Genomic DNA, 45,059 nt, shown 5'->3' with positions numbered 1-45,059 from the left:
AGCTCAAATGTATTCTGCTGCAGATGTGGTGACTAATTTTGGGTTTTACCATCGTGAAAATTTTGGACTCTCTCAAGCAGAAGCAGCAGCTTGTGGTACACCGGTTGTTTGTACTGAATGGGGGGGATTCAAGGATGTTGTACAGCATGGTCTAACAGGTTATTTTGTAGATGCGGTACTAACAAAACGTGGAATACGTGTGGATTGGGCCAAAGGAGTTGCTTCCGTAATTACTTTATTGCAAAGAGAGGATCTACGTGAGGAGATCGGAAGACAAGCCGCCAACTATGCACATCTACATTTTAGTATAGCTGCATTAACAAAAAATTTAGTACACGTGGTGACAGATATACAAAGTAATCTAGCTACGATGAGTAAAGGTGCATTAAATTCCATTGCTTACAAGCCAAGCCGATTTGCTGAACAATACGAGGCCCATAAACGTACATGCGGGTGGTACGCAGCTAGCACAACAACGGACACTCCTAAGTGGTATCCACCAATGTTTGAAGGTGAACAATACGAATTATATGAAAAACTTATGCAGCCTTACTCCACACGATTGGCGGAGGAACTACAAATCAATTCCCTTAGTGAAAACAGCATCCCGTATTTCACCTCGTCGGTCAGGTTCGATATTACTCGATTGCTGGTCATCTCGGAAGATCCGGTCTGGCCCAGTCGTCGATTTCTTTCGCAGAACGAGTACAGTTTGCTAAGTTTCATAGATGGTAAGCGTACTTTGAGTAACATCGTAGCTATGACAGGGATCGAACTTACTACCTGTATACTAAGTGTTTGGAATTTATATTTAGATGGCTTTTTGCTCTTCAAAAATTAGAGGTTTGAAGCACCATGGTTTACGCTGGCATGCCCGGTCACAATCATAATTTCCTTCTAAATGAATTTAGATAATTTTAAGGCATTCTGTTATCAACAATTTAAGTGATTATCATTGAATAACGGGAAACGTTAATTAAAAAATGGCTGGCATTCCTGCCCTCTTTTCATCTGATGAGTGAGTTAAGCGATAAAAAAATCTATTAATAATGTTATATTCGTATGGATTTAATGAATTAATCCTTAAATAAAATTCGATCCCTGTTAAAATATCTCACCAGCCGTTGAGTATATTGGCAGCCAATCTTTTGTGAAGTATGACCTTTAGATGCCCAATCTTTATGTGGATTCATAAAGGTGTTTTATCAACACTTTCGTTACTCTGGGTTGCTTTTTGGTTAAAAGCGGTAGAGTATGTTATTATCGCGGTAAAGCAATGCGTCATTTAAAGCTGAGATACTATTTGGAGGGAGCACTCATTAATAACATCGCAATGAAAGAAGCAATGTCCATGTTAAAGAAAACGAGCCGTACTTTTTTTATACCAATAAGTTATTTGGATTCAGGATTAAGGGAGGCTGTTGCATCAGCCTATTTATGTATGCGGGCTATAGATGAAATCGAGGATCACAATGAACTCGCTGACGAACTGAAGGTGGAACTACTTCTTGAGATTTATGAAACATTTAAAACCCACGATGTTATGGCAACCCAATTCATACTATCGCCTCATCGGACGGTATTACCGGCAGTTACGATGCAAATAGGTAAATGGGCGCTTCTATGTCCGTCTTCCAGTACCGATATCGTATATCGGTACATCTCAAAGATGGCGGTACATATGGCTGAATGGGTTCAAAACGGCTGGAGCATTCATACAGAAGAGGATCTGGACCGATATACCTATAGTGTGGCAGGTATGGTTGGAGAGATGTTATCGGAGCTTTGGTTTTGGCATGACGGAACTCGATCAGATCTAACGAAAGCGATTGCCTTCGGACGAGGTCTACAAGCGGTAAATATCCTCCGTAATAGAGAAGAGGATCTTAAACGTGGTGTTGACTTCTTTCCTGATGGTTGGGGATATAAGGAGATGCAACAGTACACACACCGCAATCTGCAAATTGCCGACTCTTATATCGCAGAGCTGAAGGATGGCCCAGCATTAATGTTTTGCAAGATTCCATTAGCGCTAGCCCAAGCTACAGTCAACCTCATCGCTTCAGGTGGAAATAAATTAACGAGGGATGCGGTTCTAAAAATTGTGAATCGTGTGACTGGGTAAATTTAATTGTCCATATTTAGATTTGAACAAGAAGCCGGAAGACCTGGGTAAAGGGTTCTTTTCTGATCGTTTAACTATTGTAAGCATAGTTACTTCGAGTAGTATCGGAGGACAATAACTTATATTCATAGCTGATTAGATGTGATTGCTGAAGGCGACAAAGTGGGTTCAACGGCACAAGGTCCGTACCTTGGCGAACTTACCGGTATAGCTGCATCAGGCAATTCTTATGTTATTTGAGGTTTATAAGATATGTGTTCACTACACTTTTGAAGTAAAAGTCCTTAACTGCAATGCTCATTAACCCCTTATGTACTATAAGCAGTTTTAAGACATGTTTGATTGTTTCATACAGTCAGTCGGAAAACGGTAGGAGTGCGCATAACGATAACATGTGCCCTTGGACCTTACGAATAAGGTGGATATTTACGACATATAGATTATAAGTCCATTCTCTTCAAGACTCCCGTGACTGCAGCGGATAAAGAGTGTATCGCAGGGTAGCCGCTTCCCAATTAAAGCGGCCTTTTTGTATTATGAAAAAGAATATGATGGTGTAGTTCAGTAACTTCCCTAAATGTAACTCCAATATAAATCATGGCTTACGCCTTAATAAACTAGTTAGGGGTATTTGCTTTTATCAATTATTTTATTTACACTATGTAATAAAAAATCAGATTTTATTGGAGGAATATTTTTATGGCGCTTCATAACTGGGCTTATATATACCTATCTCCGAAATTTAGTCCAGAAAAAAATACAGTTACTACCGGAAATGAAGATTGTAAATTTACTGCTATAGGTATTGATTTTGAGGAAAAAGAACGTGTAATACAAATCGCACAGCAACTCGTGAAAGATGGAGTTCAGATGATTGAACTATGCGGAGGTTTCGGACCTTTATGGATTGCTAAAGTAAGTGAAGCTATAGATAATGCTATTCCAGTTGGAAGTGTTGCATATGGACCTGAAGCACGCCAACCTATGCTTGATTTGCTTGCACCTGAAAAATCAAACGAGGGTTAGACCTTTTTATAATGTGTTTAACTAAATCAATTTAAGGCTTGTCCGTGGAATGGGACAAAAAGCCCTCTCCTTAAGATGATGGTAATGTTGCCATCTATATGGATTTTGTGAAAACTGGGATCAATGGCTATATAAAGGTCATTTAACCAATTAAACAAGAGAAAACTATGAAAGGTTTAAAATGTGGTTTGTTCAAATGTACCGTTAAGATCATTACTTTATAGAATTGAACTAAATATAAAATTTGAAGTCGTTTCTTCAGGGATCGGCTTTTTATATTTTCCGAGGAGGTGGTCGCCATAGCCAGAAAATGCAACACTCCAGCGGCCCAGAATTTACGACTTTCGTGAAATAGTCATTTCTTATTATGAAGTTCAAGGGATGCGGAGTGGGCAACTGTGTACTTTCGCTCATTCTGATAATAAGAAAGGCTGGATTCTAAAAAATGGCATCCAGATAATACCATAACATAGATAAGACGTTATACCGAGGGGGAATTGTGATTAAAGTTAATTTAAAAACTCTAGTTTTGATTATGGGTATATTCTTAATTTCATCATACTTAATTGGATATACGATGAATAAGGAATCAAGTGGGGAAACAAAGATTTTCGAAATTGCGAATACAGAAGAGGTTTTTGGTAAAAAGGATGAAGAAATGGTGACTGTTAGAAAGCACTATATGATTCTAAATCCACCGAAGGATTTAATACAATTGAAAGAATTAGTTGAAAAATACAGTAAGGATCATCCAGTTGAAGGTGAAATTAAAATAATAGAAGGAAAAAATCGGTTTTTTTATATGTACTTCTATAGGGAAAGCAAGGATTTTCCAAGAGACTGGCAGCCCGATGAAAGCTACATGAATACAGATCGGATAGAACATCATAAACATGATCTGATTACATCAATAATTTGGTCTGATGTAGACTCACAAAAAAAATACTATAGTTATGACAAAAGTAAGGAAGGGAAGGTAATTAAGAGAATGCATTTTATTGAGGATCAGCTTGTTGAGTGATACCTTTCCATACATGAACGAGGTGGACGCGGCCAAAGAGTTATTTCAGACATTACTGCTTTTAAACTGCCTAGACAATCAATTTTAAATAGTGTTTCTCTAAAAGAAATAAACTCATTAGCCACCTTAAGAATTGCAGATAAAAATTCTTCTTCAACAACAGTGTTTTTCGTCTCTTTGGTTGTGCCTTCAAAAATCAACCATCTTCACTAGACGTGTAATCCCTTGCTAATCTTTCTGCAGCATCCGCTTTTTCAGTTTTCGATGAATGATCTGAGACCAATTCCTCCAGAGCAGTTTCCCAATCAATAACAGCAGGTTCATTAACCGATACTTCAACAGAATCTTCAGTTGGGACTTCATTTTGTTCGTCCTCTTTCGATACCGTGTCAGTTTTATTCGTTTCGGACTCATAAGGATCCTTAGTTTCAATGTCTTGATTCGCGTATTCTTTAGTTGCTGTTTGCTCGGAGCAGGCCGATAACTGAAGAAATCCCAATATTAAAACGACACTCCATTTCATGTTTGATTTCAATGTTAGCCCTCCTAAAACTTAACAAATATAAGATCTCTGTATCAAATGAATGCATTAATTACTATGTTTAAATTTCACTAAATTAAGAACACAAGTCATGCGTGAGTAATCCAAAGCCAATGAGTGTTTTTATTGAGCGCTTTTAAAGTTTTGAGTCGGCGATATTAACTGGTATCGCGCTGCTGTCTAATTTAAACAAAAAATTCCATGGAATAATTTGTTGACTATTTCACGATGACATGCTATATTTTTTTCGGATTAAATAGTAATGATTACAATTAAGTTGCACTGAGTAAACACGGGAAGAGATAGGGGGATCAATGAAAGTCTGGCCTAGCAGGGAAACTTATGGGCAGTTCAGTAATTATTTTTAGGAGGGAAAGCGTGAACAGAATTGTTAAGGTATGTATGTACATGATCACGGTTGCACTAATAGCAGGGTGTGGTGAAGCAACTCAGGGTAAGAATGGTGAGTCGGCAATCCTAGATGAAATTATCTATGCAACTGCGAAAGATATTCATGACATGAATCCTCATTTATACACGGGATCCATGCCAGCTCAGGGAATGGTGTACGAGTCTTTGGTAGAGAACACAGAAGAAGGCATAAAACCATTGTTAGCTGAAAAATGGGAGGTTTCGGAAGATGGAAAAGTGTATACCTTTTATTTAAGAAAAAATGTGAAGTTTCATGACGGAGAGCCGTTTAATGCCGAAGCGGTCAAGCAAAATATCGATGCCGTCCAGCGTAATGCCGAAAAGCACGCTTGGATAAAACTATCGACCAAAATAGAAAGTGTGACTGTTCTAGATGATTACACCGTCCAAGTCAATTTGAGCGAATCATATTATCCTGCACTGGTCGAACTGTCCATGACGCGACCCTATGTATTTATTTCCCCCAAAGACTTCATTCAAGGTGAGTCAAAGAATGGCGTGAGTGGATCCAACGGCACAGGTCCTTACATATTTAAGGAACATCAGATCGACCAGTATGCATCCTTCACCGCCAATGAGGAGTATTGGGGAGGGACGCCAAAAATCAAAAAAATTACTGCAAAAGTACTTCCGGCCGGTGAAACTACGTTCCTCGCTTTGCAAAAAGGAGAAGTGAATTTCGTATTCACTGATGACCGGGGAGCGGACAGCCTCGATGTACAAGCGATGAACCGCTTGGTCGATACGGGGAATTACCAAATAGTCCGAAGTGACGCCATGAATACAAAAATGATCGTTGCCAACAGCAGCCAATCAGAAAGCCCGATAAGCGAAACGGCCGTCCGGGAAGCTATCTGGTATGCAATAGATCGGGAAACCATCAGCAAGGACATATTTGAAGGGACAGAAGCGGAAGCGGATCGATTGTTCTCATCCAACGTCAATTATGCAGACGTCCAATTAAAGGAGCGGGGTTATGATGTAGAAGCGTCCGAGCTCTTACTGGACCAAGCCGGATGGAAATTAGCCGGGGGCGATGACGTCAGAAGTAAGTCGGGTCAAAGGCTGGCCATGAATTTATATTACGACAGCAACTCCTCCTCACAAAAAACACAGGCTGAATTTATTCAAAATGCATTAAAATCGATTGGATTACAACTGGATATTATCGGCGAAGAATCCAGTTCCATTGCGAATCGCCGATCTACAGGGGATTATGAATTATTGTTCAATCAAACTTGGGGATTGGCGTATGATCCTCAAAGCACCATCTCGGCCTTCACTTCGGAAGCTTCTTATCTCCACACTACCAAGGGAATCGAGGAAGCAGATGACCTCTACAACCTTATTCAGAAGGTAATGGTCTCTACCGATGAAGATAACCGGACAAATTTGTATGCGGAGATCATGCGAATCGTGCATGATGAGGCTGTATTTATCCCGATTTCGAATGGCAGTGTTACGGTGCTCGCACCTAAGGCATTAAAAGGGATTGCTTTCAAACAAACGCAATTCGAACTCCCATTCGAACGCATGTATTTTGAATAGGACAGATCATCATTCGATAAGGAGACATGTATGGGAAGTTATATTATTAAACGTCTATTATTGTCCGTTCCAATTCTGGTCGTCATATCGTTTTTGACTTTCCTATTGATTAATCTGTCTCCGATGGACCCTGTGGAAGTAGTGCTTCGCGCCCAGGAGGTCCCTGAAATCACGGACGAGCTGGTTGCCAAAACGAGGGAAGAGCTGGGAATGAATCAGCCATTCCTTAAACAGTATGCAGACTGGGTGTTAGCCTGTCTTCGACTGGATTTTGGAGAGTCCTATGTAACAGGGCAATCGGTTTGGTCATTAATAGGCCCGGCATTTCTTAATACGTTAAAGCTAACTTTGGTTTCTTCAGTCATCATTATCATGCTGTCCATCATCTTGGGGGTTGTTTGTGCACTCAATGAAGGTAAGTTATTGGATCGATCAATCAGAGGGTGGTCCTTCATTCTGACCGCAATGCCTTCCTATTGGCTGGCCTCGCTTATGATCTGGTATTTTTCCGTCCATTTGGACCTATTACCGACAAGCGGGATGGATTCTTATCAAAGCTACATTCTACCGGTGACGGTCATATCAATGGCATATGTAGGCATTTACTTCAGAAACGTAAGAAGCTCCATGCTCTTTCAATTACACGAAGATTATGTAGTCTATGGGAGAGCTTGCGGTTTGCCTGAGAGGAAGATCACCATTCATATTCTACGAAATTCCTTGCAGGTTGCCGTATCCATATTTTGCATGGCCATTCCGATTATATTGGGAAGTACGGTCGTTATCGAAAATGTATTTGCATGGCCGGGACACGGTCGTCTAAGCATAAAGTCGATTCTGAGCAGAGACTTCCCAGTCATACAGGCTTATGTCCTTATTATGGCCGTAGCTTTTGTATTGTTTAACACCCTGGCTGATCTGATTAATGCGGCATTGAATCCGAAGCTAAGGAAGGAAATCTAATGAGAGTCCTGAAAAATTTAAGCAATGACAAGCTAGCCATGCTGTCTCTGATTGTTATTGCAGCAATCATAATCGTAGGAGTCGCAGCTCCATTGTTCGCTCCGCATGATCCTAACGAAGTAAATATGAATCTTCGATATGGGGGGATTTCCTGGTCTCATTGGCTTGGTAACGATCATTTAGGGAGAGATATTCTATCCCGGCTGATTTACGGCATTCGCCCCAGTATCCTTTGGGTTTTAGTTGCACTCTTGGCATCTGTAGGCGTGGGGGCGATTATAGGCTTTATCTCAGGTTACTTTCGCGGGAAAACAGATAAGGTATTCATGAGACTATGCGATATTATGCTATCCTTTCCGGGATATGTCATGACCTTAGCGGTCGTGGGCATTCTGGGGGCGGGACTCGAGAACATATTGATTGCATTCGTTGCTATGAAATGGGCGTGGTTTGCCCGCGTCATCAGGACATCGGTCATGCAGTATTCCGAGATGGATTATGTCAAGTTTTCAAAAGCAGCGGGCATCAACAATCGCAAGATCATCCTTCAACATATTGTTCCCGTGACGTTTTCCGATATTGCAGTTACTGCAAGCGGTTCGATGTGTTCCATGATTCTGCAAATTTCAGGATTATCATTTCTTGGATTGGGAATAAAGGCCCCGCACGCCGAATGGGGAATGATGCTGAATGAGGCGAGAGAGGTAATGTTCTCGCGTCCGGAACTCATGCTTGCGCCTGGGCTGGCCATAGTAGTTGCCGTCTTAGCATTTAATTTTTTGGCGGATGGACTTCGGGATGCGTTGGATCCGAAACGAATGAACTCAGGAAGAATGCAAAGAAAAGCAGAGGTGGAGAAACCGGCCTATGAGTATGCTTGAGGTTAATCAACTGAGGGTATGGAACGCGAAAGATGGGAAAGAGATCATCCATAACAGCTCGTTTCAATTAAAGTCAGGCACCTGTCTGGCCATCGTAGGGGAAAGCGGAAGCGGTAAATCCATGACATGCAGGTCGATTATCCGATTACACAAGCCAGGTATTCGTCAATCCGGAAATATCTTGTTTAAAGGGGATGATTTAACCCTACTCCCGGAGAAGGAAATGAGAAAAAGACGTGGCAAATACATTTGCATGATCATGCAGAATGGAATGAGCGCATTTGATCCATCATGCGTAGTCGGCGTGCATTTCAAGGAGACGCTAAAGCAGCATTTTGGCTGGGGTAAAAGCGAGGCAGAATCCATCATGATCAATGCCATGAAGAGCGTCATGCTTCATGATCCACAGGAGATCATGAATAAATACCCTTACCAATTGTCGGGCGGGATGCTGCAGCGATTAATGATTGCATTGGCATTGGTGCTTGAACCCGACGTTATTATCGCGGACGAACCGACTACAGCACTGGATACGATTTCTCAATATGAAGTGCTCGAGCAACTGATCCAGCTTCGCGAACGCACGGGAAGTTCTATGATATTTGTTTCCCACGATCTGGGGGTTGTAAGGAAGATTGCGGACGAAGTGATTGTGATGAGAAACGGCGAGATTGTTGAAAGGGGCATAACCGAAACGGTATTTGCATCAGCGAACCACGCATACACCCAATACTTGGTTTCTACTCGCCTCGAGCTGAGCAACCATTTCAATTCCATCATGAAAGGGGAGTAATCCGTGCTGAAAGTCGAAGGCGTCGATAAATCCTACCGCATTGGTGGATGGTTGACGGGGAGAAGGCAAAACATTCTCAAAAACGTAAGTTTTGAATGCAGGAGAGGGGAATGTCTTGGCATCATTGGAGAAAGCGGGAGCGGGAAGTCAACGCTCGGACGACTCATCTTGGGCATCGAGAAGCCAGATAGTGGAAGGATCGTTTTCGAAGGGAACAATGTGACACACCGACAAACCAGATTGGGCAATATCAGTGCAGTATTTCAAGATTATACATCTTCCATTAACCCGTACTTTACGGTTGAAGAAGCCGTGATGGAACCATTGAAAGCTCTGAGAAAACCCGGAAACGATCTTCGAGGCAAAGTCGACGTTCTGTTGGGTCGAGTCGGGTTGGATTCTTCGTACAAAAAAAAGTATCCTCATGAGTTGTCCGGAGGGGAAGTGCAAAGGGTTTGCATCGCAAGAGCCGTTTCAACGGAGCCAAAGTGCATTGTGTTCGATGAAGCCGTGAGTTCCTTGGATGTATCTGTTCAAATTCAAGTTCTACGATTATTAAAGGAACTTAAAAAAATCTATCAGATGAGTTATGTCTTTATTACCCATGACATACAAGCAGCAGCTTACCTTTGCGACCGGATCCTTATTTTTAAAAGTGGTCAGGTTGAAGAGACCGTTCATGTCGAGCAATTAAAGCAGGTCCAATCGGACTATGCCAAGCGACTGATCGATCACTTGATTACATTTTGACATTTTCAACGCAGGAGGATTGAATGATGAGTGGAGCGATGTCTTGGCCATTTCTGCGTTTATATTTGCTCACACTGCTATATTTCAGCGCCAATGCCATTCTGAACGTCATCATACCGCTTCAGGGAGCTGCATGGGGAGCAAGCGGCACAACGATCGGCATTATTATGGGCGCTTACATGTTTACAACTATGTTTTTTCGGCCGTGGGCCGGCCAATGGATCCAAAAGTACGGACCAATTAGGGTGCTTCGCATTATTCTCTTGGTCAACGCTGCTGCTTTAATACTGTATTCATTCACCGGGTTAGGTGGGTATTTGCTTGCAAGAATACTGCAGGGTGTTTCAACAGCATTTTTTTCGATGGCCCTGCAGATTGGCATTATTGACGCTTTGCCAGAGAAAGATCGTTCTCAAGGCATCTCCTTTTACTCTTTATTTTCATATATTCCGGGCATTATCGGTCCTGTTTTTGCTATAGGTTTCTGGCAAACGAACGGGATGGACTCCATATCGATCATCTTAATCCTGATTGCTATCAGTACTGGTCTTTTCGGTTACGCAGTTAAAATGGACCCGGCAACGGGAACTTCCGATACGCAGACCACGAATTCAGGGGTATTTCAGTCCTTTGGTCAGATCATAAAAAATCCACTCATGTTCAAATGCAGTGTACTGATGCTCTCGTCGTCGATCGTGTTTGGAGCGGTAACCACGTTTATGCCGCTGTACGGTTCTCAGTTAGAGAGCGGCCATGCCGGTATCTATTTGATGCTTCAAGCTGCTGTTGTAGTCGCTGCTCGTTTCACGCTAAGAAAAAGAATCCCATCTGATGGCAAATGGCATTCGTGGTTTGTCATGGGAATCATGTTTCTCATTGCCCTCGCTTCCCTATGCATCAGTATTTCTCAACTATGGGGTTCTCTGTTTCTGTACGTAGGAGCCATTGTTATGGGCATTGCGCAGGCGCTCCTGTATCCGACACTAACAACTTATTTATCTTTTGTATTGCCTCAACAAAGCCGCAATGTATTGATAGGCTTGTTTATCGCAATGGCCGATCTCGGAGTTTCTTTGGGCGGTGTCGTTATGGGACCGATCGCCGATGTTCTATCTTACTCCTCCATGTACTTGATCTGTGCTGCCTTGGGACTGATTATGATTGTTTTTGCATATGGGCGCAGAGATAGGAAGGCTTCGAGAAGTCAGGCCAGTGAAGAAGAAAATGTTCAGAGTACATAGCTTCATCCGTATTAATCGTAATAATTACACTGGATTTAAAGGAGATGTAACCCATGCGCAAACGACTAGGTATCGTATTTTTGATAATTGCAGCACTCATTTCTGGCTGCAGCAGTGTTCCCCAAGACCCGCCTCAAGAAACGGGGACTGAAAATGCAACGGACAGAACGGATCCAAATGTTGAAAAAGCAACGCCAAGTGCTGAAGAGGCAGCGTCAAATGAGGAAGGAAAAAACTCCGAAGCGACATTCAAGGATGTTACCGGAACGGAAATATCCGTTGACCTCCCGGTGGAGAAGATTGCTTGTTTAACAGAGATCTGCGTAGATGCCCTGGGATTGAAACCAGCTGCAGTAACTGCAGGAGGACTTGCGCCAGAACCGGAGTTTTATGGTGAGGAAGCAGCAAGCCTTGGACAAATTGGAGGAAGCTTCTTTGAACCCAATTTGGAGGATATTTCGTTAGCGGGGCCAGATCTGGTCATCGGATTGGAAGGAACCCATGAAGGTTTACGGGAAGGCTTAGCCGGCATTGCTCCGCTGTACATCGTCCAGCCCAAGAGTATGCAAGAATCGATCGAGTTCCTGCAGCATATGGGCCAGTTGACCGGAAGAATAGCGGAAGCCGAAGCGGCCGAGAAGCGCTTGCTGGATAAATTCAACTTCTACAAAGAACACAGCCCGAAGGATAAAACCGCGTTGGTCATGTATGGGTCTGATGTAAATTTCGGAATCGATACGGCCGGGTCACTCGTAGGCTCGGTGCTGGCGGAAGTGACGCAATACCCATGGCCCGCACCAGAGGCCGATGGCGGCCATCAAGCAGGGGGGATGGCTTATTCGTTGGAAAAAGTGCTTGAGAACGATCCGGATTACATTTTTGTCGAGACCTTCACGTTCAGCCCCGATTCACAGCCATTATCCGAGCAGTTCAAGACGAATCCGCTGTGGTCCAGACTCAGCGCGGTAAAGAATGGACAGGTTCATGAGATGCGCACATCCGTATGGGCGAGCGGCAGAGGAACGCGTTCGCTCGGCATCATATTAGACGAAGCGATGAGCATCCTGTATCCCGAGCTTTATAAGAAAGCGGTGGAATAGCATTGCAGCGTACCGATTCCACCATAGTCAAGAGAGCAAAAATAGGGGGTGCGCCCCTTTTTTTTGCCTTGTTTATCATGCTGGCTGCTGCTATGGCGGTAGGCATGAAGTACGGCTACCCGGAAATATCCTGGTCAAGTTTGCGGCAGCTGCTGTTCTTAAACGGGGGAACCGAACTTGAGAGGGTGTCCGTTATGGAGATCAGGCTCCCTCGAATCGTACTAGGATGCATTGCCGGAGCGATGCTGGGGTTATGCGGCGTTCTTCTGCAGGATGGACTTCGAAATTCATTAGCAGGTCCGGAGTTGTTAGGTGTTTCTTCGGGAGCTTCGTTTATGATGGCCCTTATTACGGTTTTACATGTTCCTGTCTCCTACGGCATGCAGCCGTGGTTTGCCCTTCTTGGGGGACTGATAGGCGGGGCTGTGGTTATCTTGGCAGCTGGGGGAAGAAATGGAGGCATACATATAATCCTTATTGGCGCTGCAGTAACTGCGATCATGAATGGATTGGTGGTATGGGTGATTACGATGGGGTCATCCAATAGTGCAAGCCTCTTGTTTACGTTCCTGATGGGGAATTTGGCGAACCGCAATTGGACTCATGTCGGTCATCTGTTGCCCTGGGCGCTCGTTATGATTCCCCTTTCCCTAAGCTTCGCCAGATCTTTGAACGTAATGCGCTTGGGGAGCGAGACGGCCGAAGGTCTGGGACTTCATGTCATGCGGGTGCGTATTTATCTGCTTATCGTATGCTGCGCGATGACGGCAGCGGTTGTATCCCAGTGCGGACCCATTGGCTATATCGCCTTGATCGCTCCTCACCTTATACGGAGCTTATCACAGCAATATGACGCAAAGTTCGTTCTACCATTCTCGGCAATGCTCGGAGCCGTACTGTTAACAACAGCCGATGTCCTTGCACGAACCGTATTTATGCCCAGGGAAGTGCCTGTCGGGCTTTGGACGACTCTAATCGGCGGACCTGTTATTATCGCATTGTTTTTGCGTAAGCTTGGGGGGCGGTCTTCAGAATGAACAAGCTGATCCGTAATCGCAATCCCTATGAGATGACATATAAGATCGGACTCATGGTAGCCTTGCTGCTTGTCCTGATTCTGTGTGTCATGCATATCGCATTTGGCAAAGTGGTGATTTCACCGCAGCATATTCTGCGTGCATTGGCAAACGTGCATGAAGAGGCACATCATCGACAAATCATATGGCAGCTTCGACTGCCAAGGACTTTGATTGCGCTTGTAGCGGGTGCCATGCTGGGTCTGGCAGGAGCGATTCTTCAGTCCATAACCCGCAACCCGTTGGCAGAGCCAGGATTGCTCGGCGTATCGGCAGGCTCGGTGTTGATGATCGTCATATGGATCACTTTTGCTCACGGGTTAGGAGACGCGACAAAATATCTTCCTTTGGTTGCATGGATCGGCGGTATTGGCACCGTCCTCTTTGTAAACACATTAAGTCTAGGTAAGGGAATGGATATCACCAGGCTTGCGTTAGTCGGAATACTAATGGGCAGTGTATTGCAATCCTGCACCTCATTGATCCTGCTCCGGCATACGGAAGCGGTCGGCAGCATCTTGTTATGGATGATCGGATCCCTTAATGGCCGGGTCTGGGTGCATTGGGATATGCTTTGGCCTTGGGCTTTACTGATCATTCCTCTCGGTCTTCTTAGCGCTGGAGCTGCGAATGCGTTGCAATTGGGGCAGTCTACGGCGGCTAGTCTGGGCGTACCTGTTCGCCGAATGAGATGGATGATGCTGATCCTAGCAGCAATGCTGACCGCCGGAGCGGTTGCAGCCGTTGGCGCAATCGGATTTATCGGTCTTATCGGTCCTCATATTGCAAGAAAGCTGGTAGGCCAAGATGCAAGAAGATTATTCCCTTTCAGTACGGTTGTCACAGGCGTGCTGCTGCTCGGCGCCGATGTCATTGCTCAGGCCGTGTCGTTCGAGCTGCATGTATTCGGTTTAAGTTCGCAAGTTTCCCTTCCGGTAGGGGCAGTTACCGCCTTTATGGGGGCTCCTTTTTTTCTGTATCTCATTAAGCAAAAAAGAAAATCACATTAAATGTTTCAACGAACAAGGAGACAGAGACGAAGATGAAAGAAGATCAATCCCAAAAACCCTTGCTGGAAGCTCAGAAAATAGAGCTGCGATATAACGACAAACCCATCCTCAAAGAGCTGTCCATGGATATCCTATCGGGTGGTGTGACCGCGCTCTTGGGCACGAACGGATCCGGCAAATCCACGCTGCTTAAAACCATGGCACGGCTGCTTATGCCGCAGAAAGGGTGTGTATATCTGGATGGGCATGCCATTGCAAAAGAATCTCCGAGGGCCTTGGCAAGGAAAATGGCGATACTCCCTCAGTCACCGGAGGTTCCGATGGCCATAACGGTCAGAGAGCTGGTAGAGCAGGGACGGTATCCTCACGTAGGTCCGCTGCGGATGTTGAAAAAGCAGGATCATGCTGCAATCGAAGAGGCGCTTGAGGTTACCGGAATGCAAGCTTTCGAGCAGCGGCCGCTGGATTCCCTTTCGGGGGGAGAAAGGCAGCGAGCGTGGATTGCCATGGCGATCGCGCAGTCGACTCCCGTGTTAATGCTGGATGAGCCTACGACATTTTTGGATGTTCGACATCAGTTGGAGATATTGGAGCTCGTTAGAAGGCTGAATCAAGAGAGAGGGACTACGATTATTGTTGTGCTTCATGATTTGAATCAGGCGGCGAGATACGCAGATCGAATGGTTGTTCTAAAGGACGGGCGGGTTGTACAGGATGGTACGCCGGATCGAGTGCTGACTGAAGCTGTGCTGCAGGAAGTGTTCGGAATACACGCTACGGTGTTGAAGGATCCTGTGGCGGGAACGCCTATCTTCCTGCCCCATTCCATCGTTCATCGCGAAGGATAAGGAATTGCTCAACGCTTGCAAAATCAAGGGCTGGTAGACCAGGGATCCATGATCATCTTTGGTCTATTCGCTGTGGTTTTTTTGGAGCCAAGATAATTTGTGATCCTAACGACGTGATGTATCGAAATATAGACGTTTGACATTTTGAATAAAAGGAATTATATTAGGGTTGTCATAAATCGTAATCATTACGAATAATATGGATTAGTCTATTTTAAGTCCAATATCAAGTCACAAGGAGAAGAATGCAATGACACAACAACAAATCCCCGTAACGGTACTCAGCGGGTATCTAGGTTCGGGAAAAACAACGGTATTAAATCACGTTTTGAATAACCGGCAAGGACTGAAGGTCGCTGTCATTGTAAATGACATGAGCGAGATTAACATTGATGCAGCGCTGGTTAAGGGAGAGGCGTCCTTATCACGCACGGAAGAGAAGCTGGTCGAGATGTCCAACGGATGCATATGCTGCACGCTGCGAGATGATTTAATGGAGGAAATTGAAAAACTCGCAAATGAACAACGGTTTGATTACATTCTGATTGAATCCACAGGCATCAGCGAACCGATCCCGGTCGCTCAGACATTTACATATGCCGACGAAGAGACAGGGATTGATCTAACGAATCTGGCCAAACTCGATTGTTTGGTAACCGTCGTGGACGCTAATCGATTCTGGCAGGATTTCGCATCCGGTCAGAGCCTTCTGGACCGCAATCAGGGCGCAGGAAGCGAAGATGATCGTGATGTCGTGGATTTGCTGATCGATCAGATCGAAACTTGCGATGTACTGCTGCTAAATAAATGTGATCTCGTGGATGACGCGGAATTGAACAAGCTTGAAGCTGTCCTTCGGAAGCTGCAGCCGAGCGCCAAGATCATTCGTACCTGGAATGGGCAAGTCGATCCGTCTGAGATCTTGAATACGGGATTGTTTGATTTTGAACGTGTAAGCATGTCAGCTGGATGGATCCAGGAGTTACAAAAAGAAACGCATGTCCCGGAGACCGAAGAGTATGGAATTAGTTCCTTCGTGTATCGTCGCAGAAGACCCTTTCATCCATCCCGGTTGGCTGAATTCATGGGGGAATGGCCTGAACAGGTTGTTCGAGCCAAAGGACTGGTGTGGTTGGCTGCAGATGGAGATGTTGCGGCAAGCTTAAGCCAAGCCGGCCCCTCGATTCAGTTTGGACCCGCTGGATATTGGGTTGCCGCTCTTCCTGCAGCCGAAAGAGAGGAGATTTTACGAACCGAGGAGGATGTTCGGGCGAAATGGGACACCGATTGGGGAGACCGGCAAACCGAGTTGGTGATGATCGGGATCGACATGGATCGGGAGAATGTTGAGGATGCGTTGGATCAGTGTCTGCTTACAGATGAGGAAATGAGCTTGAATTGGGCGCGCTTTGAGAATCCATTGCCTTGGATTGCATAGCTGATAGAGCGGCTATTGATTTAAAATTACGTGAACAGCGCGCTAGAAGAATAAACCGAGGGATAGGAGGTATTTTTGCGTGGACCCATTTACGTACAAAAGGATCTGTGCAATTCTCGAGGGTTACATTGCCGTGAAAGTACCTGCGGATCTTAGGGCGTCTGTTCGGCTAACGTATCGGACTCTTGAAGATACCGTCATCCTTTCGGAAGAAAGACCCGATTGGGATCGACGGGAGTGGATGTCTACCGAGCTAGTGCAATTTCATTTCCACAAAGGTACATGGAGAGTCTATGCCAAGCCGAACGGCAATGAATGGATTCCAGTTTCGTCTATTAATCCCAGCAATGATTTTGAAGAGGTGCTGGAGCAGGTAGAAATTGATGCCCAAGAGGTTATATGGGTTACTTAAACCGGGATACATCCATCTATATACACACTGAAGGAGCAACAACTATCGATGAGCAAAAGTAATACGAGTCAGCGTCTTCCCCGTGCGAAGGGAATTGACATGGCAAGCCTATATTCTCCCAAGGACTGTGCCAAAAAGGCAAAGCATCTCATTTTACCAGAAATCAATCAAAGAATTGTGAAAGAATTTGTTGAAATTTTAGGGATGAGGGAGGAGTTTGAACAGCATGGCGTGCCGGTTCCAAACAAGATTGTCATGTACGGCCCTCCAGGAACAGGAAAGACCTTAACGGCTTTTTACATGGCTAAGGTCCTTGAACTTCCACTTGTCTTGGTTCGCTTGGACGCGATCATCCACAGTCATTTGGGGGAAACCGGAAGCAATATCCGTAAAATATTCGATTATGCCGGCACATTTTCGTGTGTTCTGTTCCTGGACGAATTCGATGCCATTGCCCGGACTCGAGATAACAACGATGAAGTCAAGGAGATGGCGCGTGCTGTAAATACGTTGCTCCAATGCTTGGATGACTTTGGAGACCAGAGCATTATTATGGCGGCCACCAATTTAGAAAAGGATCTGGATCAGGCTATATGGCGCCGATTCGATACGAAGTTAATCTATACCGTGCCTGAGCTGGAGCAAAGGAAGCAATACATTGAAATTCTCATTGGCGAATTTGAATATGATCCGTCAATTCTCACTGAAACTTGCAAGCAGCTTGCAAGGTGCAGCTTTGCTGATATTGAACAAATTGTACTAAAAGCAAAACGAAAAGCGATTATTGAGCGAATGCCTCTTCAGATGAAGCATATGCAGAACGCTATTGAAGAGTATAATCCAATAACCGTCGCTGCTCATTAATAGATGTCATAACTCCGATAGATGGGTTGACAAAAGATACACATAGAGGTTAGTATTACTAATCGTAAACATTACTAATAAGGAGGATGCAAAATATGAGAGTCATCGTTACATTGGCATGCACCGAAACGGGAGATCGCAATTACACGACAACCAAAAATAAGAAAAATCATCCAGAGCGTTTGGAAATGCGCAAGTATTGCCCTAGATTGAAAAGATATACGTTACATCGCGAGACACGTTAATATAAGCAGCGTCATTAATCGTAATTATTACGCAAGACAGTGTTGAATGTTCTGTCATGAGGAAGGAAGAGATAGAAATGATTATGTCCTCCATGCGCGACGTCGTGTTTGGATACGGAGATCAAACCGTCATCGAGAACCTGTCACTGGATATCCATACCGGGCAATTTATCGTTATTTCAGGCCCCAATGGTGCAGCGAAATCGACCTTGCTTAAATTGATGCTGGGTTTGATCAAGCCTTGGAGCGGAACGATTGAAATGAATCGTGTATCGGAGGACGGATCACCAATAACGGTTGGTTATGTTCCTCAACTTGTGGGTTCATTTAACGCCGGTTTCCCCAGCAGAGTCATCGAACTCGTTCGTTCAGGCCGTTATCATCGTCTCGGGTTGTTCAAACGGTTTGCAGCCAGCGATCATGAGGCCGTCAAGCAAAGCTTGATTGAAGTGGGGATGTGGGAATATCGCAACCATAAAATTGGTGAATTGTCAGGGGGTCAGAAGCAACGGGTTTGTATTGCCAGAGCATTGGCTCAGGAGCCGGAGGCGCTAATCCTTGATGAACCAACAACCGGGATGGATGAAGCGAGCCGTAAAGAGTTATACAAGCTGCTGGATCGTTATGTGAAACATAGAGGCAAAACCGTGATCATAGTCACCCATTCATTGGAGGAAATCGATCCTTACCTGGACCGGGTCGTCCATCTGGAACGAAAGGAGGATACGGGATGGCGATGCTCGGTTACGAATTCATGCAGCGTGCGTTTTGGGCAGGAGGCCTGATCGGTGTAATCGCTCCGATCCTCGGCGTATATTTAATGCTTCGTCGGCAGGTGCTTATGGCTGACACACTTTCCCATGTATCGCTGGCAGGGGTGGCACTAGGATCGTTCTTGCATCTCAATCCGACGATAAGCGGATTTGTGATCGCCATTCTCGGAGCTCTTGTCATTGAACAGCTTCGAAGGGTATACCGCACCTACACCGAGGTGCCGGTAGCCATTATCATGACCTCCGGACTGGCAGTGGCCGTCGTCCTGATGAGTTTGAATCCGCATTTGAACAAAAGCTTCAGTTCCTACCTTTTTGGATCCATCGTTGCGGTCAGTGATACACAACTAGCTCTGATTGCCATCGTAGCCGCATTAGGGCTGGTGTTTTTTGTTGCCTTACGCCGGCCCCTGTATAACTTCGCCTTTGATGAGGAGACTGCTGCAATTTCAGGAACTCGGGTTTCGCTTCTTTCGTTTTCATTCGCCGTGTTTACAGGCATGACGGTCGCTGCTTCCATGCCGATCGTTGGCGTATTGCTAGTATCGGCACTTATTGTACTTCCAGCCTCGATCGCACTCCGGATTGCTCCCGGATTTTTAGCTGCCATGGGCGTAGCCGTCATTACAGGATTGGTTGGCGTATTCTCGGGGTTAACCGCCTCCTACTATTTGAATTCACCACCCGGTGGCACGATTGCTCTCATTTTGTTAGGGTTCTTGCTCATAGCTGTATTCATTCAGAGGCTTCTGCAATTGCGAAATCGAAGAGCTGTACAAATACACAAACCGAAAGTAAGAGGAGTTATTAATCATGATTAAGAGTTATAAACGAATCCTTGCCGCTTTTTCATTATCCGCAGCATTGGCTGTCGCGGGCTGCGGTTCTGCCAAGCCAAGTGAATCCAATGGAAGCATGAATACAACAGATAGCCAAGTAACAGACACATCAACAGCAACAAAATTAAAGATTAAAACAAGCTTCTATCCGATGTATGAATTTACGCGCCAAGTCGCTGGCGATTTGGCGGATGTTGAGAATTTGGTACCTGCAGGGGTTGAACCGCATGACTGGGAACCTACGCCGCAGGATATGGCAGGCATTGCTGATGCTGACGTGATTGTGTATAACGGTGCAGGTATGGAGAGCTGGATTGATCAGGTACTGGATAGCGTCAAAGATCGTGATCTGAAGATAATTGAGGCTAGTCAAGGGATAGGGATCATGGAAGGCGAAGGGCATTCCCATGCACACGACCATGGGACAGAAGGCGAACACAGCCACGAAGATGAGCATTCACACGACCATGGCACAGAGGGCGAACACAGCCACGAAGAAGAACATGCTCATGACCATGGCTCAGAAGGTGAACACAGCCATGAAGAAGAACATGCGCATGACCATGGCACAGAGGGCGAACATAGCCACGAGGATGAACATGCGCATGACCATGGCGAAGAAGGCGGGCATCATCATGATCACGGAGGTCTTGATCCTCATGTGTGGCTTTCGCCTGCTCTTGCTATTCAGCAAGTGCGTAATATTGAACAAGGCCTAGCTGAAGCAGATCCTGAGCATAAGGATGCCTACAAAGCGAATGCAGATGCCTACGTAAGCAAGCTGGAGGCGTTGGATCAGGAGTTTAACGAAGGATTGAAGGATTCCAAGAGAAAAGACTTCATCACCCAGCATGCTGCTTTCGGGTATTTGGCCCATGAATATGGTTTAACCCAGGTACCGATCGCGGGGTTGTCTCCGGATCAAGAGCCGTCGGCTTCGCAAATGGCGAAGATCATTGAATTTGCCAAGGAGAACAATGTAAAAACTATATTTTTTGAAACGCTCGTCGCCTCAAACGTTGCAGAAACGATTGCAACTGAAATCGGAGCATCCACAGCCGTGCTGAATCCGATTGAAGGCTTGACGGAGGAAGATATCGCAAAAGAACTTGATTATATTGCAATCATGCATCAAAATCTCCAAGCCTTGCAGGCTGCTTTAAATGAATAAATCTTAAGAATAGAGGAGGATTGTTTTAGATGGCAAAAAAGTCCAAAGTCATTAAAGAACGAAAAAGACAGCAAGTCGTGGCCAAATATGCTGAAAAACGTAGGGAGCTAAAAGAAAAAGGGGACTATGAGGGACTGCAGAAGCTTCCTCGTGACTCATCCCCGACACGACTTCACAATCGCTGCGCGGTTAGCGGCAGACCAAGAGGCTATATTAGCAAGTTTGGCGTGTCACGGATCGTGTTTCGCGAGCTAGCCCACAAAGGACAAATTCCAGGCGTGAAAAAGTCCAGTTGGTAAGACGCAACATCTGGGTATAGGATCGTGGGCTGTCGTACTAAAGTTGTCTAACATAAATCATATCATGATAGTAGCAGGCAGGTGATCAGGTTGAATCCTGGCATGCAGCTCGATAAAATGATTGACTACCTGGTTGAGCATGGCGTGCGAATTACAACGCAGCGAAGATTCCTTGTTGATCTGATTTTAGGATTAAAGCGTCCATTCTCAGCCATAGAGATATACCAAGCCATGGAGAAAACCTTTCATGGATTGAGTTACGGTACAGTATATCGGAATCTTGAGCTTTTTAGGCAATTGCGGATCGTTGAGATTTTCGTGTTGGATAATGAATTGCGGTATCGCATAATCGATCATGTTCAGCCGCAGCTTTATTTTATATGCATGGATTGTAAACAAACCATTCCGATGAGCTTTGATCCAGAGGAGATGGAGTTACCCAAGCCCCAGCAGTTTCGATCACTGAAATACAAAATTGATATTTTCGGTTACTGCACGGATTGTGAAAGTTCATTAGAAACACATGCTCCCGCTAGACCGGAATGGAATGACTGAGCAAGCATCATGGCCGACAGGGAGGACAGAGATGGCGGACAGGGTTAGGATCTTCGATCAAGAAGTAGAACGAGTGATAAGTACGCATAGCAAAGATCAGTGGAACCGCCGAGAGATGGAATTGGGGAAATGGGCGAAGCTGTCCAAGCAGCGAAGGCGGGAAAAGCAGACAGTCTGGTTAGGTAACACAGAACTTGACGCAGAACTTCTTCCTGCGTATATGTATTTCAAACGAGCAGGGATACAGACAGAGTATTCCTGCGCGGGAGTCAGCCTCTTGGATGAGCCGGAAGACCACTCGCTCTATGCGTATGTCACCTTCATCTCCTCGGTGCAGGCAAAGTCATTTATCGAGTTCGCAATGGAGCGAATGAAACACCGTTTGCTTGTTACTTACGAGCCATCCAGGAACCGCTATGATCTGTCCTCCTTTTTTATTCGGCACAATCGGAGATTCTGTACTTTAATGAATCATTATGCCAAAGAATTCTGCATTAATACGGTAAGCAAATAAGCATCTTCTATAATCGTAAAAATTACATTCTACATAGAATGTCGTTACTAGCTGCTAAATCAAAGGATTTAGTCATAAGGGGAGAACGAGTCCATGTCTTTGCAATTAAGTAAGAAAAAAACACATTACATCTTGACGATCTGTATTATCGTCGTATTCGCACTTGTTGCGTCAGCGTGCAATGGAACCGAAACTTCAGGCAGCCAGGAGACAGAAGCTCATGACCAAAAAGAACTGAAGTCATCGGAAACAGAAACCGAGCCCCCAGCAGTCAACGAAGCTTATATCACTTTCCAAGATGCGACGAATCGTACGATTACGCTTGAACAGCGTCCGGAACGAATCGTCGTGCTGTCACCCGAATTCCTTGAGCTGCTGTATGCTGTTGGAGGACAAGCGGTAGGGCGGATGGAAGCCCTGGGCGTTTCGATCCCTGAAGAAGCAGAAGCGATAGCGTCTGTCGGGACCGTAAGTCAGATTAGCTTGGAGCAGGTGGTGGCTTTAAAACCGGATCTGGTCATCGGGCAAGCACGTTTTCATAAGGAGCTTGTAAAGTCGCTGGAGAGCAGTGGCATTGAAGTAGCACTAATGAGCATGTCCAGCTACGAGGATATGAAGTCAAAGGCGGAATGGATGTCGAAGATTGCCGGGACGGAAGAACAGCTGCCGGAAAAGCTGAAGACATTAGATGACCGGGTGAATGAAGTTCTGCAGCAATTGCCGGGAGATCATCGTACCTTTATCAATCTAAACGTCACCCCCGGTGGAATTTCCATCCAGAAGGACGGAACAACAGGACTGGAGATAGCCAAAATGCTTGGCCTGAGCAACGTGGCAGAGACCCTAGCATCATCGCCTGACAGTCCAACCACGTCCCCTTACAGCATGGAGACACTTGCGAAGCAGAATCCGGATTATATCTTTATGATCATCCACGGACAAAAGGCTGTGGGGGATAAGAAAATTAAGGAGGAACTCGAGAGCAATCCTGCATGGGCTTCTATAGGAGCTGTCAAAGAACAGCGAGTGATTGTCGTACCATCCGATTTATTCCTCACGAATCCAGGCCTTCACTATGATGAATCGCTGAAGTATTTAGCCAAGCTGGTGTATCCGGAGATCTTCGGTGATGCCGAATAAATCCATTCGCTCTGTGTCCGTGATCATCATATTCATGGTTTTAGCGATAGCAGCTTCCGTTCTTAGCATAGCCACCGGCGCTGTTATGGTTCCGCTTCGAGATATTGCTGCGGCCGTATTGCAACATGATCTGCCCGGAGTGAACCGGGAGATTATCTGGAATATCCGACTGCCACGAACGCTTGTTGCAATGCTTGTTGGAGCGAACCTTGCCGTTTCAGGAGCTTTGCTGCAAGGAATTATGCGGAATCCGCTGGCAGATCCCCATATAATTGGGGTCTCTAGCGGGGCCGGGCTGTTCGGAATTTTCCTGCTTGTCGTTATGCCGCAATATGATTATCTGTTGACGCCTGCCGCATTCATCGGAGCGACGCTTGCCGCATTCATCATCTATCTGCTGTCTTGGAAAGACGGAGTAAACCCGCTCAGAATTGTCCTTGCCGGTGTGGCAGTCTCCGCCTTTTTGGGATCCGGGATATCAGCAATGCTCACCTTTTACAGCGACAGGGTTCAAGGGGCCTTGCTCTTTATGGTAGGCGGACTTGCAGCTAAAAGCTGGCCCGACCTATCGATCATCCTCCCATACTCTTTGATCGGTCTAGCTCTCTCGATGCTCTTCTCCAAGCAAATGAACATTATGATGCTCGGAGATGCCACGGCTCGGAGTTTAGGGATCCGGGTGGAACTTTCCCGATTATGGATTACTGCGATCGCAACGCTGCTTGCAGCCAGTGCCGTCAGCATCGCAGGCCTTCTGGGATTCGTCGGGCTGATCATACCGCACGTCGCCCGGCTGCTTGTCGGAGGGGATTACCGGTTTCTGATTCCTTCCACAGCGCTGTTAGGCGCTGCCGTGCTGACGATTTGCGACACGCTGGCAAGAATTATGTTCTCCCCGATGGAGCTGCCGGTCGGAATCATCATGGGTGTGCTGGGAGCGCCCTTTTTCCTGTATCTGTTAAGAAGGAAAAAAGCATGAATCGGATTGAGACACAGGACCTTTCGCTGACGTGTCACGACCCGAGTATCGGGATTAATGAAGCCATAAGGAGTTGTGATGTTTGAAAGACGTAGAGCAGCAATATCCATTTACAGCCATTGTAGGTCAATCGAGAATGAAACTGGCGCTCATTTTGAACGTCGTAAATCCGAAGCTTGGGGGTGTTCTGATCCGAGGTGAGAAAGGAACGGCAAAATCTACAGCTGTACGGGCATTGGCTGGGCTCATGCCTGATCTAAAAGTCATTAACTTGCCTGTAAGTGCAACGGAAGACCGCGTCGTTGGTGCTCTCGATATTGAGCACGCAATCAAGACAGGAGAGAAGAAATTCGAACCGGGTCTGCTGGCTGCGGCACATGGTCATATTTTATATATCGATGAGATCAATCTGTTGGACGATCATATTGTCGATGTATTGCTGGATGCCGCTGCAATGGGGATCAATACGGTGGAACGAGAAGGGATTTCCTATTGTCATCCGTCGCGATTTCTGTTGGTGGGAACGATGAATCCGGAAGAGGGAGACCTGCGGCCGCAGCTACTGGACCGTTTCGCTCTGTCGGTTGACATCGGCGGAGAGAAGGATGTTCGCGAGCGTGCCCTTGTCATCCGCAGACGTATGGATTTTGAGCGTGACCCTGCTTCATTTTCAGCGCATTATGAGGCCGAACAGGAGCGCGTTCTGAATCAGATCCTTCAGGCAAGGGAGCGATTGGATCAGATTGACGTTACAGACGACATGCTGGAGCTGGCAGCAAAAATCGGAATTGCGCTGGAAGTTGAGGGGCATCGATCCGACATTACCCTGATCAAAACAGCGCTCACCCTGGCAGCATGGCGGGGCCAAGATTCAATTAGCCATGAACATATGCAGGAAGCCGCATACCTGGTCTTACCTCATCGGATGAGACGGCAGCCGTTTGAAGAGTCCGGCGGTATCGAACAGCGATTACATGCGTTACTGCGTTCAACAGCAATGGTACAGGCATGATGAAGATGGGGGAAATGGAGCAGCTTTCAGAATATCCATTCAGCGGAATCGTTGGACAAGAGAAAGCGAAGCGGGCGCTTCTGCTATATGCTGTGAATCCTGCGATTGGCGGAGTTCTTATTAATGGTTCTAGAGGATCAGGTAAAAGTCATCTGCTGCATGCAGTTTCTTCGATGATCCCTGACCGTCTGAAAATATCCGTACCTGTCAACATCACAGCGGATCGGCTTCTCGGCTCATTCGATATGACGGCCGCCATCGACCGCGGCAGGCTCGTACGTTCCCCGGGATTGTTAGAAATTGCCGATGGTCAACTGCTGCTGGCCGATCATATGAATCTAGTACCCGAAGTGCTCATCAGAGAGATTGTCAATACACGCTCGAGCGGCTGGATATATCTGCAGCGAGAAGGGATATCAGAAATTCAAGAAAGTCGATTTATGCTGCTTGCGGCAATGGATTTGGGAGACGGCGTTCTTTCATCTTCACTGCTGGATCACTTTGGATTCTGTGTAACGTTGGCCGAGTTGATAGATCACAAGGATCGAGCCGAGGTCATACGCCGAAGATTACAATTCGAGCAGGACCCCTATGCCTTCCGTAGCCGATATCAGCGTCAGGAAGATGCACTCCGGTTGCAAATCCAAGCGGCCGGACAATTGATTCCTCACATGGAGGTAAGCGCTGAAATGATTCGGCTAGCCTCCTCAATCGCATATGAAGCGGGGATTGCAAGCGCCCGTGCCGAGCTCTCTCTTGTTGAAGGGGCTAAAGCGGCAGCCGCTTGGGATGGGCGCACCAAAGTAACCATGGAGGATATCCGAGAGATCGCCGAGTATGTTCTTCCTCATAGAATGCGAAATGCATTCGAGAACCCCCTCGCCCCTGGGAGTCATCCACTTGAACCGGATGCAGGTGATCAGACGAATCCATCACCTGATCAAACGAATTCTTCCCACTCCCCTGCAGAGCATCGCGATCACGGGGATGGGAGGACCAATACGAATGAGGCGGGAGACGACTTCAAACAAAGCAGAACAGAAATGCCGGTTGTGGAGGATCCTAATGACCCTCAGAATGTATCCAATGATCGAATGGATGATCAGGTGCTGTTTCCTGACGAGGCGTATCCAATCGAGCCCTTGAAGTTGAACATGAAGCGCAAGCTAGAATATGAGGGCTCGGGAAAGCGACATGATTCACGTACGGTTCAGAAGAGAGGCAGATCGGTAGGAGCTGTATACCCGAACAGGAAGCAGCGAACCGATGTAGCCTTTGATGCTACGATCCGTGCAGCGGCTCCCTATCAGTTGATCCGTACCAAAAAGGACGGCGTCGCGTTTGCCATTGAACTCGATGATTTGCGTCTCAAGAAAAGAGAGAATCGCGTTGGGTCTACGTTATTGTTTGTAGTTGATGCCAGCGGTTCGATGCTGGCCCGAAAGCGCATGGCAGCGGTCAAAGGAGGCATCCTTCATCTCCTCCGGGATTCTTATGTGAAGCGAGACCGAATTGGTATGATCGCGTTCAGAAGGGACGAGGCTGAGCTTGTGCTTCCGGTTACACGCAGCATCGATACAGCGTCAAAGCATCTCCGCGATATTCCGACTGGAGGAAGGACGCCTCTGGCAGCCGGGCTTAACCTGGCCTATAAGGTGCTTCAAGCGGAGAAACGAAGAAATCATGATACGATACCGACGTTGATATTCGTTACGGATGGCCGAGCGAACCAAAGTCCTTCAGGATTGTCGGTTTATTCGGACATTTGGAATGAATGCCTGGAGGCCGCAAGCTGGATCCGGCTTGCCGGGATCTCCTGTCTAGTCATTGATACGGAGCAAGGCTTTGTTAAATTGGGACGCTCTAAAGAATTGGCTGAAGCATTGGGTGCTGAGTATCGAGTACTCGAACACTTGAACGAAGCTGGATTTACTGGCACGGTTCGAACCATATTGGGTTAGATAACCCTAATTAAGCATGATTCTATCGTCCTTGGATTGGAGGAGGAACACAGAATGAAGATCACGGTCTTAACGACATCCCATGCGGCCATGAAGGATTTATCGTTCATACATAAGAAGAAGTGGGATGCATCTTTGCGCAGTCGCCTTTCATTATCTGTATTTAATATAGAAGGAACCTTGTCGGAGGCACAGTGGAGCTGGCTCGAGACAGCCGTAAATCAAGCGGATTTTATCATCCACGATCCGCACGGCAGCCCTGCCCGGACCGTTTCCCGTATTCATGACCTTTGTATCGGTCTTGAAGCAGAGCAAGTGATTGTAGGAGGGGAAGGGGAGCGGCTTAAAGATTTATATAGGCTGGGTTCATTGCGCTATCACGATCTTGCCGGCGCCGGCCATCGTGGTCATCCGTCCGCATCCTCAAGCGGACATTCGTCCGCACCCTCAATATCAACCGAACAGCAAGATAATCTTAAGCATCACCGGACCTTGGTCGCCTATTGGAGAAATGCAGGGATTCTCAATTTACACCATATGCTTGGCTACATTGCCACCTGCTTCGGAAAGGAAACGGATTGGCCGCCGGTCGAGCCGCCCTTTGCCCTGAAGTCGCTGAGCATCTATGATCCCTCCGACTCGCAGTCATTTGAATCCGTGGAGGCCTATTGGGCGTCCATGCCGGCCCGTGAGGATTATCTAACAGTTGCCATACTTTTTATAGGTCACAGCTACCCTCTCCACACTGGAGATATCGTCAGCAGCATGATGCAGAGGATTCGAGCGTTTGCCAATGTTCTTCCCATCGTATTCACTTCCTTGTCGGATGTTGAACCGAATCGGCTGCGAACCTTGCTGATGCATGGAGGCGTTCATGGAGGCAAGGTAGACTTGATCGTAAACTTTGTTCCGTTCCGCCTGGGAGCCGGACCTACGGGGGGAAAGAGCGATGAAATCCTGGCGTTACTAAAAGAAGTGGACGCTCCGATGTTCCATCCGTTTTTCCTGACGCGCCGGGAACGGCAGGAGTGGGAAAGCTCCAGACAGGGCTTGACGTCTTCCGAATTTCTGGTTCAAATGATGCTGCCTGAGCTTGACGGGAGCATTGAGATGCACCCGGTTGCCGCGTTATCCAGCCTTGGATATGACGATGACATGCGGCTTGATGCCAAAGAGCTCCGTATGATCGAAGATCGAGCGCAGCGGGTGGTCGGTCGGGTAAAGCGGTACCTGAACCTCCGATCCAAGAAGCCATCCGAGAAGCGAATCGCCATTATCGGATATAACTACCCTCCAGGGGAAGGACATCTGTTCCAGGCCTCCTTTCTGGATACCTTTGAATCGATATCCCGTATCCTCACGAAGATGAAGGCGCATGGTTATGACACCGAGACGTACTCTGGCTTCGAATTGAAAGAGCGTTTCACACAGGAGGGAATCATAAATTCCGCAGTTTGGTCTAATGACCATTGGCCCGATCATCTTCCGACTTATACAAATACATCGTATGAGCAGAGCAATCAGGTCTTGAACAAACGGAAGAAGGAGCTTGTTCAGCAGTGGGGCGAAGCGCCAGGCGACATCATGACGACCGTGGACGGCGATTTCAAAATTCCCGGGCTCCGGATCGGCAACTTGTTCATCGGTATTCAGCCTAGCAGGGGCGTACATGAGCATCCCGAGGCTGCTTACCATGATAAAAGTCTCCTTCCGCACCATCAGTATTTGGCTTTCTACCAATACCTTCGAGACGAGTTTAAGGCTGATGCGATCTTGCATGTGGGAACCCATGGTACGCTTGAATTTTTGGAAGGCAAAGAAAGCGGCATGTCGGGGGATTGTTTACCTGATGCGTTGATTCAGGATCTTCCGCATTTTTACGCGTATTATGTCGGCAACCCCTCCGAAGCCATGATTGCGAAGCGAAGATCCCACGCTACCTTGATAGGATACCAATCCCCTCCATTCACGGTATCCGGGTTATACGGAGAATACGCCAGCCTGGAAGCACTGCTGCATCAGTATCGGGAAGCGGAACAGCTGAATCCTTCACGACTTCCTGATCTGTGGGAGATGTTGCAGGATCAGGCAGCTGCGCTTTTTCTTGAAACCTCTAGCCTGGAATCGCTGGAATCCGAGCTGTACCGAATCCGAAGATCGATGATTGCTGATGGCCTGCATATCTTGGGAGAGGGGTATACGCATGAGCAAGCGGCACAGCATATGAGTATGATTCTTGGCCATGAACGGGGGACCTATGGATCGCTGCAGAAAATATATGCACGTTCGTTGGGCTGGGATTATGATGAGCTGCTGGAAGTCCAGGATATCGGCAAGCTGCAAACGCTGGATGAGTATGTGGAGAATGCTGTGTTAACCTTTGTTCAAACCCGGGAAATTCCTGAACCTCCGCAAGGATCAGCCGATCAGCAATCACACTGGCAGGACATTTGGGAGCTTGGCCTAAACGCTTATCAGTCTACGAAGGCGGATTTGGAGCTTAAGAATTTGCTTCGGGCGCTGGAGGGTAAATATATGCCGGTCAGTCTTGCAGGCGACTGCATTCGGAATCCGGAGGTTCTGCCGTCCGGAAACAATCTGGTACAGTTCGACCCAAGATCCATACCAAGCCGTGCAGCCGTTGCGAGTGGTTGGAGGATTGCGGAGAACACCTTGAATTTGTATGATGCAGCGCATAAGTCATACCCGGAAACGACCGCGCTTGTTATGTGGGGATTGGAAACGTCCCGGACACAAGGGGAGACGCTGGGGCAGATTCTGGCTTATCTAGGCGTCAGAGTTAAGGATCAGGATCACTCTAAGCAAGTGGAATATGAAATTATTCCGCTATCTGAGCTGAGGAGGCCGCGACTGAATGTACTGGTCCATATCTGTGGATTTTTCCGCGACATGTTTCCGGACCAGCTATCAACGCTTCACCGTCTCTATAAAGAGATTTCCGAGCTGGATGAGCCGGCTGATCAAAATTGGTTCAAAAAGCATTCGGAGAGGTTGTATCAGCAGTTACGCAGCGCCGGAGCAGAGCATGACGAGGCTTGGGACTTGGCATGCGCCCGCATATACGGGCCTGCCGAAGGGGAGTATGGAACCTCGGTAACAAAGCTGATCGAGACCAAGCAGTGGGAAGAAGAAGACCAATTGGGCGCAGCTTTCATGAACAGCCTGAAGCATGTGTACAGCTCCGATTATAGGGGCAAAGATATGTATGATTTGTATACGGCGAACTTGGCTGCGGTTGATATTGTTTCACAGATTCGGAGCAACCATGAACACGAGATTACCGATCTGGATCATTATTATGAGTTTTTTGGTGGCTTGGCGAAATCGGTAGAGATTGCCAAAGGCGGCAAGGCGGAAATATATATTAGCGATACCACGCGGGAGCAAATCTTAACCGAAGAAGTAAGAAAATCTGTCCATCGTGGAGTACGAACCCGTCTGCTCAATCCCAAATGGATAGACGGTTTGTTAAAGCATAATTATCATGGAGCCCAGAAAGTAGCAGACCGAGTAGAAAACTTGTTGGGGCTTGCAGCGACAACCAACCAAGTCGACTCCTGGATTTTCTCAGCGGTTCATCAGGAATATGTAGCCAACGAACAACGAAGCAAGCAAATGTCTGAAAATAACCGCTGGGCCTACTCTGGTATGTTGGAAACGCTGCTTGAAAGTCATCAACGGAACTATTGGGACGCCACAGAAGATGAGTTGGGGCTGCTGAGGGAACGCTTTTTGGAGCTTGAAGGGGAGCTTGAAGGTCGTCATGATTAAGAAGAATGACTTATAGCAAACGGTTTGTATACTAACGCCTCCGGGCAGACAGTCTGAATGTCTGCTTGGAGGCTTTTTTAATACCTACGTGTTCATGAGGGGGGAAGTGTTGACATATTATAAAATTGCAAGTAGACTTTTAATTGTAAATATTACGATTAATCGAGGTCTTTTCGATTCTTTTTTTGATCTATAATCGTAATTATTACAATTAAAGAAACTGATATCTTGTTTATCCTGAATAAAGGGGCCTCTTGTAAGGATGACAAGCGACTTTGATATCTCAAGGGAGAGTGAATAGATGGAAAAGACGTTACATAAATGGTACGAGGAGAGCTTCGGCAAGGATTATTTGCTAATCTACCGTCATAGGGATAGACGTCAGGCTGAAAAAGAAGTATTTAGAATGATGGAGTGGCTGAAGCTTCCAACTCAAGGTAAAATCCTCGACCTATGTTGTGGTATGGGGAGACATGCAATGTCACTTGCACGTGCAGGCTATCGCGTAACAGGTGTGGATCTTTCCTCGGAGCTGCTCCAGGAAGCTAGGGCCTCCGACCCTAATGAACTTGTAAATTGGGTTGAATGCGATATGCGTGCTTTACCAGAAAATATGATGTTTAAGGAACGATTTGATGCCGTTGTCAATTTATTTACCTCATTTGGTTATTTTGAAGAGGACAGCGAACAGTTAACGGTGTTAAGGCAAATCCATAAGGCATTGAAACCGGGAGGGCGGTTCATTATCGATTATATGAACGCAGAATACACAACAGATCACCTGGTTCCTTTTTCGGAGCGGGTAGAGGAGGGAAACCTCATCTCGGAAACCCGCCGCATTTTAAGCGGTTTCGTTATGAAGGAAATTGTAGTTCAAGGAACTAACCATCTTACTCGTCGATATTCGGAACGCGTCAAGCTATATGGTCCTGAGAAATTGGAAGATATGCTGAAAAAAGTCGGTCTTACTTTAGATATAATTTACGGAAATTATGATGGACAACATTATGATAAGAGGCATTCACCGCGAATGATTATGGTTGGTCATCGAAAGGAAAGCGTGGTTTAAAGGAACACTTAAGAGTATTTATTTTTCATGCTAGATGTTCATTAATCGTAATTATTACATTTAAATTTCCGGAGGAGACACACTTTGTTTATTCAAAAAAAATTCTTATCGAACGTTATCATTAGACTCGCATTTGCAATGATTCTAACTTTGCTTCTAGCGGGGTGTTCGACAACCAACAATGATGAAGCAATTGTAACAAATCAAGTAAGTCAACAGTTGAGTTCACAAAAAGATACGAAACTAAAAAGTTGGACGTTTACCGATACAAGTGGCAAAGAAATCACACTAAATATCCCGGTTCAGAAAGCCGTGGTTATTAATCGAAATACAGCAGAAGCCATTAAACTGTTGGGAGCGGAAGACCGCGTAGTGGCCACTGGTGACAATACGATCAAACACAATCCCTATCTTGGCTTTGACAAATTTCCAGACATTGGAGAAACGGAACAGGTAAATTTGGAGGCGATACTTAGCTTGAAGCCTGAAGTGGTGTTCACCTACACGAATCGTCCTGATCAAAAACTGGAGGAAAAGTTGGAGCCGGCTGGCATTAAGGTCGTACGCATGAACAATTACTTGCCAGACCAGACGGATACAGAATGGAAACTGCTGGGTAAGCTCTTCGGTAAAGAAGAAAGGGCCGCAAAATTTCTGGAATGGAAGCATCAAATTGAAAGTATTCCGGCAAAACGAATTCAAGAGATAGATACTAGTGAGAGAAAAAGTGTTCTGGCACTGTCAGCCGGTTTCCTCAACTCCAATGGCGGCTATCGAGTTTTTCCAAGCCAGTCACTGGATGGGAAGAGCGGCGTAGGTGAAGGTTACGCCACAATTTTGGCGGGGGGAAAAGATGCAGCCGATTTACAATGGAATCCTGCGGAGGCTTCCACAACGATCATGGTCGATGAAGAATATGTGCTCAACCGAAATCCAGATGTCGTTACACTACATGGTACTTGGCTGGGTGGGTATGAAACGACGGATGCCAAGCCGCTTGATGAAGCGTTTGCCAATATTATGGAAATATCATCCTTGAAGAAGTTGAAAGCCGGCAAAGACAGGGAAGTTTATTTCTTTCATACGAATTTTATTGGTTCAGACAAACGATATATCGGTGTTTTGCAACTTTCCAAGTGGCTATATCCTGACCTATTTGAAGATGTTAATCCTGAAGCATATGCCAAGGAATATTTTGAAGAATGGCTGGATGTTCCTTATCAGGGGATCTGGTACTACTCGTTTAAGGAGACGGAATGATGGAAAAGTCAGTCCATCACAACGATATCCCATTGGAGTCGTTGTCCTCGGATCGTCAAATGGAATCTCTTTACCAGGGTAGATCGATTCGCAAGCTTTTGCTGCTCGCATTGCTTTTGGTCTTATTGATAATTACGGCAGGAGCTGCGGTCATGAGGGGCTCGGCGAATGTGCCTCTCCAGGATCTTTGGGCAATGATAACAGGTGCAAGTGTTGATGAAATGAATGTGTATATTGTGCGTGAAGTTCGACTTCCCCGTATCCTGATGTCTGTAGTGACCGGTATATCACTCGCCGCAGCAGGTGTGATTATGCAGGCTTTGCTGCGTAATCCACTGGCTGATCCGTTTACCTTAGGCGTTTCAAGCGGAGCCTCGTTCGGGGCAGCACTTGCTATCGTGGCGGGCACCAGCGCATTCGGTATGAACCTCGTAAACAGCGGACAATGGCTGATCGCATTTAACGCTTTTCTTTTCGGTTGTTTGGCAGTTGGGATCGTATATGGTATTGCCCGTATAAAGAATAGCTCAACTACGGTTTTACTGCTCGCGGGTGTAGCGATTGGTCAATTATTTTCGGCTGGTGTATCAGCTCTTAAGTATTTCTCCAACAACGAGGCACTTAAAGATTTGATTATTTGGTTAATGGGGGGATTCTGGGGAGCTGATTGGCAAGTACTGAATATCCTCTTGCCGCTTATTGCTATTTCGTTAACGGTACTAATGAAATATGCGTGGGACATGAATGCACTTATCTCCGGGGAGGAGGTAGCCGTTACGCTTGGTGTTAAAGTGAAGCATATGCGTTGGGTTTGCCTTGTGGCAGTGACTCTTATGGCATCCACAACGATAGCATTTACAGGAATTATTGGTTTTATAGGGCTTGTAGCCCCGCATATCAGCCGGATGATGATTGGTACCGACTATAGGTATCTTCTTCCATGCTCTTGCTTAATCGGAGCCTTGCTTTTGCTTCTGTCGGATACGGTGGCTCGTCTGTTGCTGTCGCCGATTGAAATCCCCGTTGGAATTGTAACATCCATCTTCGGTGCACCATTTTTCATATACTTGCTCGTCAAAAAACGCCGGGAGTATTGGACTTAGGAGGGGGAAGTCTTGTTTGTAAAAATTACGGACTTGTCATTTGGATACCACTCCAACTTTATATTACGCGGTATTCGCATGAGTCTGGAAAAGGGTGAAGTGGTCAGTATTGTAGGCCCAAATGGAGCAGGAAAAACAACCCTGCTTAAAAGTATAGCCTCCATTCTTCCTCCTAAAAAGGGTAAGGTGTGGATTGATGGAAAGGACGTGTACTCTCTAAAACGTAGAGATTTAGCCAAAATCCAAGCATATGTTCTTCAGCATGCTGCATCCGGCTTTCCGCTTACTGTCATGGAAACCGTAATGCTCGGACGAAAGCCGTATATTCGCTGGGGCGTGACGTCGGAAGATCTCCATATTGTTGGAAAACTTCTTTCCGACCTTCATCTGGATTGCTATGCAACACGTTACGTAGACGAGCTAAGCGGAGGGGAGCGACAAAAAGTTTTGATTGCCCGGGCGCTGGCGCAACAGCCGGATTTGCTTCTGTTGGATGAGCCGACTTCTGCACTCGATATTCGTCATCAACTCGAAGTGTTAGAACTCGTACGCAAGCTTGCAAAACATTCCGGTATTTTGGTCATCCTGATTTTACACGACTTAGAACTGGCTGCGCGCTATTCAGATCGGATATACATGCTCAAAGACGGACAAGTATTTACTTCAGGCCGACCTGAAGAGGTGTTTACCTGCACAAATATGGAGAGGGTATACGGGGTGAAGATGGAAATTGTGAGCGAAACACACGGGTTGAAAATGACTGCTATTGAACCAGTCGAAACTTAACCAATCGATTTTAACTGTCGGAAAGAGGAGGAAGTAAATATGTATCACGGAGTTCGCTTCGATATGAATTTTAAAGAGCTATGGCTTGAGGGAATGAAGGATTGGAACGGAAATCTGCCTGAGCGAATGAGCGACGATGTCAAGGAGGAAGCCTTCTGGGAAGGATTTGTCTCTAAAAAAACAGATGCATTGGATGACTATGCAACTGATATTCGGAGAGAGCTTCTTCGTTTTATTGAGCCAACCGATCACGTCTTGGAGATTGGACCGGGATGGGGGAACTATACCTTTGCTGCTGCTGAAAAAGCAACCTCGCTTACTTGCGTGGATAGCTCGCGGACTGTGATCCATCACTTACAGAAGGAGACCAAGCGGCTAGGACTTGAACATACACGGTTCGTTCACGCCAAATGGGAAGAGTCTGTACCAAGTAAACAGTTTGATGTTGTTTTTGGGATCAATTGTTATTATCGGATGCAGGAGATCGATCGTGCGCTTCTAAATATGAATAACGCGTCTAAACGTTGGGCGATTATTGGTCTGACCACCGGGCCTGAAAAACCACATTTGTGGGAGATCCATCAAGAGCTTGGTTACAAAGTCAAATTCCAGCGACGGGATTATATCTATTTAACAAATCTTCTGTATGAACTTGGTATCGACGTAAATTGCAAAATTTTAAACTTGGAAAGAACCTATCGCTATGAGAATGAAGAACAGCTCCTGAAGGATAATTTAGGCGCCATATTGGACACAAACTGTGACCGAAAAGCAGCGGAAAAGATCCTCAGACAGTTTGTTACGGAAGATAACGGCATTTTGTTGTACAAACATCGTTTTAAGGCAGCACTGCTCTATTGGAAGCCGGAAGAAATGATTTTTTAAAAATTTGCGCATGTGGTTTGGTTATAAACTCAATGAGGGGCTAATTTCACCTGCACTCCAATCACTACATATGACATTTTCCTTCTTTCTTGTTAAAATAAAAAGATAAGTCTTTTTCAAAACGGAGCGACGGTATTTTGCTGGATGTTTTGTATACTGAGGAAGGGAACGTATGTTTATGAAGGAGAACAAAACCAAAGTTAAAGATATGTTGAATACCATGGCGCGAAATGGATGGAGAGTGACGGAACAACGAAGAACATTAGCCCAAATTTTCGCCGATCACGATGGCTATTTATCGCCCAAAGATGTCTATGATCAAATGTCCGTTCATTACCCAAGCATGAGTCTGGATACAGTTTATCGTAATCTTCGTATGTTAAGTGAGATGGGGGTTTTGGAACATTTCTACTTTATGGACGGAGGTTTAAAATTCAAAGAGAACTGCCTGACTCACCACCATCATCATCTGATTTGCGTCAATTGTGAAAAAACGCTTCCCTTTGACTACTGCCCAATGGATCATGGTCTTGAATTACCCGGGGACTACAGAGTCTTGCGACACCGATTTGAGGTCTATGGGATATGTGAAGTATGCCAGGCGCTGGAGAAAGCAGAGACTATGGAATAGATGATGGTTCTCATTAAGCATTGTCCTGTCATGAGGAACCATGCTTTTAAATTTGTTGTGTTGGGGAGTCATCATTCTTATACTGATTAATAACTTTGCGCAAAGCCTGCCATCCCATTAGCGCACAGTTATGCCGAGCTCTCAACGAATGAACCCCTAGTAAAGATAGTGATTCTTCCAGGGCCTCATCTTCCGGGGAGATCCCGATCGTAATCATGGAGGAGAACAGTCGGGTGAGATTTTCCGCCTCCTCTAAAGATCGTCCTTTAACAGCTGATGTCATCATGGAACAGGATGCCATACTAATGGAGCACCCGTCACCTTCAAACTTGATATCATGGATCTGTCCTTGATCGACTAGCAGATATAATACAATCGTATCCCCACATGTGGGGTTTTTATAAAATAATCGAATGGAAGACATGTCGTTTATTTCACCATAATTTCGGGGATGTCTATAATGATCGATGATAAGCTGCTTATAAAGTTCGTCCATTTTCAATTCCATCACTCTCCCTGGATAGTTACAATTAGGATTAATTCTTTTTCAACAAAAAACTCTGATATTCTGATTAATATAATAGACCTCTCAGCTGGAAATGGCACAGACCTACGGCTGAGAGGTCTTTTTGGTTAAATCGATTATGTCTTAAGTGGCTACACAACCAGCAAACTGTTCATGGAACCAGTTCTCGTCAAGATTACGACCGATCACAACAAATTCGCTGGTTGGCACTTCATCTGGTCTCCAGTCCCTGTCAGGATATGAACTGAATAGCATATGGATGCCCTGAAAAACGACTCGTTTCTTGACTCCCTTAATGTTGAAAACACCTTTATATCGGAATGTGTCTACGCCGTGGTCTACCAACCATTCATTGAGAAAACGTTCGACTTTCTTTAAGTCGAGAGGTCGAGTTTCACGAAAGAAAATAGAGGTTACTTCATCGTCATGTTCATGATCATGCTCTTCTTCTAGAAATCCAGGTTCGATCTCCAGCTTCTTCTCTAAATCAAAAGCACCTATTCCGAGAATTTGGTTAATGTCAATTTTGGACTGCTGGGTATGATATAGCTTGGCTGCCGAGTTCATTGTACGAAGGCGACGTTCCAGCTTCTGTAGTTCGTCTTCAGAAACAAGATCCGTTTTATTCAGCAAAAGTACGTCTGCAAAGGCGACTTGCTCCTGAGCTTCATGTCCATCGTCCAAATGCTGCTCAACATGCTTTGCGTCCACAACCGTAACAATCGCATCCAACTTGTAGAAATCGGCTATTTCTGGGTCGACAAAAAAAGTCTGAGCAACCGGGCCAGGATCTGCCAAACCTGTCGTCTCGATGAGCACCCGTTCAAAATCTGCTTTGCGATCACCATTTCCCAGCTTCGCATCCCTAAGCTGATTTAGAATACGGATGAGGTCACCTCGTACCGTACAGCAGATACAGCCATTGTTCATTTCAAAGATTTCTTCATCCGCTCCTACAACAAGTTGGTTGTCGATACCTACTTCGCCGAACTCATTGACAATGACCGCTATTTTTTCGCCATGCTCCGCTGTTAACACATGATTTAGTAAGGTCGTTTTGCCGGCTCCAAGAAAACCTGTCAGTACCGTGACGGGAATCCGTGGGTCGGTCTGTTGAATTGACATAAATATCACTCCTCGAGACAGATGTCTTAATTGTAAATATTACAATTAAGACAAGTATAGAACTCCGTTTTTCTTTTGTCAAACAGCACTTTGAAAACTTCTTCAGATTCATAACAAGATCCAATTAAAGATTGAAACATACTTTATACGCGTGTATAATCGTAATAATTACAATTAAGGCAGGAGAGGTGTTCAACCTCCTCTGTAAAATGTATCGCTAGACAAGGAGATGTTCTATGACGACTTGGAATTTAAATGAGACTCGCTGTCATTTACTTATATGTAATGGCGGTAGTTGCATGAAGCTGAATGCCGAAGAAGTGACGGAGGCAATCCGGGATGAAATTACTACGCTTGGAGCTGACAAATTCATTCATACTACACGTACTCGTTGTAATGGCCGATGTGCAGACGCTTGTGTCGTAATTGCTTACCCAGAAGGGACATGGTATAAATCTATAACCCCTGACCTTGGCAGAGAGCTTGTGCGAAGACATCTTTCAGGAGATCGTTTGGAAGAGCTTAAGGTATATTCGTTTGACAGCAAATTCATTGCGTCTGGTCTTTCCGTTAAAGGTAAAGATAAAGCTCCAGCAGCTGATAACTAAAAATATAATGACTTTAAGAAGGTGAAAATGGGTGAAAAAAGTTCCTGTTGTTATTTTGTCTGGTTTTCTGGGGAGCGGTAAAACGACATTGCTAACCAAACTGCTTAAGTTCCATGAAAAAAAAGGATTGCGTCCTGCCATCATCATGAATGAAGTTGGCGATGTCAACCTGGATGGTCAGCTTGTGAATGAGGATGTTCCGTTGCGAGAAATGTTAAGTGGTTGTATCTGCTGCACAATAAGTGGTGATTTGGGAATGGAAATCCAAAAATTGGTGCATGAATCGTCGCCAGATCTAATCATCATTGAAGCTACTGGTGTGGCGAACCCGATCGATATCTTTGAGGCGGTAACAGAGGCAGCACTATTGATTCCAATTGATATCTACGCGATGATTACAGTGCTTGACGCCGGACATTTCCAACATTGGTATCGGAAAGGATCTGGAAAGACCTATCATCTCATGAGGGATCAAATCCGATGTGCATCCGTTCTACTGCTCAACAAATCGGATCTCATTCATATTTCAGACCTGAACGAGCTGAGAAAGATTATTGAATCAATAAATCCTAATGCATTACTATATGATACCGTTCATTGTCAAATCGATTTTTCCGTGTTGGATACAGTTTTTCTAGAAGATACTTTTCCTATTTCTCTTGAGGAATCATATCAAGAGAATACACATCAGCAATCGGTATGTAACCATAGTCACCATGATCAGCATTCTCAAAATGCCGCTCATGTGCATCATCATTCTTACGATCACGTTATGGTTTATACGCATTACTTTCAACATTACATAGACAGGAGTGGTTTTGAACAAATCATAAGAGAACTTCCAGAGAGCGTTTACCGCGCAAAAGGCATTTTTACAGAGGCAGGTACCGGACAACGTATGATGTTTCAATTCGCATACAGGCAGTTAGAACTTATTCCGATTAATCCGCAAGGAAAGGTTCAAGACGTAGCTGTATTTATAGGAGAGCAGTTTCCTAAGAATGAGCTAAAAGGGCTGTTGGAACAGTGTGTAACATGCAGTGCCAAATAAAGAACCAGGAAGGGATATTATGACAGTGAATAAAAAGGGAGATTCTCTTTTACTTCCATCGAAACATGAACGACTTCAATTATTTGGTACAGTGGATCCGGTCAAAGGAAAGAAACCTGTGGTCAAGGAAGAAATGCAGGATATACAGAATAGCAGAAGCGATTTCTTGTTTGAATTGGAGCAGGTTGGAATCATAATTTCGAGTATAGCGCCCATAACCAACGTGGTTTATTACGCATTGAGGTGGAGGGCTACGATGATGATCATACTCCGTAATACCTCACCATGTAAGCATATGTTGTCGCCGATAATCGTAATAATTACATTTAGTGACCTATTAAGGAGGAGAGAGTGTTGAAGAAGGAACAGCTGTATAACAAATGGTGGAACGCACCAACTGAGAACGAACAACTGATGGAAGAAAGCCACCGACCCTTCTGGGATAAGATAATCGATAAAATTCTTGAGAAGGAAAAGATGAACGATTTTTCGGTGTTGGATTTCGGATGTAATCAAGGAGGATTTCTCAGGTATCTTTATTCTCAGTATCCTTTCAGGGAAGGAGTAGGTACAGATCTAGGAAAGGAATCAATTCAGGTTGCTAATGAACGCAAAGGAGATTTACCCCTTCAATATGAAGCTACGGCATCCCCTGAGCAATGGGGTCATCGCTTTGATCTTGCCGTCAGCACAGCTGTAATTTACTTAATATCCGACCTTCAGGAGCATGCATATAAAATCAAAGCTGCTTTAAAGCCCGGGGGTGTCTACTATGCTAGCTATAGTGATTACAGCAAGAATCCAAGCCTCCCTTATATGCGCGAGAAAATTGACAGTAACAGTATGCTGCCTATGAATCTTCACGCACTGGATGATATTGCTTCAGCCTTCTTTTCAGAAGGTTTCGAAGCAGGTATTACACGGCTGACTCCCGACATGTATGTTCAGCTTTCCAACAAGGAACGTTTTTTCATAAACGTCCGGGACCGAATTCAATATGAATACGAAGAGGCCTATTTATTTCGCTTTGTAGCACCAATCTAGAAGAAAGAAAGGACGTTTTTGATCAAATGAAAAACCATGGGTTAGGAGTCAAGAAAAAACTGGTGTTGTTCCTCGCTGTCATATTATTGGCGGGCTGTTCCAGCACTGGAACCCAATCTGTAAGTCAGGGAGCCACATCGTCCGACAAAGCGCTTACTTTGGCATGGCCTAATGATATTGGTCCGCTCAATCCGCATTTATATGCACCAAGCGAGATGTTTGCTCAGTCCATGATCTATGATTCGCTAGTTACTTATGGTGAAGATGGAAAAATCAAACCCAGTCTGGCAGAGAGCTGGGACATTTCCGAAGATGGACTGACTTACACCTTCCATCTTCGCCCAGGGGTCAAGTTTTCCGATGGCACAAGTCTGACAGCCGATAATATCATTCGTAATTTTGATGCCATAATGGCAAATAAAAGTCGGCACAGTTGGATCGGTATCATGAAGCATATCGATCACGTTGAAAAAGTAGATGATCTTTCCGTACGTCTGCTCTTGAAGGATTATTATTATCCTGTTCTTCAGGATCTTTCATTTGTTCGGCCGTTTCGTTTCCTGGGAGAGGCTGGTTTTCCGGCTGACGGTAAAACATCCGAAACCATTGTTAAGCCGGTAGGTACAGGGCCATGGGCGTTGAAGGAGTACAAAAAAGATGAATATGCGGTTTTCAAGCGCAATGAACATTATTGGGGACAAAAACCCAAGCTGGAGCAAATAACGGTCAAAATTATTCCGGATCAGGAATCCATTGTGCTGGCTTTCGAAAAAGGGGATATCGATTTGATATATGGACGAGGCGTCATCAGCAGAGACAGCTTCCTTCATTTGAAAGAATCCGGAAAGTACGGCGTCTCTCTTTCGGATGGCTTGACGACTCGTGCGATTATATTAAACACGCTAAAAGGAGCAACTTCGGAACTGCCAGTTCGTCAGGCTATTCAATACGCAATTGACAAAGCTTCAATGATTGAGAGCGTGACAAAGGGAACGGAACTCAACGCCGAAACAGCTCTGGGGAGAAATATTCCGTATGCTAACCTGGAACTGAAGCCGATTGAATACGATCCGGTTAAAGCCGGCAAGTTATTGGATGAAGCTGGATGGATAATAGATCCATCATCGGGATTGAGAATGAAGAACGGGCAACCATTGGAATTGAAGTTTGTTTATATTAGCACAGAAGCGGTTCAGAAGCAGATGGCTGAAGTAATCCAAGGAGATTTGGCTAAGGTAGGAATCAAAGTGGAGATTCAAGGCGTTGAAGTCATGCTTGGCTTGCAAATGCTTAAAAACGGAGAAGCCAATATGAATTTCTGGTCCAGCTACGGAGCGCCTAACGATCCACATAATTTTGTTACTGTAATCGCGAATCCAACGGCTGACGGAATTTTTGAAGCCTTCTCAAACCTGCCTCAGAAACAGGAAATGGACAAAGAAATTAATAAGGTTCTTGTAAGCAAAGATGAAGAAGAACGAAGAAGCCTGTATGCTGATATTTTATTCCAGATTCATGAGCAGGCCGTATTTTATCCTATTTCATATGAGGCCAATATTGCACTTTACCAAAAGAAATGGATCGGTATTGAACCAACCGCTTCGAAGTATAAGTTTCCATTTGAATCCATAGATCTGCGGCCCTAGGCGGAGGAGCTGATGCGGGGATTTGTATGGAGACGCCTATCTGCACTCCCTTTAATTCTCATAGGGGTATCTGTGCTCACTTTTCTGCTTGTCCGACTTGTACCGGTAGAGCCTGCTGAGGTCATTCTTCGACAATCTAACCTGAATGCAACTGAAGAAGCGATTGCCGAGGTGCGTTCACAGCTTGGATTGGATCAACCTTTATATATCCAGTACTGGATGTGGATCTCTAATATAGTGAAACTGGATTTTGGAGTATCTTATGTAAGTAAACTCCCGATCTCTTCAGAAATCGCAGAGAAATTTCCAGCTACGCTACAATTGGCATTGTCGGCCATGCTAATTACGGTGATGATCAGTTTACCACTCGGCCTTCTATCATCATTGTTTCCCAATCGTTGGATCGATCGAGCTACCGCCATATTTATCTATGTCGGGACTGCCATCCCGCGGTTTTGGTTAGGCTTCATCCTCATATACTTTTTTTCGCTCAAGCTGGACTGGCTGCCTTTCCAGGGAAAAGGCGGTTTATTGCATTTACTTCTTCCATCCATTACGCTCGCGCTTGCCCAAACTGCAGTGTTCACCCGTTTGTTACGCAGTCAGCTACTCGATCAAATGCGAGAGATTTACGTGCTATACGCAAAAGTACGTGGGCTGAAGGAAGGCTTCATTCTTATTCATCATGTGTTACGTAATGCGTTTTCACCTTTGCTTGCAGTAATGGGGATTAGCCTGGGGAATATGCTAGGGGGAACGGTTATCGTAGAGCAAATGTTTAGCTGGCCAGGCATGGGGCGATACTTGATTGAATCTATTTCTAATCGTGACTATCCGGTGATCCAGTGTTATGTTTTGCTTATGGCTGTTGTCTATGTCTTTATAAATTTATTGGTCGATTTACTACAACGATGGATTGATCCAAGATTGGAACAAAGCGAGGAGAGTGGGATTAACAGATGATTTCGATTACATCGGGAACTCGCATTTGTCTAAGGAACAGCCTGGGACTTGCTGGTGCAGGATTTTTATTATTAATTTTCATGGGGGGTGCCGGAGCATTGGCTCCTTGGATTGTTCCCCATGATCCTTATCTAGTTGATTTATCAATCCAGTTTAGCCCGCCCTCATGGACATACCCTTTGGGGACAGATCACTTGGGCCGTTGCATTCTTTCCAGGCTTCTTATTGGGATACGTTATTCTTTGGGTGGAGCACTCATTGTTGTAATATGCAGTGTTGTTTCAGGAACGGTGATGGGTGCTTTTTTCTCTTTAAAAGGGGGGGGGCTGGATCGTGCCTTCATTAAGTGTTGCGATATTTTGCTTGCCTTCCCGACACTAGTGTTAGCATTTGCACTTGTAGGCGTGTTGGGTTCCGGGTTCTCAAATTTGCTGATAGCCATGATTTTTTCACAGTGGATTTACTATGCACGATTCGTTCGGGGGATTGTTCTTTCGTTGAGAGGGAGCGATTTCGTCCAAGCAGCCATCGTGTCTGGTTCCAATTGTCTGCAAATTCTATTGAAACATATCCTTCCGAATATCGTTATTCCTGTATCAGTGCTGGCGCTACTGGAGACGGGGGGCGTCATCCTCGACATGACAGGACTAACGTTTCTGGGGCTGGGAATACAAGCACCACAAGCGGAATGGGGCATGATGATCAATGAAGGGAAAGACTATGTGTGGCGCCATCCTTTGCTTATGATGTATCCCGGATTAGCGATTTTACTTTCTGTTATTGCCTTTAACCAAATCGGGGACAGACTTCGAACGTTGTACGATCCCAAGGAGAAATTATGATACAAATCGAGCAGTTATCCGTCGAAATGATGAAGGGAAATCACAAACGGGTTGTCGATCACGTCAATCTATCAATTTCCGCGGACAGTGTACTTGGTATTGTGGGGGAGAGCGGCAGCGGTAAAACTACGTTATGCATGGCGCTTATGGGACTTTTGCCCGAAGAATTTC

45 protein-coding genes (1 of these 45 only partly in view) are annotated in these 45,059 nt (G+C 45.6%); 42 read left to right on the top strand and 3 right to left on the bottom strand.

The features are described from left to right. The 4 genes from M4D81_RS29025 to M4D81_RS29010 all read left to right on the top strand — a co-directional run. The coding region (locus M4D81_RS29025) for a glycosyltransferase (protein ID WP_260068988.1) at positions 1 to 841 on the top strand (841 nt) is incomplete at its 5' end. A gap of 504 nt (positions 842 to 1,345) precedes the next feature. Continuing rightward, the gene (locus M4D81_RS29020) at positions 1,346 to 2,125 is read left to right on the top strand and encodes a phytoene/squalene synthase family protein (protein WP_260068994.1); all 780 of its coding nucleotides are present in this window, start codon (positions 1,346 to 1,348) and stop codon (positions 2,123 to 2,125) included. Positions 2,126 to 2,824: 699 nt separating this feature from the next. Beyond that, complete coding sequence (locus M4D81_RS29015) at positions 2,825 to 3,151, top strand: DUF6506 family protein (RefSeq protein ID WP_260068987.1); 327 nt, start codon at positions 2,825 to 2,827, stop codon at positions 3,149 to 3,151. Positions 3,152 to 3,650: 499 nt separating this feature from the next. Continuing rightward, on the top strand, positions 3,651 to 4,172 hold the full coding sequence (locus M4D81_RS29010; RefSeq protein ID WP_260068986.1) for a hypothetical protein: 522 nt from the start codon (positions 3,651 to 3,653) through the stop codon (positions 4,170 to 4,172). 196 nt (positions 4,173 to 4,368) lie between these two features. On the opposite strand, the gene M4D81_RS29005 is transcribed toward M4D81_RS29010, so the two are convergent. After that, complete coding sequence (locus M4D81_RS29005; RefSeq protein ID WP_260068985.1) at positions 4,369 to 4,707, bottom strand: hypothetical protein; 339 nt, start codon at positions 4,705 to 4,707, stop codon at positions 4,369 to 4,371. Between the two features lie 408 nt (positions 4,708 to 5,115). On the opposite strand from M4D81_RS29005, the gene cntA reads away from it, so the two are divergent. The 31 genes from cntA to M4D81_RS28850 all read left to right on the top strand — a co-directional run bounded on the left by cntA (position 5,116) and on the right by M4D81_RS28850 (position 37,083). Then, positions 5,116 to 6,693 carry a staphylopine-dependent metal ABC transporter substrate-binding lipoprotein gene (cntA, locus tag M4D81_RS29000; RefSeq protein ID WP_397376784.1) on the top strand — a complete coding sequence of 526 codons (1,578 nt, stop codon included), beginning with the start codon at positions 5,116 to 5,118 and terminating at the stop codon, positions 6,691 to 6,693. A gap of 30 nt (positions 6,694 to 6,723) precedes the next feature. Continuing rightward, positions 6,724 to 7,656, top strand: a complete 933-nt coding sequence (opp1B, locus tag M4D81_RS28995) for a nickel/cobalt ABC transporter permease (RefSeq protein WP_260068983.1) — start codon at positions 6,724 to 6,726, stop codon at positions 7,654 to 7,656. Further along, entirely contained in the window at positions 7,656 to 8,537 is an 882-nt protein-coding gene (gene cntC / locus M4D81_RS28990) for a staphylopine uptake ABC transporter permease subunit CntC (protein ID WP_260068982.1), read from the top strand. The genes opp1B and cntC overlap by 1 nt, the downstream gene beginning before the upstream one ends. Further along, entirely contained in the window at positions 8,524 to 9,330 is an 807-nt protein-coding gene (gene cntD, locus M4D81_RS28985; protein WP_260068981.1) for a staphylopine uptake ABC transporter ATP-binding protein CntD, read from the top strand. The genes cntC and cntD overlap by 14 nt, the downstream gene beginning before the upstream one ends. Before the next feature lie 3 nt (positions 9,331 to 9,333). Beyond that, entirely contained in the window at positions 9,334 to 10,080 is a 747-nt protein-coding gene (locus M4D81_RS28980) for an ABC transporter ATP-binding protein (RefSeq protein WP_260068980.1), read from the top strand. 26 nt (positions 10,081 to 10,106) lie between these two features. Beyond that, the gene (cntE, locus tag M4D81_RS28975) at positions 10,107 to 11,321 is read left to right on the top strand and encodes a staphylopine family metallophore export MFS transporter CntE (RefSeq protein WP_260068993.1); all 1,215 of its coding nucleotides are present in this window, start codon (positions 10,107 to 10,109) and stop codon (positions 11,319 to 11,321) included. A gap of 53 nt (positions 11,322 to 11,374) precedes the next feature. Continuing rightward, positions 11,375 to 12,421, top strand: a complete 1,047-nt coding sequence (locus tag M4D81_RS28970) for an ABC transporter substrate-binding protein (RefSeq protein WP_260068979.1) — start codon at positions 11,375 to 11,377, stop codon at positions 12,419 to 12,421. A gap of 2 nt (positions 12,422 to 12,423) precedes the next feature. Beyond that, complete coding sequence (locus M4D81_RS28965; RefSeq protein WP_260068978.1) at positions 12,424 to 13,458, top strand: FecCD family ABC transporter permease; 1,035 nt, start codon at positions 12,424 to 12,426, stop codon at positions 13,456 to 13,458. Continuing rightward, the gene (locus tag M4D81_RS28960; protein WP_260068977.1) at positions 13,455 to 14,507 is read left to right on the top strand and encodes a FecCD family ABC transporter permease; all 1,053 of its coding nucleotides are present in this window, start codon (positions 13,455 to 13,457) and stop codon (positions 14,505 to 14,507) included. The genes M4D81_RS28965 and M4D81_RS28960 overlap by 4 nt, the downstream gene beginning before the upstream one ends. 32 nt (positions 14,508 to 14,539) lie before the next feature. Then, the gene (locus M4D81_RS28955; RefSeq protein WP_260068976.1) at positions 14,540 to 15,355 is read left to right on the top strand and encodes an ABC transporter ATP-binding protein; all 816 of its coding nucleotides are present in this window, start codon (positions 14,540 to 14,542) and stop codon (positions 15,353 to 15,355) included. A gap of 250 nt (positions 15,356 to 15,605) precedes the next feature. Continuing rightward, on the top strand, positions 15,606 to 16,793 hold the full coding sequence (locus M4D81_RS28950; protein WP_260068975.1) for a GTP-binding protein: 1,188 nt from the start codon (positions 15,606 to 15,608) through the stop codon (positions 16,791 to 16,793). A 79-nt stretch (positions 16,794 to 16,872) separates the two neighbouring features. Continuing rightward, positions 16,873 to 17,205 (top strand): DUF3024 domain-containing protein, encoded by a 333-nt coding sequence (locus tag M4D81_RS28945; protein ID WP_194542669.1) that lies wholly within the window; start codon positions 16,873 to 16,875, stop codon positions 17,203 to 17,205. Positions 17,206 to 17,253: 48 nt separating this feature from the next. Further along, positions 17,254 to 18,069: an AAA family ATPase gene (locus tag M4D81_RS28940; protein WP_260068974.1), complete on the top strand. Its 816-nt coding sequence runs from the start codon at positions 17,254 to 17,256 to the stop codon at positions 18,067 to 18,069. Positions 18,070 to 18,164: 95 nt separating this feature from the next. Further along, the gene (gene rpmG / locus M4D81_RS28935; protein WP_007127873.1) at positions 18,165 to 18,314 is read left to right on the top strand and encodes a 50S ribosomal protein L33; all 150 of its coding nucleotides are present in this window, start codon (positions 18,165 to 18,167) and stop codon (positions 18,312 to 18,314) included. A 77-nt stretch (positions 18,315 to 18,391) separates the two neighbouring features. Continuing rightward, positions 18,392 to 19,099: a metal ABC transporter ATP-binding protein gene (locus M4D81_RS28930; protein ID WP_260068973.1), complete on the top strand. Its 708-nt coding sequence runs from the start codon at positions 18,392 to 18,394 to the stop codon at positions 19,097 to 19,099. Then, positions 19,045 to 19,908 (top strand): metal ABC transporter permease, encoded by an 864-nt coding sequence (locus M4D81_RS28925; RefSeq protein ID WP_260068972.1) that lies wholly within the window; start codon positions 19,045 to 19,047, stop codon positions 19,906 to 19,908. Before M4D81_RS28930 ends, M4D81_RS28925 begins: the two co-directional genes overlap by 55 nt. Further along, a complete protein-coding gene (locus M4D81_RS28920; RefSeq protein WP_260068971.1) occupies positions 19,901 to 21,097 on the top strand; it encodes a metal ABC transporter substrate-binding protein in 1,197 nt (398 codons plus the stop codon). Before M4D81_RS28925 ends, M4D81_RS28920 begins: the two co-directional genes overlap by 8 nt. Positions 21,098 to 21,126: 29 nt before the next feature. Next, complete coding sequence (gene rpsN, locus M4D81_RS28915) at positions 21,127 to 21,396, top strand: 30S ribosomal protein S14 (protein WP_113059885.1); 270 nt, start codon at positions 21,127 to 21,129, stop codon at positions 21,394 to 21,396. Positions 21,397 to 21,498: 102 nt separating this feature from the next. After that, positions 21,499 to 21,951 (top strand): Fur family transcriptional regulator, encoded by a 453-nt coding sequence (locus tag M4D81_RS28910; protein WP_260068970.1) that lies wholly within the window; start codon positions 21,499 to 21,501, stop codon positions 21,949 to 21,951. 31 nt (positions 21,952 to 21,982) lie between these two features. Beyond that, positions 21,983 to 22,465 (top strand): hypothetical protein, encoded by a 483-nt coding sequence (locus M4D81_RS28905; protein WP_260068969.1) that lies wholly within the window; start codon positions 21,983 to 21,985, stop codon positions 22,463 to 22,465. Positions 22,466 to 22,558: 93 nt separating this feature from the next. Further along, positions 22,559 to 23,605 (top strand): ABC transporter substrate-binding protein, encoded by a 1,047-nt coding sequence (locus M4D81_RS28900; protein WP_260068968.1) that lies wholly within the window; start codon positions 22,559 to 22,561, stop codon positions 23,603 to 23,605. Beyond that, a complete protein-coding gene (locus tag M4D81_RS28895; protein WP_260068967.1) occupies positions 23,595 to 24,584 on the top strand; it encodes a FecCD family ABC transporter permease in 990 nt (329 codons plus the stop codon). Before M4D81_RS28900 ends, M4D81_RS28895 begins: the two co-directional genes overlap by 11 nt. An 82-nt stretch (positions 24,585 to 24,666) precedes the next feature. Further along, positions 24,667 to 25,596 carry a magnesium chelatase ATPase subunit I gene (locus tag M4D81_RS28890; RefSeq protein WP_260068966.1) on the top strand — a complete coding sequence of 310 codons (930 nt, stop codon included), beginning with the start codon at positions 24,667 to 24,669 and terminating at the stop codon, positions 25,594 to 25,596. A 14-nt stretch (positions 25,597 to 25,610) separates the two neighbouring features. Continuing rightward, positions 25,611 to 27,557, top strand: coding sequence for a VWA domain-containing protein (locus M4D81_RS28885; RefSeq protein WP_260068965.1), 1,947 nt, complete (start codon positions 25,611 to 25,613; stop codon positions 27,555 to 27,557). Positions 27,558 to 27,611: 54 nt separating this feature from the next. Then, entirely contained in the window at positions 27,612 to 31,349 is a 3,738-nt protein-coding gene (locus tag M4D81_RS28880; RefSeq protein WP_260068964.1) for a cobaltochelatase subunit CobN, read from the top strand. 301 nt (positions 31,350 to 31,650) lie between these two features. Beyond that, positions 31,651 to 32,418, top strand: coding sequence for a class I SAM-dependent methyltransferase (locus tag M4D81_RS28875; protein ID WP_260068963.1), 768 nt, complete (start codon positions 31,651 to 31,653; stop codon positions 32,416 to 32,418). 84 nt (positions 32,419 to 32,502) lie between these two features. Beyond that, positions 32,503 to 33,678: an ABC transporter substrate-binding protein gene (locus M4D81_RS28870; RefSeq protein ID WP_260068962.1), complete on the top strand. Its 1,176-nt coding sequence runs from the start codon at positions 32,503 to 32,505 to the stop codon at positions 33,676 to 33,678. Next, a complete protein-coding gene (locus M4D81_RS28865; protein ID WP_260068961.1) occupies positions 33,675 to 34,781 on the top strand; it encodes a FecCD family ABC transporter permease in 1,107 nt (368 codons plus the stop codon). The genes M4D81_RS28870 and M4D81_RS28865 overlap by 4 nt, the downstream gene beginning before the upstream one ends. Before the next feature lie 12 nt (positions 34,782 to 34,793). Then, the gene (locus tag M4D81_RS28860) at positions 34,794 to 35,567 is read left to right on the top strand and encodes an ABC transporter ATP-binding protein (protein WP_260068960.1); all 774 of its coding nucleotides are present in this window, start codon (positions 34,794 to 34,796) and stop codon (positions 35,565 to 35,567) included. Positions 35,568 to 35,630: 63 nt separating this feature from the next. After that, entirely contained in the window at positions 35,631 to 36,452 is an 822-nt protein-coding gene (locus M4D81_RS28855; RefSeq protein WP_260068959.1) for a class I SAM-dependent methyltransferase, read from the top strand. A gap of 172 nt (positions 36,453 to 36,624) precedes the next feature. Next, positions 36,625 to 37,083: a Fur family transcriptional regulator gene (locus tag M4D81_RS28850; RefSeq protein WP_260068958.1), complete on the top strand. Its 459-nt coding sequence runs from the start codon at positions 36,625 to 36,627 to the stop codon at positions 37,081 to 37,083. A 46-nt stretch (positions 37,084 to 37,129) separates the two neighbouring features. Here the strand turns inward: M4D81_RS28850 and sufU are convergent, their stop codons facing one another. Then, complete coding sequence (gene sufU, locus M4D81_RS28845) at positions 37,130 to 37,579, bottom strand: Fe-S cluster assembly sulfur transfer protein SufU (RefSeq protein WP_260068992.1); 450 nt, start codon at positions 37,577 to 37,579, stop codon at positions 37,130 to 37,132. A 153-nt stretch (positions 37,580 to 37,732) separates the two neighbouring features. Continuing rightward, on the bottom strand, positions 37,733 to 38,734 hold the full coding sequence (locus tag M4D81_RS28840; RefSeq protein WP_260068957.1) for a CobW family GTP-binding protein: 1,002 nt from the start codon (positions 38,732 to 38,734) through the stop codon (positions 37,733 to 37,735). A 236-nt stretch (positions 38,735 to 38,970) separates the two neighbouring features. Between M4D81_RS28840 and M4D81_RS28835 the strand changes: the two genes are divergently transcribed. The 7 genes from M4D81_RS28835 to M4D81_RS28805 form a co-directional block, all read left to right on the top strand. Then, positions 38,971 to 39,342 carry a (2Fe-2S) ferredoxin domain-containing protein gene (locus M4D81_RS28835; RefSeq protein WP_260068956.1) on the top strand — a complete coding sequence of 124 codons (372 nt, stop codon included), beginning with the start codon at positions 38,971 to 38,973 and terminating at the stop codon, positions 39,340 to 39,342. A gap of 31 nt (positions 39,343 to 39,373) precedes the next feature. After that, complete coding sequence (locus M4D81_RS28830; RefSeq protein ID WP_260068955.1) at positions 39,374 to 40,393, top strand: CobW family GTP-binding protein; 1,020 nt, start codon at positions 39,374 to 39,376, stop codon at positions 40,391 to 40,393. Positions 40,394 to 40,744: 351 nt separating this feature from the next. Further along, positions 40,745 to 41,437 (top strand): class I SAM-dependent methyltransferase, encoded by a 693-nt coding sequence (locus tag M4D81_RS28825; RefSeq protein ID WP_260068954.1) that lies wholly within the window; start codon positions 40,745 to 40,747, stop codon positions 41,435 to 41,437. Between the two features lie 26 nt (positions 41,438 to 41,463). Next, a complete protein-coding gene (gene nikA / locus M4D81_RS28820) occupies positions 41,464 to 43,083 on the top strand; it encodes a nickel ABC transporter substrate-binding protein (RefSeq protein ID WP_260068953.1) in 1,620 nt (539 codons plus the stop codon). Positions 43,084 to 43,095: 12 nt separating this feature from the next. Then, positions 43,096 to 44,046, top strand: coding sequence for a nickel ABC transporter permease (gene nikB, locus M4D81_RS28815; protein WP_260068952.1), 951 nt, complete (start codon positions 43,096 to 43,098; stop codon positions 44,044 to 44,046). Then, positions 44,043 to 44,888 carry an ABC transporter permease gene (locus M4D81_RS28810; protein ID WP_260068951.1) on the top strand — a complete coding sequence of 282 codons (846 nt, stop codon included), beginning with the start codon at positions 44,043 to 44,045 and terminating at the stop codon, positions 44,886 to 44,888. The genes nikB and M4D81_RS28810 overlap by 4 nt, the downstream gene beginning before the upstream one ends. Further along, on the top strand, positions 44,885 to 45,059 hold the 5' portion of the coding sequence (locus M4D81_RS28805; protein ID WP_260068950.1) for an ABC transporter ATP-binding protein. 617 nt of this gene lie beyond the right edge of the window; 175 of the gene's 792 nt are visible here — the first part of the coding sequence; its start codon is at positions 44,885 to 44,887; its stop codon lies beyond the right edge, outside the window. The genes M4D81_RS28810 and M4D81_RS28805 overlap by 4 nt, the downstream gene beginning before the upstream one ends.

The organism is Paenibacillus sp. p3-SID867 (assembly GCF_025142895.1).
Taxonomy (GTDB): Bacteria; Bacillota; Bacilli; order Paenibacillales; family Paenibacillaceae; genus Paenibacillus_AQ.
The sequence above is the reverse complement of the archived record's forward strand: the minus strand, read 5'-3'. Positions and strand labels throughout refer to the sequence as shown.

Excerpts from the sequence above, each read along its gene's own strand:
- M4D81_RS28865 (WP_260068961.1), top strand. The coding sequence starts at position 33,675 with ATGATGGAAAAGTCAGTCCATCACAACGATATCCCATTGGAGTCGTTG.
- M4D81_RS28970 (WP_260068979.1), top strand. The coding sequence starts at position 11,375 with ATGCGCAAACGACTAGGTATCGTATTTTTGATAATTGCAGCACTCATT.
- M4D81_RS28950 (WP_260068975.1), top strand. The coding sequence starts at position 15,606 with ATGACACAACAACAAATCCCCGTAACGGTACTCAGCGGGTATCTAGGT.
- M4D81_RS28910 (WP_260068970.1), top strand. The coding sequence starts at position 21,499 with ATGCAGCTCGATAAAATGATTGACTACCTGGTTGAGCATGGCGTGCGA.
- M4D81_RS28955 (WP_260068976.1), top strand. The coding sequence starts at position 14,540 with ATGAAAGAAGATCAATCCCAAAAACCCTTGCTGGAAGCTCAGAAAATA.
- cntA (WP_397376784.1), top strand. The coding sequence starts at position 5,116 with ATGTACATGATCACGGTTGCACTAATAGCAGGGTGTGGTGAAGCAACT.
- cntD (WP_260068981.1), top strand. The coding sequence starts at position 8,524 with ATGAGTATGCTTGAGGTTAATCAACTGAGGGTATGGAACGCGAAAGAT.
- M4D81_RS29015 (WP_260068987.1), top strand. The coding sequence starts at position 2,825 with ATGGCGCTTCATAACTGGGCTTATATATACCTATCTCCGAAATTTAGT.
- M4D81_RS28920 (WP_260068971.1), top strand. The coding sequence starts at position 19,901 with ATGATTAAGAGTTATAAACGAATCCTTGCCGCTTTTTCATTATCCGCA.
- rpmG (WP_007127873.1), top strand. The coding sequence starts at position 18,165 with ATGAGAGTCATCGTTACATTGGCATGCACCGAAACGGGAGATCGCAAT.
- sufU (WP_260068992.1), bottom strand. The coding sequence starts at position 37,579 with ATGGACGAACTTTATAAGCAGCTTATCATCGATCATTATAGACATCCC.
- M4D81_RS28875 (WP_260068963.1), top strand. The coding sequence starts at position 31,651 with ATGGAAAAGACGTTACATAAATGGTACGAGGAGAGCTTCGGCAAGGAT.
- M4D81_RS28895 (WP_260068967.1), top strand. The coding sequence starts at position 23,595 with ATGCCGAATAAATCCATTCGCTCTGTGTCCGTGATCATCATATTCATG.
- M4D81_RS28885 (WP_260068965.1), top strand. The coding sequence starts at position 25,611 with ATGGAGCAGCTTTCAGAATATCCATTCAGCGGAATCGTTGGACAAGAG.
- M4D81_RS28930 (WP_260068973.1), top strand. The coding sequence starts at position 18,392 with ATGATTATGTCCTCCATGCGCGACGTCGTGTTTGGATACGGAGATCAA.
- M4D81_RS28905 (WP_260068969.1), top strand. The coding sequence starts at position 21,983 with ATGGCGGACAGGGTTAGGATCTTCGATCAAGAAGTAGAACGAGTGATA.
- M4D81_RS28940 (WP_260068974.1), top strand. The coding sequence starts at position 17,254 with ATGAGCAAAAGTAATACGAGTCAGCGTCTTCCCCGTGCGAAGGGAATT.
- rpsN (WP_113059885.1), top strand. The coding sequence starts at position 21,127 with ATGGCAAAAAAGTCCAAAGTCATTAAAGAACGAAAAAGACAGCAAGTC.
- M4D81_RS28900 (WP_260068968.1), top strand. The coding sequence starts at position 22,559 with ATGTCTTTGCAATTAAGTAAGAAAAAAACACATTACATCTTGACGATC.
- M4D81_RS28880 (WP_260068964.1), top strand. The coding sequence starts at position 27,612 with ATGAAGATCACGGTCTTAACGACATCCCATGCGGCCATGAAGGATTTA.
- M4D81_RS28960 (WP_260068977.1), top strand. The coding sequence starts at position 13,455 with ATGAACAAGCTGATCCGTAATCGCAATCCCTATGAGATGACATATAAG.
- M4D81_RS28810 (WP_260068951.1), top strand. The coding sequence starts at position 44,043 with ATGATTTCGATTACATCGGGAACTCGCATTTGTCTAAGGAACAGCCTG.
- cntE (WP_260068993.1), top strand. The coding sequence starts at position 10,107 with ATGAGTGGAGCGATGTCTTGGCCATTTCTGCGTTTATATTTGCTCACA.
- M4D81_RS28835 (WP_260068956.1), top strand. The coding sequence starts at position 38,971 with ATGACGACTTGGAATTTAAATGAGACTCGCTGTCATTTACTTATATGT.
- nikB (WP_260068952.1), top strand. The coding sequence starts at position 43,096 with ATGCGGGGATTTGTATGGAGACGCCTATCTGCACTCCCTTTAATTCTC.
- nikA (WP_260068953.1), top strand. The coding sequence starts at position 41,464 with ATGAAAAACCATGGGTTAGGAGTCAAGAAAAAACTGGTGTTGTTCCTC.
- cntC (WP_260068982.1), top strand. The coding sequence starts at position 7,656 with ATGAGAGTCCTGAAAAATTTAAGCAATGACAAGCTAGCCATGCTGTCT.
- M4D81_RS28855 (WP_260068959.1), top strand. The coding sequence starts at position 35,631 with ATGAATTTTAAAGAGCTATGGCTTGAGGGAATGAAGGATTGGAACGGA.
- M4D81_RS28840 (WP_260068957.1), bottom strand. The coding sequence starts at position 38,734 with ATGTCAATTCAACAGACCGACCCACGGATTCCCGTCACGGTACTGACA.
- M4D81_RS28925 (WP_260068972.1), top strand. The coding sequence starts at position 19,045 with ATGGCGATGCTCGGTTACGAATTCATGCAGCGTGCGTTTTGGGCAGGA.
- opp1B (WP_260068983.1), top strand. The coding sequence starts at position 6,724 with ATGGGAAGTTATATTATTAAACGTCTATTATTGTCCGTTCCAATTCTG.
- M4D81_RS28850 (WP_260068958.1), top strand. The coding sequence starts at position 36,625 with ATGTTTATGAAGGAGAACAAAACCAAAGTTAAAGATATGTTGAATACC.
- M4D81_RS29020 (WP_260068994.1), top strand. The coding sequence starts at position 1,346 with ATGTCCATGTTAAAGAAAACGAGCCGTACTTTTTTTATACCAATAAGT.